The organism is Sphaerisporangium sp. NPDC005289 (assembly GCF_040607455.1).
GTDB classification, from domain to species: Bacteria; Actinomycetota; Actinomycetes; order Streptosporangiales; family Streptosporangiaceae; genus Sphaerisporangium; species Sphaerisporangium rhizosphaerae.
On sequence record NZ_JBEXGS010000007.1, the window covers coordinates 306,811 to 364,481 of the forward strand.

52 protein-coding genes and 1 pseudogene (1 of these 53 running past the window's edge) are annotated in these 57,671 nt (G+C 67.7%); 34 read left to right on the forward strand and 19 right to left on the reverse strand.

The features are described 5' to 3' along the window. From ABZT47_RS15425 to ABZT47_RS15460, 8 genes are all read left to right on the forward strand, one after another. Positions 1-469, forward strand: the 3' portion of a protein-coding gene (locus ABZT47_RS15425) for an NAD(P)-dependent oxidoreductase (protein ID WP_354841311.1). It extends 440 nt beyond the left edge of the window; only the last 469 of its 909 coding nucleotides appear in the window; its start codon lies beyond the left edge, outside the window; its stop codon occupies positions 467-469. Then, positions 466-1,719 (forward strand): enolase C-terminal domain-like protein, encoded by a 1,254-nt coding sequence (locus tag ABZT47_RS15430; RefSeq protein WP_354841314.1) that lies wholly within the window; start codon positions 466-468, stop codon positions 1,717-1,719. Before ABZT47_RS15425 ends, ABZT47_RS15430 begins: the two co-directional genes overlap by 4 nt. Positions 1,720-1,765: 46 nt before the next feature. Next, complete coding sequence (locus ABZT47_RS15435) at positions 1,766-3,133, forward strand: extracellular solute-binding protein (protein WP_354841317.1); 1,368 nt, start codon at positions 1,766-1,768, stop codon at positions 3,131-3,133. A 67-nt stretch (positions 3,134-3,200) separates the two neighbouring features. After that, positions 3,201-4,106, forward strand: a complete 906-nt coding sequence (locus ABZT47_RS15440) for a sugar ABC transporter permease (RefSeq protein ID WP_354841319.1) — start codon at positions 3,201-3,203, stop codon at positions 4,104-4,106. Beyond that, positions 4,103-4,984: a carbohydrate ABC transporter permease gene (locus tag ABZT47_RS15445; RefSeq protein WP_354841322.1), complete on the forward strand. Its 882-nt coding sequence runs from the start codon at positions 4,103-4,105 to the stop codon at positions 4,982-4,984. Before ABZT47_RS15440 ends, ABZT47_RS15445 begins: the two co-directional genes overlap by 4 nt. Positions 4,985-5,015: 31 nt before the next feature. Beyond that, positions 5,016-5,984, forward strand: coding sequence for an acetylxylan esterase (locus tag ABZT47_RS15450; RefSeq protein WP_354841324.1), 969 nt, complete (start codon positions 5,016-5,018; stop codon positions 5,982-5,984). Continuing rightward, positions 5,981-7,078, forward strand: coding sequence for a cellulase family glycosylhydrolase (locus ABZT47_RS15455; RefSeq protein WP_354841327.1), 1,098 nt, complete (start codon positions 5,981-5,983; stop codon positions 7,076-7,078). The genes ABZT47_RS15450 and ABZT47_RS15455 overlap by 4 nt, the downstream gene beginning before the upstream one ends. Then, positions 7,075-8,673: an FAD-dependent oxidoreductase gene (locus ABZT47_RS15460; RefSeq protein WP_354841330.1), complete on the forward strand. Its 1,599-nt coding sequence runs from the start codon at positions 7,075-7,077 to the stop codon at positions 8,671-8,673. Before ABZT47_RS15455 ends, ABZT47_RS15460 begins: the two co-directional genes overlap by 4 nt. Before the next feature lie 187 nt (positions 8,674-8,860). Here the strand turns inward: ABZT47_RS15460 and ABZT47_RS15465 are convergent, their stop codons facing one another. Beyond that, positions 8,861-10,384, reverse strand: coding sequence for an FAD-dependent oxidoreductase (locus ABZT47_RS15465; RefSeq protein WP_354841333.1), 1,524 nt, complete (start codon positions 10,382-10,384; stop codon positions 8,861-8,863). Positions 10,385-10,583: 199 nt separating this feature from the next. Here ABZT47_RS15465 and ABZT47_RS15470 point away from each other — a divergent pair, with 199 nt between their 5' ends. Continuing rightward, positions 10,584-11,243, forward strand: coding sequence for a helix-turn-helix transcriptional regulator (locus tag ABZT47_RS15470; RefSeq protein ID WP_354841336.1), 660 nt, complete (start codon positions 10,584-10,586; stop codon positions 11,241-11,243). A gap of 207 nt (positions 11,244-11,450) precedes the next feature. Here ABZT47_RS15470 and ABZT47_RS15475 read toward each other — a convergent pair whose 3' ends face one another. Next, positions 11,451-11,867 (reverse strand): isoprenylcysteine carboxylmethyltransferase family protein, encoded by a 417-nt coding sequence (locus tag ABZT47_RS15475; RefSeq protein WP_354841339.1) that lies wholly within the window; start codon positions 11,865-11,867, stop codon positions 11,451-11,453. Positions 11,868-12,081: 214 nt separating this feature from the next. Further along, a complete protein-coding gene (locus tag ABZT47_RS15480) occupies positions 12,082-12,279 on the reverse strand; it encodes a hypothetical protein (RefSeq protein WP_354841341.1) in 198 nt (65 codons plus the stop codon). On the opposite strand from ABZT47_RS15480, the gene ABZT47_RS15485 reads away from it, so the two are divergent. Next, complete coding sequence (locus tag ABZT47_RS15485; protein ID WP_354841344.1) at positions 12,274-13,011, forward strand: HNH endonuclease; 738 nt, start codon at positions 12,274-12,276, stop codon at positions 13,009-13,011. The genes ABZT47_RS15480 and ABZT47_RS15485 overlap by 6 nt on opposite strands. A 66-nt stretch (positions 13,012-13,077) precedes the next feature. Here the strand turns inward: ABZT47_RS15485 and ABZT47_RS15490 are convergent, their stop codons facing one another. Further along, positions 13,078-14,424 carry a helix-turn-helix transcriptional regulator gene (locus tag ABZT47_RS15490; protein ID WP_354841347.1) on the reverse strand — a complete coding sequence of 449 codons (1,347 nt, stop codon included), beginning with the start codon at positions 14,422-14,424 and terminating at the stop codon, positions 13,078-13,080. A 225-nt stretch (positions 14,425-14,649) separates the two neighbouring features. Between ABZT47_RS15490 and ABZT47_RS15495 the strand changes: the two genes are divergently transcribed. The 7 genes from ABZT47_RS15495 to ABZT47_RS15525 all read left to right on the forward strand — a co-directional run bounded on the left by ABZT47_RS15495 (position 14,650) and on the right by ABZT47_RS15525 (position 19,257). Then, positions 14,650-15,126 (forward strand): ATP-binding protein, encoded by a 477-nt coding sequence (locus ABZT47_RS15495; protein ID WP_354841350.1) that lies wholly within the window; start codon positions 14,650-14,652, stop codon positions 15,124-15,126. A 64-nt stretch (positions 15,127-15,190) separates the two neighbouring features. After that, positions 15,191-15,697, forward strand: coding sequence for a hypothetical protein (locus ABZT47_RS15500; protein WP_354841353.1), 507 nt, complete (start codon positions 15,191-15,193; stop codon positions 15,695-15,697). Beyond that, a complete protein-coding gene (locus ABZT47_RS15505; RefSeq protein WP_354841356.1) occupies positions 15,697-16,599 on the forward strand; it encodes a DUF4097 family beta strand repeat-containing protein in 903 nt (300 codons plus the stop codon). Before ABZT47_RS15500 ends, ABZT47_RS15505 begins: the two co-directional genes overlap by 1 nt. An 11-nt stretch (positions 16,600-16,610) precedes the next feature. After that, entirely contained in the window at positions 16,611-17,576 is a 966-nt protein-coding gene (locus ABZT47_RS15510) for an ATP-binding cassette domain-containing protein (protein WP_354841359.1), read from the forward strand. 5 nt (positions 17,577-17,581) lie between these two features. Further along, entirely contained in the window at positions 17,582-18,376 is a 795-nt protein-coding gene (locus tag ABZT47_RS15515; RefSeq protein WP_354841499.1) for an ABC transporter permease, read from the forward strand. Beyond that, positions 18,373-18,870, forward strand: a complete 498-nt coding sequence (locus ABZT47_RS15520; protein ID WP_354841362.1) for a DUF1707 domain-containing protein — start codon at positions 18,373-18,375, stop codon at positions 18,868-18,870. The genes ABZT47_RS15515 and ABZT47_RS15520 overlap by 4 nt, the downstream gene beginning before the upstream one ends. A gap of 249 nt (positions 18,871-19,119) precedes the next feature. After that, a complete protein-coding gene (locus tag ABZT47_RS15525; protein WP_354841364.1) occupies positions 19,120-19,257 on the forward strand; it encodes a hypothetical protein in 138 nt (45 codons plus the stop codon). Positions 19,258-19,511: 254 nt separating this feature from the next. Here ABZT47_RS15525 and ABZT47_RS15530 read toward each other — a convergent pair whose 3' ends face one another. Beyond that, the gene (locus ABZT47_RS15530; RefSeq protein ID WP_354841366.1) at positions 19,512-22,307 is read right to left on the reverse strand and encodes a LuxR C-terminal-related transcriptional regulator; all 2,796 of its coding nucleotides are present in this window, start codon (positions 22,305-22,307) and stop codon (positions 19,512-19,514) included. A 334-nt stretch (positions 22,308-22,641) separates the two neighbouring features. On the opposite strand from ABZT47_RS15530, the gene ABZT47_RS15535 reads away from it, so the two are divergent. Beyond that, positions 22,642-22,998: a VOC family protein gene (locus tag ABZT47_RS15535; RefSeq protein ID WP_354841368.1), complete on the forward strand. Its 357-nt coding sequence runs from the start codon at positions 22,642-22,644 to the stop codon at positions 22,996-22,998. A 106-nt stretch (positions 22,999-23,104) separates the two neighbouring features. Then, positions 23,105-23,737 carry a glyoxalase gene (locus ABZT47_RS15540; protein WP_354841371.1) on the forward strand — a complete coding sequence of 211 codons (633 nt, stop codon included), beginning with the start codon at positions 23,105-23,107 and terminating at the stop codon, positions 23,735-23,737. Between the two features lie 60 nt (positions 23,738-23,797). Here the strand turns inward: ABZT47_RS15540 and ABZT47_RS15545 are convergent, their stop codons facing one another. Further along, the gene (locus ABZT47_RS15545; protein WP_354841374.1) at positions 23,798-24,499 is read right to left on the reverse strand and encodes a 2-phosphosulfolactate phosphatase; all 702 of its coding nucleotides are present in this window, start codon (positions 24,497-24,499) and stop codon (positions 23,798-23,800) included. A gap of 242 nt (positions 24,500-24,741) precedes the next feature. Between ABZT47_RS15545 and ABZT47_RS15550 the strand changes: the two genes are divergently transcribed. Further along, entirely contained in the window at positions 24,742-24,984 is a 243-nt protein-coding gene (locus ABZT47_RS15550; protein WP_354841376.1) for a hypothetical protein, read from the forward strand. A 55-nt stretch (positions 24,985-25,039) separates the two neighbouring features. On the opposite strand, the gene ABZT47_RS15555 is transcribed toward ABZT47_RS15550, so the two are convergent. Further along, positions 25,040-25,699: a dihydrofolate reductase family protein gene (locus ABZT47_RS15555; RefSeq protein ID WP_354841379.1), complete on the reverse strand. Its 660-nt coding sequence runs from the start codon at positions 25,697-25,699 to the stop codon at positions 25,040-25,042. Between the two features lie 58 nt (positions 25,700-25,757). Then, the gene (locus ABZT47_RS15560) at positions 25,758-26,486 is read right to left on the reverse strand and encodes an AraC family transcriptional regulator (protein WP_354841382.1); all 729 of its coding nucleotides are present in this window, start codon (positions 26,484-26,486) and stop codon (positions 25,758-25,760) included. Positions 26,487-26,805: 319 nt separating this feature from the next. Between ABZT47_RS15560 and ABZT47_RS15565 the strand changes: the two genes are divergently transcribed. Further along, positions 26,806-26,976: a zinc-binding dehydrogenase gene (locus ABZT47_RS15565; RefSeq protein WP_354841384.1), complete on the forward strand. Its 171-nt coding sequence runs from the start codon at positions 26,806-26,808 to the stop codon at positions 26,974-26,976. 431 nt (positions 26,977-27,407) lie between these two features. Here ABZT47_RS15565 and ABZT47_RS15570 read toward each other — a convergent pair whose 3' ends face one another. Beyond that, a complete protein-coding gene (locus ABZT47_RS15570; protein WP_354841387.1) occupies positions 27,408-28,040 on the reverse strand; it encodes an MFS transporter in 633 nt (210 codons plus the stop codon). Between ABZT47_RS15570 and ABZT47_RS15575 the strand changes: the two genes are divergently transcribed. The 5 genes from ABZT47_RS15575 to ABZT47_RS15595 all read left to right on the forward strand — a co-directional run bounded on the left by ABZT47_RS15575 (position 27,976) and on the right by ABZT47_RS15595 (position 31,745). Next, on the forward strand, positions 27,976-28,248 hold the full coding sequence (locus ABZT47_RS15575; RefSeq protein ID WP_354841390.1) for an RtcB family protein: 273 nt from the start codon (positions 27,976-27,978) through the stop codon (positions 28,246-28,248). The genes ABZT47_RS15570 and ABZT47_RS15575 overlap by 65 nt on opposite strands. Then, positions 28,245-28,430, forward strand: coding sequence for a hypothetical protein (locus tag ABZT47_RS15580; protein ID WP_354841392.1), 186 nt, complete (start codon positions 28,245-28,247; stop codon positions 28,428-28,430). Before ABZT47_RS15575 ends, ABZT47_RS15580 begins: the two co-directional genes overlap by 4 nt. A 124-nt stretch (positions 28,431-28,554) precedes the next feature. After that, positions 28,555-29,778 carry a CHAT domain-containing protein gene (locus tag ABZT47_RS15585; RefSeq protein WP_354841395.1) on the forward strand — a complete coding sequence of 408 codons (1,224 nt, stop codon included), beginning with the start codon at positions 28,555-28,557 and terminating at the stop codon, positions 29,776-29,778. Positions 29,779-29,789: 11 nt separating this feature from the next. Further along, the gene (locus tag ABZT47_RS15590) at positions 29,790-30,293 is read left to right on the forward strand and encodes a hypothetical protein (protein WP_354841397.1); all 504 of its coding nucleotides are present in this window, start codon (positions 29,790-29,792) and stop codon (positions 30,291-30,293) included. A 3-nt stretch (positions 30,294-30,296) separates the two neighbouring features. Beyond that, the gene (locus tag ABZT47_RS15595) at positions 30,297-31,745 is read left to right on the forward strand and encodes a hypothetical protein (RefSeq protein WP_354841400.1); all 1,449 of its coding nucleotides are present in this window, start codon (positions 30,297-30,299) and stop codon (positions 31,743-31,745) included. Here the strand turns inward: ABZT47_RS15595 and ABZT47_RS15600 are convergent. Continuing rightward, a complete protein-coding gene (locus ABZT47_RS15600; RefSeq protein WP_354841403.1) occupies positions 31,695-33,317 on the reverse strand; it encodes a hypothetical protein in 1,623 nt (540 codons plus the stop codon). The genes ABZT47_RS15595 and ABZT47_RS15600 overlap by 51 nt on opposite strands. An 82-nt stretch (positions 33,318-33,399) precedes the next feature. Here ABZT47_RS15600 and ABZT47_RS15605 point away from each other — a divergent pair, with 82 nt between their 5' ends. Beyond that, entirely contained in the window at positions 33,400-35,280 is a 1,881-nt protein-coding gene (locus ABZT47_RS15605; RefSeq protein ID WP_354841405.1) for a hypothetical protein, read from the forward strand. 74 nt (positions 35,281-35,354) lie between these two features. On the opposite strand, the gene ABZT47_RS15610 is transcribed toward ABZT47_RS15605, so the two are convergent. Together ABZT47_RS15610 and ABZT47_RS15615 are read right to left on the reverse strand one after the other, a co-directional pair. Beyond that, a complete protein-coding gene (locus tag ABZT47_RS15610; RefSeq protein WP_354841502.1) occupies positions 35,355-35,609 on the reverse strand; it encodes an SMP-30/gluconolactonase/LRE family protein in 255 nt (84 codons plus the stop codon). Further along, a complete protein-coding gene (locus ABZT47_RS15615; RefSeq protein ID WP_354841505.1) occupies positions 35,492-35,773 on the reverse strand; it encodes an SMP-30/gluconolactonase/LRE family protein in 282 nt (93 codons plus the stop codon). Before ABZT47_RS15615 ends, ABZT47_RS15610 begins: the two co-directional genes overlap by 118 nt. A 230-nt stretch (positions 35,774-36,003) precedes the next feature. On the opposite strand from ABZT47_RS15615, the gene ABZT47_RS15620 reads away from it, so the two are divergent. From ABZT47_RS15620 to ABZT47_RS15645, 6 genes and pseudogenes are all read left to right on the forward strand, one after another. After that, positions 36,004-36,225 (forward strand): hypothetical protein, encoded by a 222-nt coding sequence (locus ABZT47_RS15620; protein WP_354841408.1) that lies wholly within the window; start codon positions 36,004-36,006, stop codon positions 36,223-36,225. Between the two features lie 51 nt (positions 36,226-36,276). Continuing rightward, positions 36,277-36,438 carry a hypothetical protein gene (locus tag ABZT47_RS15625; RefSeq protein WP_354841411.1) on the forward strand — a complete coding sequence of 54 codons (162 nt, stop codon included), beginning with the start codon at positions 36,277-36,279 and terminating at the stop codon, positions 36,436-36,438. A 232-nt stretch (positions 36,439-36,670) separates the two neighbouring features. Next, positions 36,671-37,419, forward strand: a pseudogene (locus tag ABZT47_RS15630) (IS5 family transposase). A 358-nt stretch (positions 37,420-37,777) separates the two neighbouring features. After that, a complete protein-coding gene (locus ABZT47_RS15635; protein ID WP_354841414.1) occupies positions 37,778-38,815 on the forward strand; it encodes a DUF4062 domain-containing protein in 1,038 nt (345 codons plus the stop codon). 735 nt (positions 38,816-39,550) lie between these two features. Further along, positions 39,551-39,883 carry a DUF3883 domain-containing protein gene (locus ABZT47_RS15640; RefSeq protein ID WP_354841417.1) on the forward strand — a complete coding sequence of 111 codons (333 nt, stop codon included), beginning with the start codon at positions 39,551-39,553 and terminating at the stop codon, positions 39,881-39,883. 203 nt (positions 39,884-40,086) lie between these two features. Continuing rightward, positions 40,087-41,856: a DEAD/DEAH box helicase gene (locus ABZT47_RS15645; RefSeq protein WP_354841420.1), complete on the forward strand. Its 1,770-nt coding sequence runs from the start codon at positions 40,087-40,089 to the stop codon at positions 41,854-41,856. A gap of 43 nt (positions 41,857-41,899) precedes the next feature. Here ABZT47_RS15645 and ABZT47_RS15650 read toward each other — a convergent pair whose 3' ends face one another. Further along, complete coding sequence (locus tag ABZT47_RS15650; RefSeq protein ID WP_354841423.1) at positions 41,900-43,642, reverse strand: DUF1998 domain-containing protein; 1,743 nt, start codon at positions 43,640-43,642, stop codon at positions 41,900-41,902. Positions 43,643-43,644: 2 nt separating this feature from the next. Continuing rightward, complete coding sequence (gene drmA, locus ABZT47_RS15655) at positions 43,645-47,541, reverse strand: DISARM system helicase DrmA (RefSeq protein ID WP_354841426.1); 3,897 nt, start codon at positions 47,539-47,541, stop codon at positions 43,645-43,647. A gap of 171 nt (positions 47,542-47,712) precedes the next feature. On the opposite strand from drmA, the gene ABZT47_RS15660 reads away from it, so the two are divergent. Further along, positions 47,713-48,168, forward strand: a complete 456-nt coding sequence (locus tag ABZT47_RS15660) for a very short patch repair endonuclease (protein WP_354841429.1) — start codon at positions 47,713-47,715, stop codon at positions 48,166-48,168. A gap of 5 nt (positions 48,169-48,173) precedes the next feature. On the opposite strand, the gene ABZT47_RS15665 is transcribed toward ABZT47_RS15660, so the two are convergent. The 5 genes from ABZT47_RS15665 to ABZT47_RS15685 form a co-directional block, all read right to left on the reverse strand. After that, on the reverse strand, positions 48,174-50,063 hold the full coding sequence (locus ABZT47_RS15665; protein WP_354841432.1) for a DNA cytosine methyltransferase: 1,890 nt from the start codon (positions 50,061-50,063) through the stop codon (positions 48,174-48,176). Between the two features lie 232 nt (positions 50,064-50,295). Beyond that, positions 50,296-52,026, reverse strand: a complete 1,731-nt coding sequence (locus tag ABZT47_RS15670) for an AIPR family protein (RefSeq protein WP_354841435.1) — start codon at positions 52,024-52,026, stop codon at positions 50,296-50,298. A 2-nt stretch (positions 52,027-52,028) separates the two neighbouring features. After that, entirely contained in the window at positions 52,029-53,015 is a 987-nt protein-coding gene (locus ABZT47_RS15675) for a PD-(D/E)XK motif protein (protein ID WP_354841438.1), read from the reverse strand. Continuing rightward, entirely contained in the window at positions 53,012-55,828 is a 2,817-nt protein-coding gene (locus ABZT47_RS15680; protein ID WP_354841441.1) for a Z1 domain-containing protein, read from the reverse strand. Before ABZT47_RS15680 ends, ABZT47_RS15675 begins: the two co-directional genes overlap by 4 nt. 2 nt (positions 55,829-55,830) lie before the next feature. Continuing rightward, positions 55,831-57,309, reverse strand: coding sequence for an ATP-binding protein (locus ABZT47_RS15685; RefSeq protein ID WP_354841444.1), 1,479 nt, complete (start codon positions 57,307-57,309; stop codon positions 55,831-55,833). Positions 57,310-57,671: the final 362 nt, after the last annotated feature.

Here is a 57,671-nt window from a genome sequence, read left to right on the forward strand (position 1 = left end):
CGACGACGCCTACTCCCTGTCCAAGTGGGTCGACGAGCAGATCGGCGCCTGGGCGCACAGCCGCCACGGCATCACGGTGATCGCCCTGCGCTTCCCCCTCGTACGCGACCTCCCCGCGCTGCGGACCATCGCCGCGCGCCTCGGCCAGGACTCCGGCGAGCAGGCCCGGCTCGCCAGGGAAGGCTGGGCGTACCTGGCGATGGCGGACGCGGTGGACGCCGTGCTGCGCGGCCTGACGCGGCCGGTCACCGGAATGCACACGCTGCTGCTGGCCGCCGAGGACACCATCATCGAGGAGCCCACCGACCTCCTGCTCGACCGTTATGCCCCGGCGAGCGAACGCCGCCGGGCCTTCCCCGGCCGCACCGCGCCCATCGACACCTCCGCCGCCCGCCGCGCCCTCGGCTGGGCGCCCCGGCACCGGCTCGGCGACCCGATCGGCACGACCTACCTGGAGACACTCGCATGACCGCATTCGAACAGCCGTGGGAGGCGCCCGACGACGTGCGCATCACGGGCGTCCGAGCCGTCGCCACCGCCCCCGAAGGCATCCCGCTGCTGGTCGTGAAGGTGACCACCAGCGACGATGGGCTCTACGGGCTCGGCTGCGCCACCTACACGCAGCGGTGGCGGGCCGTCGCCGCGTACGTCGAGCACCATCTCGCCCGGCTCGTCGTCGGGCGCTACCCCGGCGACATCGAGGACCTGGTGCGGCTGGCCCGCTTCTCCGGCTACTGGCGTGAGGGGCCGGTGGGCAACAACGCGATCTCCGGGCTCGACCAGGCCCTGTGGGACATCGCCGGCAAGCGTGCCGGCAGGCCCGTGCACGAGCTGCTGGGCGGCAAGGTGCGCGCCGCCGCCGACACCTACCTGCACGCGGGCGGAGCCTCGATCGAGGAGACCCTCGACCAGGCCGAACGCCTGCGCGAGGCCGGGCTGCGGCACATCAGGCTCCAGGTCGGCCAGTCGGGCCCCGGCACCTACGGCGCGCCGCCGACGGCCGACATCTCCGACAGGTCCGCGCCGTACCCGGGCGGCTGGCGGGTACCGGAGTACCTGCGGTCGACGCCGGAGCTGTTCGCCGCCGCCCGTGAGCGGCTCGGCTGGGACATCGAGCTGCTGCACGACGTCCACTCCCGCCTGACCCCGAAGCAGGCGGTCGTCCTCGCCCGCGCTTTGGAGCCCTACCGGCTCTTCTTCCTGGAAGACGTCGTCGCGCCCGAGCACTGGGACCGGCTGCCCGAGGTGCGTGCCGCCTCGCCTGTGCCCATCGCGGTCGGCGAGCTGACGACGTCGGTGACGGACGCCGCGCGCCTGGTCCTGGGCGGCGGCGTGGACTTCATCCGCTCCCATGTGTCCGACCTAGGCGGGCTGACGGCCGCCCGCAAGATCGCCGCGGCGGCCGAGCTCGTCGGCGTGCGCACGGCCTGGCACGGCCCCGGCGACACCTCGCCGATCGGCGCCGCCGCCAACGTCGCCCTGGACGTGACCAGCCCGGCCTTCGGCATCCAGGAAGGCCACGTGTACGGCGAGGCCGTGCACGAGGTGTTCCCCGGAACCTTGCGCGTCGAGAACGGCTGGCTGCGCCCGAACGAGAGCCCCGGGTGGGGCATCGACCTCGACGAATCCGCCGCCGCCCGCCACCCCGCGGGGCTGTCGGGACACGACGCCTGGGCCGCCCGCGTCCGGGGACTCGACGGAGGACTCATCGCCCCCTGACGGCGGGCGCCGAAGAAACACCAGCACCGAAGTACTGAGGAGACCCATGCCCCCCACAATCGCCCGGAAGCTCGCTGCCGCCCTCGGTGCCGGTGCCGCGGCGCTCGCCCTGACGGCGGGCTGCGCCGGCGAGAGCAGCTCGTCGCAGCCCGGCCCGGTGTCCATCACCGTCGGCAACCAGCCCCCCCAGGAGAACCCCGACCAGCTCAAGGCGTTCAACCGCAAGATCGCCGACTTCACCAAGGCCAACCCCGGCATCAAGGTCACCGGCGACGAGTCCGCATTCGACGTGAACACCTTCCAGGCGCTGGTCGCCGGCGGGAAGATGCCCACGGTGTACTACGTGCCGTTCACCGAGATTCAGGGCGTCATCGCCCGGCAGCAGGCCGCCGACCTCACCGGTTACCTCGGCGCCGGCTCCTCCGTCAAGAAGATCAACCCGTCGATCGTGAAGGTCGCCACCGGCCCGCAGAGCCATGTGTTCGGCGTCCCCACCGTGGCCTACAGCATGGGGCTACTGTACAACCGTGCCCTGTTCACCAAGGCCGGGCTCGACCCTGACGCGCCCCCGAAGACCTGGGAGGAGGTACGCGCCGCCGCGAAGACCATCCACGCCAAGACCGGCGCGCAGGGCTTCGGCGCCATGACCAAGGACAACACCGGCGGCTGGGCGCTCACCACCATGAGCTACGCCTACGGCGGTAAGATCCAGTCGGACGACGGCAGGCAGGCCACCGTCGACAACCCCGCCACCCGCGGCGCGCTGGAGCTCTACCGCGCGATGCGCTGGGACGACGACACCTTCGGCTCCGACTTCCTCGTCGGGTACGACGACATCAAGAGCGCGCTGGCCGGCGGCAAGGTCGGCATGATCGTGCAGGGTGCCGACACCTACACCCAGGTCGTGCAGTCCCTCGGCATGAAGCCGGACGACTTCGGCCTCGCCCCGCTGCCCCAGGCGCCCGGCGGGCTCGGCACCCTTGGCGGCGGATCCGTGGCCATCGTCAACCCGCGGGCCACGCCCGAGGAGATCAAGGCCGCGCTCAAGTGGATCGACTTCGCCGAGTTCCGCAAGTACAACGACCAGCAGGCCGCCGTCGCCGGCGCCAAGGCGTCCGCCGCCGACAAACTGCCGGTGGGCGCGCCGGTGCTGCCGCTGTTCGACCAGGCCACCACCGACCGGTACCTGACCTGGATCAAGGACGACATCAACGTGCCGCGCGAGCACTTCACGGCCTACTTCGACTCGGCCAGGACTCTGCCGCTCGTGCCGGAACCGGCGGCGAAGGCGCAGGAGACGTACGGGATCCTCGACAGCGTCGTGCAGGCGGTGCTGACGCGGAAGGACGCCGACATCACCGCCCTGCTCGACGACGCTCAGAAGAAGGTCCAGGCCGCCATTGACGCGGGCTGACCGGTCGCCCCCCGTCGCGCTCGCCGGCGCGACGGGGCCGACAGTGCAGAAAGGTGCTTCCGTAACGATGACGGACGCAACCGGCCCCAAGCGAGGGCTTTCGCGCTGGGTCCGCGGTGGCGGGCTCTCCACGCTGGTCTTCTTCATTCCGCTTCTGTTGTCGTTCGGGCTGTTCTCGTGGTGGCCGATCCTCCGCTCCTTGCTGCTCAGCCTGCAGCGCACGAACTTCCTCACCTCGGAGTGGGTCGGGTTCGGCAACTTCGCCCGCGTCCTGCGTGACCCGCTCCTGTTGACCGCGGCCGGGAACACGTTGTGGTTCACGCTGCTGGCCTTCGTGATCGGGTTCCCGGTGCCGGTGCTGCTGGCGGTGTTCATCAGCGAATTGCGGCGCGCGCGCAGGATGGCGTCCATCCTCGTCTACCTGCCGGTGATCTTCCCTCCGGTCGTCGCCGTGCTGCTGTGGAAGGCGTTCTTCGATCCCAGCCCGCAGGGGGTGTTCAACTCCGTCCTCGGCTGGTTCGGCCTTGGACCCGTCGCCTGGCTGAACGACGGAGACCTGGCCATGCCGTCGATCGTGCTGCAGGCGACGTGGGCCTCGTTCGGCACCGCCACGATCATCTACCTGGCGACGCTGATGAGCATCAGGACCGAGTTGTACGACGCGGCCGAGACCGACGGGGCGGGCGTGTTCCGCCGCCTGTGGCACATCACCCTGCCCCAGATGCGGACGATCCTGCTCGTGATGCTCCTGCTCCAGGTCATCGGCACCTTCCAGGTCTTCACCGAGCCGTACATCATGACGAACGGCGGCCCGGAGAACCGGACCGTCACGATCCTGATGCTCGTCTACCGGTACGCCTTCATCTCGGGCGACTACGGCCGGGCCACCGCGCTGAGCATCCTGCTCGCGCTCATCCTGTCGGCCCTGTCCGCCGTCTACCTCTGGGCGACCAGACGCTGGAGCACCTCATGACCGACGAGCGCGGCATCCTCTCCTTCATCGACCGCCGCAGGCCCGGGGTCCGCGCCGCGTCCGGAGTGGTCGGCGCGGTCGTCCTCGCCGGTCTGGTGATCTGCTGCGCCGGCCCGCTGTTCTGGCTGTTCAAGGCCGCCACCTCGACCACCACCGAGTCGCTGTCGGCGCCGTTCTCCCTGTGGCCCACCGGCCTCCACTGGGACTCCTTCGCCCAGGTGTGGACGCGGGTCGACTTCGGCCGGTACTTCTGGAACACCCTCGTCCTCATGGCCGGGTCGCTGTGCCTGGGGCTGCTGGTCGCCACCACCGGCGGCTACGGACTGGCCGTCCTCAAGCCCAGGTACGCCAAGCCCGTGTCCGCGGCGATCCTCGCCACCCTGTTCATCCCCGGCGTGATCTCCCTCGTGGCGCTCTACCTGACCGTCATCGACGTCCCGCTCGTGCACGTCAGCCTGCTGGGCTCGATGTGGGCGGTGTGGTTGCCGTCCTCGGCCAACGCCGTGAACGTGCTGCTCATGCAGCGCTTCTTCGCCGGCATCCCCGGCGAGTTGTTCAACGCGGCGCGCGTCGACGGGGCGGGGCCGTTCAGGATGTTCTTCTCCATCGTGCTGCCGATGTCGCGCCCGATACTCGGCGTCGTCAGCCTCCTGACGCTCGTCTCCTCCTACAAGGAGTTCCTCTGGCCGCTGCTGGTCCTGCCGAACCCCAAGGACCAGCCCATGTCGGTCGCGTTGCCACGGCTGCAGAGCACCATCGACTTCTCGCAGTTCATGGCCGCGCTCTTCATCTCGGTCATCATCCCCGTGATCCTCTTCCTCGTTCTTCAGCGCCAGTTCCTGCAGGCGGCGGGCAACGCCGGCGCGCTCAAGGGCTGACCCCCCACCCGCCTTGGTACAAAGGACGCCAATGCCTTTTTTCGACCTGCCCATCGACCAACTCCGTACGTACCGGCCGGAGGTCCGGGTGCCCGCCGACCTCGACGCCTTCTGGCGGGAGACGCTCGCCGAAGCCAGGAAGGCGGGCGGGACCGTCCGCTTCACCCCGGTCACGACGCCGCTCGCCGGGTGCCAGGTCCTCGACGTGCGATTCCCGGGATTCGCCGGCGACCCGATCGCCGGCTGGCTGCTGCTGCCGCCCGGAGACGGCCCCCACCCCGCCGTCGTGCAGTTCCTGGGGTACGGGGCGGGCCGCGGGCTGCCGCACGAGTACCTGCCGTGGGTCGTCGCCGGATACGCCTGCTTCGTCATGGACACGCGCGGACAGGGCTCCGCGTGGGGCGCCGGCGGGCACACGCACGATCCGCACGGGTCGGGGCCGGCGGCGGACGGCGTCATGACCCGCGGCATCGAGGACCCCGGCACGTACTACTACCGGCGGCTGTTCACCGACGCCGTCCGGGCGGTCGACGCGGTGCGCGAACACCCCTCCGTCGACGCCGCCCGGGTGGCGGTGGCCGGCGGCAGCCAGGGAGGCGGCCTCGCGCTCGCCGCCGCCGGCCTGTCGGAGCACCTCCTGGCCGTCCTCGTCGACGTGCCGTTCTTGTGCCAGTTCGAGCGCGCCGTCGGCCTGACGGGCCGGGAGCCGTACGCGGAGATCACCCGCTACCTGTCCGTGCACCGCGAGAGCACCGATCAGGTGTTCGACACGCTCTCCTACTTCGACGGCGTGAACCTGGCGGCCCGGGCCACGGCCTCCGCCCTGTTCTCCGTCGCGCTCATGGACCCGATCTGCCCGCCGTCCACGGTGTTCGCGGCGTTCAACGCCTACGGAGGTCCCAAGGACATCACCGTGTACCCCTACAACGAGCACGAAGGCGGCGCCGCAGGCCAGTGGCCGCGGCAGGCCGCCTTCCTGGCGGGAACGGTGCCGGCATGAGCGCGCGTTTCGGGGTCAACTACCTGCCGCGCGAGAACTGGTGGTACGCCTGGGCGGAGGACGACGACACCTTCGCCGAGGATTTCCAGCAGATCGCCGCGCTCGGGTTCGACCATGTGCGCGTGCAGTGCCTGTGGCCGCTCTTCCAGCCCAGCCCGTCGTGGGTGTCACCGCGAGCGCTCCGCCGTCTCGAGGGCCTGCTCGACCGTGCCGCGGAGAACGGGCTGGACGTCTGCGTGACCGTGCTGGACGGCTGGCTGAGCGGCTTCGACTTCCGGCCGTGCTGGTTGAAGGACGCCGACCCCTTCACCGGCGCCGTCGACGCCGCCGAACTCCTCGTCAGGGCGGTCGCGGACGCGGTCGCGGGACACCAGGCGCTGTGGTGCATCGACGTCGCCAACGAGCCCAACGTCCTGATGAAGCACCTCAAAGCGGGCGAGGGCGAGCCGTGGGCCGCCCGGATGCTGAACGCCGCACGCACGGCCGGGGTGCCGGTCACCGTAGGCGTCGACCACGTGCCGTGGATGAGTGACGACGCCCCGATCAGCCGCGCCTTCCTGGCCGAGGCGTGCGACCTCGTACCGGTGCACGCGTGGCCGTACTTCACCGGCGCCCTCGCCAGGGTGGGGGAGGAGCGTGCCTGGGCCATCCCCGACTACCTCGCGCAGGTCGCCCGCGCGACTCCCGGCGCCGCCGGCAAGCCGGTGTGGATCCAGGAGGTCGGCGTCTCCGAGCTCTGGCTCAAGGATGTCGCCGTCGCGGACTTCGCCGAGCGCATGCTGCGCCGGGCCGCCGCGATCCCCGAGGTCGGCGCGGTGACCTGGTGGGCGTCCCACGACATCAGCCGCCGCTTCACGGGCTTCGACGAACTCGAGTACGGCCTGGGCCTCATCGACGCCGAGGGGCGGACCAAACCGATCGGGGCGCGGGTGGCGGAGGTCGTCGCGGAACTGCGTGACCGGCCGTGCGAACAGGCCCCGGCGGAGCCCGCGATGGTCCTGCCGGCCGGACGGGCGCCGGACCTCGACTTCGCCGAAGAGTGGTTCGCGCGGCTGGGAGCGACCACCGGGCCCGCGATAAGGAGCGCGTCATGATCGATCTGCTGGTGGTCGGAGGAGGGCTCGGGGGAGTCGCCGCGGCCTTGACCGCGGCGCGCCTCGGCCTGCGGGTCGTGCTCGCCGAGCGGTCGGACTGGCTCGGCGGCCAGCTGACCACCCAGGCGGTCCCCCCGGACGAGCACCGGTGGATCGAAAGCGACCTCGGGTCCGCCTCGTACCGGGAACTGCGCGAGGCCATCCGCGCCCACTACCGCCGCCACTACCCGCTCACGCCGGACGCGGCCGCCGACCCGCGGCTGAACCCGGGCCGGGGCAACGTCTCGGCGCTGTGCCACGAACCGAGGGTGGCCGCCCTGGCGATCGAGGAGCTGCTGTCCCCGCACCTCGCCTCGGGCGCGATCACCGTGCTGCGCGAACACGAACCCGTCCACGTGGAACGCCGCGGCCGGCAGATCACCCGTGTACGCCTGCGCGGCAGGGACGGCGGCACCGTGGAGGTGGCCGCCCGCCTCGTCGCCGACGCGACCGAGGAAGGCGACCTGCTGGAGCAGGCCGGCCTGCCCCACACGATCGGGGCGGAGTCCCGCGGCGAGACCGGCGAACTGCACGCGCCTCAACGGCCGGATCCGCGCGACCAGCAGGCGATCACCTGGTGCGTGGCGCTCGAATACCGTCCGGGCGAGGACCACACCATCGACCGGCCCGCCGGTTACGAGCACTGGCGCGACACCGCCGACCCCCGCTGGCCCGGCCCGCGACTGTCCTGGGAGGACATCGTGCCCGACACGGGGGAGGTGCGGTGGCGGCCGCTGTTCGCCCACTCCCCGTCGCAGGCGGTCCACGCGGGCGCCGACGACCTGTGGCACTACCGCCGGATCCTGTCACGGCAGAATCTCGACCCGGCCTTTCCCGGCGGCGAGATCACCCTGGTGAACTGGCCGCAGATCGACTACTGGGACCGTCCCCTGCTCGGGGTGAGCCCGGCGGAGCGCTCGGAGGCGCTGGCGGAGGCGCGCTCCCTCACCAGTGGCTTCGTCCACTGGATGCAGACCGAGGCCCCCCGCCACGACGGGGGCGCCGGCTACCCCGAACTGCGACCCCGGGGCGACGTCACCGGCACCTCGGACGGCCTGGCCAAGGAAGCCTACATTCGCGAATCACGCCGGATCCGCCCCCTGTTCCAGGTGACCGAGGCGCACATCGGCGTCGAGATGCGCGGGCCAGGCGCGGGGAGCGCCCTGTTCGACGACACCGTCGGCATCGGCCACTACCGCATCGACCTGCACCCCAGCACGGCCGGCAGAGGCTACGTCGACATCGACTGCTTCCCCTTCCAGATCCCCCTCGGCGCCCTCATCCCGGCCGACGCCGACAACCTCGTCGCCGCGAACAAGAACATCGGCACCACGCACATCGCCAACGGCGCGTACCGGTTGCATCCGGTCGAATGGTCCATCGGTGAGGCGGTCGGCGCGCTGGCCGCCCAGGTCGCCGAGACGGCGCGGACACCGGCGCAACTCCGGGCCGACCCGGCGAGCCTGCGCCGCCTGCAGGCGCGGCTCCGCGACGACCTCGGCGTCACGCTCGAATGGCCCGACGACATCCGCCGCGCGAGGAGGAGCCATTCCTGACCACCGCGTGGTGCCGAGCGGTTCGCGGCCCCGCGCGGCGGCCGGCGCCGCCACGACGTCCGTCCCCGCCCCGCCCCGCGACCGGGTCGGGGCGGTCCCGCCTCGCGAGGGCACGAACTCCCTCACGACGCGCTGGGAGACCTCCTGGCCGAGGCGGGCGGCTCGATCCGGTCCGGCAGTGGTGTCGTCAGCCGATGACCTGGCCTCTCTCGGCCAGGCGTCCGCGCAGGTGCTCGACGTCGATGTCCTGGACGGCGACGTGATCCCGCACCGCCATCGCCGCCGCGACGGCCGCCGACTCCGCGAGCACGCAGAAGACCGGTTCCATGCGGGTGGCCGCGTAGGCGATATGCGTGGCCGACAGGCACACGGGCACGAGCAGGTTCCCGCAGTCGCCCCGTTCGGGCGTGATGGCACGGTAGGGCACGGGGTACGGCCGCCCCGTTCCCATGTGCCCGCCGATGAACATGTCGCCCTCGGTCGCCACTCCCGGACGCCCCGTCTCGGGGTCGCGGCAGGCGATGCGCCGCACCGGGTACACGTCCACGCCGAAGAGGGCGAGCCCGATGACGTCGCCGGGACGGGTCCGGTTCAGCACGTCCGCGTGCGTGAGGGTGTACCGGCCCCGCAGCCGCCGGGCCGCCCGTACGTAGAGCTGGTGCGGCCACCCGCCGGTATCCGGGAAGACGCGGCCGTCCAGCCCGTACGCGGCCGTCTCCCGCCGGAACTCCCCGGGCACCTCCGGATGCGTCGACAGGAAGTGGTGCAGGCCGCGAAGGTAGTCGATGTGCCCGCGCCAGATCCGCGACCGCGCCTCCCAGTCGCCGTCCTGGTAGGTGCGGCTCACGCCGACGGGCGCGTTCGTGACCAGGGAGGCCCGCTGGTAGTTGTACTCGCCCGAGTTGAGCCAGCCGGGGAAGACGTCCCCGAGGTTCTCGCTGTGCGGCAGGTAGCGGCGCACCAGCTCGAACGCGTCGGGCGAGTAGTCCTCCGGCGGGGTGATCTCGACCCTGTGCCGCGGGTCGGTCGTCAGGTAGAAGCGGAAGTTGTACGCCTGCGTGTAGTCGTCCGCCGAGCCGGCCGGCAGGCCGTGGTCCTCGTCAACGAGGGGGATGAGCCCGCTGGTGTCATCGCCCGGTACGACATGAGGGTCGATCGGCGTCCAGTTAGTGATCTGCCCGACACCGGCCAGCGCCTCGCCGAATTCCCGGCGCGATTCACGTCCGATCCGATAAGGAACCCCCGCGAGCGCCATCAGATCACCCTCATAAGAGGCATCGACGAAAACCGACGCCGACACGGCGCGGGACTTCTCTGAATCCGAAACCGGCGAGGGAACTCCCCACTCGTCCGGCGGCGCAGACTCTAGATGGATGGTGTCGATATTTTCGCCTCTCCGCGTCACCTCGGCGACGCGGTGCTCGAAGAGCACGGTGACCCCGTTGGCGGTCACCCAGCGGTGGAACGCGCGCACGATGTCCGGGGGATGGTCCCCGAAGCCGAAGACCACGTCGCTCGTCAGGCCGCCCACCGCGTCAGGAACGGGACAGTCCTGCAGCGGTTTGATGCCCGCACCCAGCATCCCGCCCAGCCGGCGACCCGGCTCGACGAGTATCACGGAGGCGCCCTCCTGGCGTGCCGTGACGGCGGCGACGCACCCCGCGGCCGTTCCCCCGTACACACAGATATCGGCGCTCAGCGTCTTTTCCATTCATCCATCATCTTCGGGCGGCGGAAGCCCGCGGAATGGCTTCTCCGATCGAGGCCATGCACATTCTTTCGGAGGCGACCACAGGATGTCCGTGCATTTTCCGGCTCTTGACGGCTACGTTCTGGCGCCCCGGCGCACCGCGTTCGGCCTCGACCGCGACGTGTCCGACGACTGGTGCATGCTGCTCCCGAGGAACGGGATGTTCTCCTACGAGGTCGAGAACACCGGACGCAGACCCGTGGCAGAGGCGGGGCTTCGTGGCGAGGCGCGTTTCGGCGACGTGGTCATCAGCCCGCCCGGCAGCACACTGCGGCGGCGGATGCGGGTGCCGACGTCGTTCTTCTTCGCGCGCTTCCGGACCGCCCTGGAGCCGCCGGTCGGCTGCAGCCGACTGCGGGACGTCGACCGGCTGCGCGCCACCCTCTCCCTTCTCGAAGAAGGCCCTCAAAACCTGGACGCGGACATGGTCACGGCCCATGTGGTCAACGACGTGCTCATCGCCGTCCACCGGGAACGGCCGCGTGACGGCACGCGTGAGGATGCCTTGGTGCGTGCGGCGATCGCCTTCATCCTCGACGATTTCGCCTCGCCGGAGCTCTCCCTCGGCGCCCTCGCGAAAACGCTGGGCGTCAGCCCTTCGCGGCTCTCACGACGCTTCCGTGACGCACAGGGCGTCACCCCGATCCAGTACCTGCGCGGCGTCCGGCTGCGAAAGGCGCGGGAACTGCTGACCGGGACGGACCACACGCTGGAGCACATCGCCGAACAGTGCGGGTACCGCAGCGCCTTCTATCTCAGCCGGGTCTTCAAAGCCACGACCGGCCAGCCGCCTTCCGCATACCGCGCGGCTTCAGGCTGACGTGCCACCACCCCGCGAGCCCTTCGTGCCCTCGAACGCCTTCCGGCGAACCAGGGAGAACAGCGAGATCATCGCTTATATCCCGTAGCGGACCTTGCGCGTACTCTTCTGCTTCGTGATCAAACGATCCCGAGATCGGGCAAAGCGGCGTCCGTTGGCCGGCCTTCCCGGCCGGCCCTGACGATTACACCGAACGCGCTCCCGGCTTCATGTCCTGGCCCATGGGCGTAGCCTGGGCCACCAGCCCGGTACGGCCGCGCGGTACTCCTCGTACTCGGCGCCGAAGCTCCTGCGCAGGGTCGGCTCCTCGTACAGCCGCACGAAGCAGAAGACCGCGACGAACGCGATGGCGGCGTACCAGAGCAGCCCGGACCGCGCGAGCAAGAGCGCTTGGCCGACGATGGCCGCGAGCACTCCCACGTACATCGGGTTGCGGACATACCGGTACAGACCGCCGACCACCAGGTGCTCGGGAGGCGCGACGGGCGCGGGCGTCCCGAACCCTTCGGTCACGAAGCGGACGAAGGCGTCGACCAGCACGGCGCCCCCAGCCAGGATGAGCACCACCCCGGCCACTCGAAGCGGGACGGCGGCCCACGAGAGCCAGTCGGGTAGATCCGCCATCCGCCAGCGAGTGACCCACCACGGCCCGAACACAGCCACACCGCCGGGCGCCACGGCGAAGAACACCGCACTTCCGACGGCCGCAGGCGTCCTACGCATGTCTCACCATGCCCCTTCCCAGGTAAATCATCGGGTGATGAAATAATCATCCCGAGCTTACCCCGCGGACGATCACCGGGCGAGGGGTGTTCAGATGGACGGCGATGGCGAGGGATCACCCAGTTGATGTCACCTTGTCGAGCCACAGCCGCCGGCTGAAGCCGCCGCGTTCGGCTCGCTTGCGACTTGCCGCCTCCTGAATCTGCCTCTCGGAGAACCCCAGGGTTTCGAGAGCGGCCACCACTTCGTAGATGTATGCCTGGACCGCTGCCGCGCGTTCAACGCCGGCGAACTCGACCGTGACGAGTTGCACCGGCGAACCGTCCAGCTCGGCTTCAGCAACGTCATCGACGCGTTCCCCAAGCTCGGCCGCGACCAGGCGCCGGTGAGCTTCTACGAGGACCAGCGCAGGAGCTCCGCCGCCCCAGGGCTCGTGCTCCGAAACGAACTCCTGGAACTCGCCCGATCAGTACACGCTCGAGACCTCGACGCCGAAACCGCTGCCCGATGGCGGCTGGTGGAGACGGCGTGGGCGACCGGCATCTCCGAAGCCGTACTGGGCCCTCCGCTGCGCTACGACCCCGACACCCAGCACCTGGTGCTCCAGACCAGGAAACGTCGCCGGAGCGTCACCGGGGTGGCCGCGGCCCTCAGCGGATACCAGGACGGCCGCTGCGCCTACTGCGACCAGGTCATGGCGCAGGACACCAGCACCGCGTCCGTCGTCGAGCATGTCCTGCCGTGGAAACTGCGGACCCGCCCTTGGCGCGGCCCCGACGTCGACGCCGTCTGGAACCTTGTCCTGTCGTGCAGGCCCTGCAATCAGGCGAAACAAGACCGGGCGCCGCACGAATCGTGGATGCCGTGGCTCGAACAACGCAACAACGACCTCATCGAATCCCATCACCCGTTACGCGAAGTACTCATGGCCCAGACCGGCAAAACCGAGGCTGCCCGCCGCCACACCCTCAAGCGCACCTACCAATGGGCGACAGAACTACTGCCGATCGTCTGGACGCCACCCCGGGGAGCCCACATCTCATGAAGCCGCAGCCGGTGCCTCGAGCCTGATCGCGATGATGGTCAGCCGTCCTCCGTGTGGACCGTACGGTCACGCGGCGAGCTTGTGGTCGTACAGTTCGGCGAACTCCGAGGAATCGCCGGCCGCGTCGCGGAGCGGAGCCAGCTCCTCCAGCGTCCTGCGCGAGCCGCTCACCCTTGCCAGCAGGTCCATTCCCTCCGCCAGAGCGTCGGCTGTCTCTCCCGAGGCGAGCAGCGCGTTCGTCAGGCATGACCGGTAGTAGAGACGGTTCCGTTCCCCGAGCGCCGGATCGGCGAGCAGACGTTGGAAACGGTCGACGGCGACCAGCGGCCTGCCGAGGACCATCGTGGTCAACCCCTCGAAGTAGGTGAGCATGGTGGGCGTCAGGAACCCGGTCCACTCCGGGTCGTCGTCGTGGCCGCCGCGTTCGATCTCTCGCCAGGCCGTCGCGATCGCCCGTCGGTACGGCAGCCGCTCGCCCAGCGCCGCCTGAGCGGTGGCCTCCCGTATCGCCAGCAGCGCGTACACCCGAGGTGTCGCCCAGCCGCACGCCGCGTCCCTGCCCACCGTGACCATCCGCAACGCCTCACGTGCCCGGCCGGGATTGCGCCGCGCGTCCCGCACGGCCTGCATGGCCAGATAGGACGCGACGTTCACCCGAAGCTGCTCATCCCCGGCCTGGCCCGAATACAGGTAAGCCTCGGCGTACAACTGGCGAGCGGCGTCCTGATGCCCGGAGTCGTAGGCGAGCCATCCCGCGCAGAGGCACAGCTCCCCGGCCATGGACAACAGCCGGTGCCCGACCGCTTCGGTGTAGTCGGCCTCGTCGAGCATGCGCCGTACGGCCGCGAGCCGGCGGAGCGCGGGGCCGAGCAGAACGCCACCGCCGACCTGCTGGTCCTGGGTCCAGAGACGCCGAATCGTCGCCTCCAGGAATCTGAGATGCGCCACGTCGACCCTGGCTGGAATCTCTGCCGAGCCCAAGCCCATCCCCACGACGAGACCGCCGGCCACCACACCGGCGAAATGCCGCCGATCCATCTCCATATCAGGATTAGTGCCCGCGAATTCATCGATCGCCACGGGCTTGCCCGTGATCAACGGCAGCAGGGCGTGGCGGGGCATATCGATGGCGTCGGCGAACCGGACCAGTTCCCGGACGTCGTACAGGGTGCCGCGTTCGCCGTGTTCGATGCGGTTGACGGTGCTCTGCGACCAGCCGACCAGGCTCGCCAGCTCCAGCTGGCTGAGCCCCATGGTCGCGCGGACCAGCGCGACGAACGCCGCCAGGTCGCTGCGGGCCAGCACCTCCCGCATCGGGACCGAGTCCCACAGCCACGCCGGGTTGGCCGGACGGACGCCTCGGCCGGCCCGCAGGCAGGGTGCGCACACCGGGTCGCGGCTGTACCGACTCAACCTGGCCTCTCGGCACCCCGGACACAGCCGCACACTCATCGGCCACCCCTCCACCGCCGTCCCAGGCAGGCCACCGTACGGCGCACCCGCCGCTACCGCCATGCCAACCTGTCATAACCCTGTGTGTTGTGTCGATGACTTTCCGACGTTGGGCCTCGGCTCCTGCTCCCCGACGCTGGCAGCCGCCCACGACAGCGGCTCCACAGCCCGGCAGAGGGGATCGACATGCAGCAACGCGTCACCCACGTCTTCACGGTGATGTCGACCGTGGACCAGGTACCGGTGGCCAGGCACGAGACGGTCAAAACGCTCGCCAGCTGGGGGATCGACGAGGAGAACGCGTACACCGCGAGCCTGATCGTCACCGAGCTGGTCGCCAACGTCGTCGAGCACGCCGCGGCGCACTCGCCCACGGCGACCGTACTGCTCGCCGCCGACGCTTACTGGCTCACCGTCGCCGTACACGACACCCACCCGCGACTTCCCCGCATACCAGCGGCCCCGCACGATGAGGGCGGCCGCGGCCTGCTCATGGTCATGCTCCTAACCGAGGAGGCCGGCGGCCGACACACCATCGAACCGACCCCCGAGGGCGGCAAACACATCGTCGTCCACCTACCGCGCCCTGCCGTTCGAGCAGCTCCGCGCGAATCTGGTGGCGCGGCGGCAGATGGGCGGGTCGAAACAGTCCTTGACGCCTAAGTGGCGTCAATCAGATGACCTGTGTCCGCTTGAAGTGACGCCATGATGGTGTCATAGTGGCGTCATGGACCTTGCGCCGTATGTCGATCACCTTCGCCGGGAGCTCGCGGTCGCCGCGGGCGCGGGTGGCGAGGAAGCGCGCGCGCTGGCGGAGCGGCTCGCCGCGGCGCTGGAGTCGGCCGCCCGGCTCGCGCTGCTGGAAGCTCTGTCGGCCGCCGCAGACGAGATCACCCAGGACCTCGCGCCGGGCTCGGTCGAGGTGCGCCTGCGTGGCCGCGACCCCGCGTTCGTCGTGACGTCACCGCCCACCACCCCCGCGTACGAGGACGAACGGCCGTCCGCGCCGCCGCCCCCAGAGGTCGATGACGGCGGTACGTCCCGCATCTCCCTGCGCGTCCCCGAGCATCTCAAGCCGCGCATCGACGAGGCGGCCGCCCGCGACGGGCTGTCGGTCAACGCCTGGCTGGTGCGCGCGATCTCCACCGCGCTCGACCCCGGCGACGCCCGCCGGAGCGGAGCCCGGCGTCCATCTCAACAGTCCGGCAACCGTTACAGCGGATGGGTGCGCTGATGTCCACGCCGACCCACGACCAGGGAAGCGGAATGCCGACCTTCGACACCCCCGAACCGATCTCCGCCATCTTCGAGATGCCGCACGCCACCATCCGGGTCGAGGCGGGCGCCCGAGCCGACACCGTCGTCGAGATCCGCCCGACCGACGAGCACAACGACGCCGACGTGAGGACCGCCGAGCACACCGAGGTCGAGTTCGCCGACGGCAGGCTCGTGGTGCGCGGCGAGAGCGAGCAGCGCCCCGGCTCGGGGCTCGCGTCCTGGGCGCGTTCGCTGCTGGTGGGCCCTGGCTCGGTGGACGTGACGGTCAGCCTGCCGGCGGGTTCCAGCGTCGACGCCACCGCGGTGGGGAGCCTGCGCTGCCGGGGTCCGCTCGGCGAAGTGGCGTGCACCACATCCTACGGCGCCATCCGGGTCGAGCAGGCTCGCGCGCTGCGGGTGAAGAGCACCTACGGCGACATCTCGGTCACCGCCGCGTCTGGCCACGCCGAGGTGATCACGACGCATGGCGACATCATCATCGGCCGCATCGACGGCACCGCCGCCGTCAGGACCGCCCACGGCAGCGTCCGCATCCGTGAGGTGACCGGCGAGCTGCGGCTGAACAGCGGGCACGGCGACCTCGCCGTGGACCGCGCCCTGGCCGGAGTAACCGCCAAGACCGCGTACGCCGGCCTGCAGATCGGCGAGGTGACCCGCGGTTCGGTCGTCCTGGAGACCAACGGCGGCGGGCTGGACCTCGGCGTCGCCGAAGGCACCGCCGCCTGGCTGGACGTGAGCTCCAAGTACGGCACCGTGGACGTCTCCCTCGACCCCAGCGATGCCCCCAGTGGAACAGACCGGACCGTCGAGGTGCGGGCCCACACCACCTACGGCGACATTCTCGTCCACCGTTCCTGAGGAGATCTCCGATGACAGACGCGATCGTGGCCGAGGGCCTGGTCAAGAAGTACGGCGCCGTCACCGCCCTCGACGGCATGGAGCTGCGCGTCCCCGAGGGGACGGTGCTGGGGCTGCTCGGCCCGAACGGCGCCGGCAAGACCACCACCGTGCGCATCCTCACCACGCTGCTCGTCCCGGACGCCGGACACGCCAGCGTCGCCGGGTTCGACGTCGTCCGCGACGCCGGCCGGCTGCGCGCCCGCATCGGCGCCTCCGGCCAGTACGCCGCCGTGGACGACCACCTCACCGGCGCCGAGAACCTGGAGATGGTCGGCCGCCTCTACCACCTCGGCGCCAAGCGCAGCCGGGAGCGCGCCCGCGAGCTGCTGGAGCGCTTCGACCTCACCGACGCGGCCGACCGTCCCGTGCAGGGCTACTCGGGCGGCATGCGGCGCCGGCTCGACCTGGCCGGCGCGCTGGTCGCCGACCCGCCCGTGCTGTTCCTGGACGAGCCCACCACCGGCCTGGACCCGCGGGCCCGCATCGGCCTGTGGGAGGTCATCGGCGAGCTCGTCGCGGCGGGTACGACCGTGCTACTGACCACCCAGTACCTGGAGGAGGCCGACCGGCTCGCCGACCGCATCGCCGTGGTCGACGGCGGGCGGGTGATCGCGCTCGGCACCGCCGACGAACTGAAGAGCCAGGTCGGCGGCGACCGCATCGAGCTGTCGGTCGCCACGGCGGCGGGCCTTGCCACCGCCGCGCGGACGCTGGCGCCGCTGGCCGCCGGTGACCTGACTGTGGACGACGCCGCGCTGCGGGTGACCATCCCGGTGGACGACGGCCCCGCCACGCTGACCAGCGCCCTCGGCCGGCTGGCCACCGAACGGGTCACCGTGCGCGACGTTGGCCTGCGCCGGCCGACCCTGGACGACGTGTTCCTCACCCTCACCGGACACCAGGCCGGCCACAAGACCAAGGAGTCCAGCCGTTGAACGCCATGCAGCTGGCCGTCGCCGACGGCCTGACGATCGCCAAGCGCAATGCCCTGAAGATCCGCAGAGCGCCCGACCTGCTGGGCGGCGTGGTCATGCTCCCGATCGTGTTCGTGCTGCTGTTCACCTATGTCTTCGGCAGCATGATCAGCTTGCCTGGCATGTCGTACGGCGAATACATGCTGCCGGGCATCTTCGTGCTGACCATCGTCAGCAGCGCGCAGATCACCGGCTACACGCTCACCCAGGACCTGCGGAAGGGCATCTTCGACCGGTTCCGCACGCTGCCGATGTCGCCCTCGGCGGTGCTGACCGGCCAGACCATCAGCGACATCATCATGAACCTGACCAGCATCGTCACCATGTCGCTCGTCGGCCTGCTCGTCGGCTGGCGCATCCGCACCTCGCCGCTGGAGGCGCTGCTCGGGTTCGTGATGCTGCTGCTGTTCGCCTACGCGTTCTCCTGGGTGACGGCGACCGTGGCGCTGGCGCTGCGCACGCCCGAGGTGTTCAACAACATCGTGACCATCGTGTCGTTCCCACTGGTCTTCCTGTCCAACGCGTTCGCCGACAGCAGCCGCCTGCCCGGCCCGCTCGGGGCGATCGCCGAATGGAACCCGGTGTCCACGCTGGTCCAGGCCGCGCGCGAGCTGTTCGGCAACATCAGCCCGGCCATGCCCGCGCCGAGCGCCTGGCCGCTGCGGCACGCGGTGCCGGTCTCGCTGCTGTGGTCGGTCGTGCTCCTGGTCGTGTTCGTGCCGCTGGCCACCCGGCTGTACAAGAAGGCCGTGAGCCGGTGAACGAGGCCGATCGGGACAGGGCGGTGGAGCTGGTCCAGCAGGCCTACGCGGAGGGCCGGCTCGGCTCGACCGAGCTGGAGTCGCGGCTCGAACGGGCGCTCACCGCCACCTGCGCGGACGAACTGCGGCCGGTCGTCGCCGACCTGCCGGACGAGACGGTCCGGCTGTGGTCCGTCGGCGGGCACCTCACCCGGACGGGTGACTGGCCGGTCCCGCGCCGGCTACGGGTCGACTCCCAGTACGGCAGGGTGCGCCTCGACCTGTCCCGCGCCCACATCCCGCACCGGCGTGTCGACATCGAACTCCGGCTGACCTACGGCCACGCCACGATCATCCTGCCTCCGGGCGCCGGCGCGGACATCGACGGAGTCCACGCCGCCTGGGCCCGCGTGACCTGCAAGACCCCGGCCCGCCCACGCCTGGGCGGCCTCGACGTCCACGTCACCGGCAATCTCCCCTATGGCCGCCTGACCATCCGCACCTCAGGTAAGTGACAGGGCGGATCTCGCTGGGACTGCGATGTCGCTCAGGGACGCACGTTCGCAGGGCGCCGGCCGAAGAGGCCGTGATTCAGGTGGCGGTGCTGCAGTACGGTCTCGAGTGGAGCGCTGAGCTCGATTCATGCCACCGCAGGCCGCATACTGGCACAAATGAGACGCAACCTAGCCGCGGTCCGGCGAGTCCTGCCTGGAAGTCCCTTCAACGTTCCTGTGCCCCCTACGCCTCCTCTTGAGTGTTTCGTCGTGCAGGACCTCGTGAGCCACGACAGACACGGCCTCGGCCGGGTCGTCGGCGTCGATGACGATGTCGCCGTTATCGTCAACTTCGGGGCGAAGACGTATCGCATCAACGCTCCCTACGCCAAGCTCGTCAAGCTCTGAACCCTTCCATCGGTTCCTGGGGGCTGTGCCGTGTTCCGCTCGGTCACACCACGACAGGGACGCGGTCGTCCCTGAAGGTCTTGACTCGGATATAGGTCTTGACCGAGATGGCCGCCGTGATCGCGCGTCCGGAGACCGCCGGCCATCGCCCCCGCACAGAAGGTCTTCGCCACCGCCTCCCTCTCAGCCGGCTTGGCGCCCGGCCCCATGCGGCCGCCTGGTCGGGGACCTGAGGTCAGGTAGCGGCCGAGGCGTCACAGGACCAGGGGGAGAGGCCGAGGGCGGACAGGGGCGGTGGCGCCGCGGGGGGCGCCGGCGAGGAGGAGGGTTCGGGCGGACTGGTAGCGGCAGCCGGCGGTGTCGAAGGCGTCCACGGTGGCGAGCAACCGTTCCTGGTCATGGTCGAGCAGCGCCTGGGCCCGTTCCACCAGGGCTTCGGCGACCGGGTTGCCGGCCACGACGGTCCGGGCCTCGGCTACGCGGTCGCGGGCGTCGGGGCTGCCGGCGAGTACGGCGGCCTCGGTGCGCAGGGCGACGTACCAGTGGTGCCAGATCCAGGTGACCCACTTCCACACCTGTCTGGGCTCGGGGGCCGTCCGCTCCAGCGCCTCCGCCGCCTGCCCGCGGTGCAGCAGGAGTATCGCGTCGAAGACCGCCCCGTATCCGTAGGTGTGCTCGGGCGGGGTGTCGAGTGCGTCCAGGACGTCCAGCCATTCGCGCTGCGCGTCCCCGTCGTCGCGCAGGCCGTGGATCATCGCGACGGCGGCCACCGCCGGACGGAGGAGCGTCCGCGAGGGGCTGCCGGCCCGCCGCCACGCGTCGAGGAACCGGACGCTCCCGGTGAGCACCTCGTCGACGTCGCCCGCGAGCGCGTCGACCATCAGCAGCCGGCACGTGGCGCGGTGACCGACCTCCGCCAGCGACGAATGGTCGGCGAGTTGGCGTGCCCAGCGGCGGGCGGCCGGCACGTCGCCCGCGCCGAGGGCGGCCTCGGTGGCGATCGCCAGCGCGTCGATCAGCTCGTGGGTGCCGGCCGGAGAGATCGGCAGGGATGACAGGAGCGTGATGCGGCGCCGGGCCGTGGCCGCGGTGGCGAAGGTGTCGCCGGCCCAGCTCTGCGCGCCGGTGAGCGCGTCGAGTGCGGCCGACTCGGCGAGCGGGTCGCCGGTCCGGCGAGCGAGCTCGACCGCGTGCTCGGCGCGCGCGATCGTCTCGGGTACGGCGTTGCCGGGCGGGCCCTGGGCGGCGCCGAACGCGTCGGTGAGCACCGCGGCCTCGGCCAGCGCCACCGCGGCGCGCGCGGCCGGATCGTCGCCGGCCGACTCCCGCGCCTCGGTGAGCAGCGCGAGCGCCTCCGCGTGCGACGGAAGCCGGACGAACATGGTCGAGAACCGGAACGCGATGGTGGCGGCGCTCGCCAGGTCGGCGGCGGCGCCGGCGGTGTCGCCTGCCGCGCGGGCGGCGTCGGCGGCTGCGCGGCGCAATCGGTACATGTCATCGCCGATCGTCCGGCAGCCGGCCACCGCCGCAGCCTGCCGGAGCATCGAGGCGGCGGGGTCGGTCGCGAGCGCGGCCGCCTGCTCGTAGCGCCGCTGGGACTCGCCGGTCAGGTTACGGGTGAAGGTCAGCTCCGCCAGGTGCCGGGCGAGCTCATAGGCGTCCGCGCGTTGCTCCGGCCGGTCGGCCGCCCATGCCAGGGCCGCGCGGAGGTCGTCGGCCACCAGGTCGAACCGGGCCCGCCAGTCCTGCCCGGTCACCGCGAGGTCGGCGGCCCTGGCCAGGCACCAGCGAAGGTGCCGGGACCGGGCGTCGGCCAGTTCGCCGGCCTCGTCGAGCCGCTCGGTGCCGTACTGGCGGATGGTCTCCAGAGCTCGGTACTCGGTCCCGCCCGGAGACGCGGTCACCGCCAGCAGGCTCTGCTCGGCGAGCCGGGCCAGTCCGTCGGCGACGATGCCTTCCTGCCCGTCCGCCACCTCCGCGGCCGCGGCGGCGGTGAACGGCGCCACGAACACCGACACCCGGCGCAGCAGCGCTCGGTCGTCTGGCTCCAGCAGGGCGTGGCTCCAGTCCAGCGCCGCTCGTACCGATCGGTGCCGCTCGTCGGCGCGGGAGCCGCCGGTGAGCATCCGAAGCGGATGGGACAGGGCGGCGGTGATGCCGTCCAGTCCGAGGGTGGGACAGCGGGCGGCGGCCAGCTCGATCGCCAGCGCCATCCCGTCCAGCCGCTCGCAGATCGCGGCGATCTGGTCGCGCGGGGAGGGACCCAGCGGGCGGCCGGCCGCCGCCGCCCGCTCCATGAACAACGCGACCGCGTCCGACTCGCCGTCAAGCGAGAGCGGCGGGACCGGATACACCCGTTCGAACGGCACCATCAGCCGGGTCCGGCTGGTCGCCAGCACCGTCACGCGGGGGCACGCCGCCAGCAGCCCCTCGAGGAACAGCGCGACGCCGTCCACGACCTGCTCGCAGTTGTCCAGGAGCAGCAGCGCGTGCCGGTCGGCCAGCGCGGCGACCACGGACGCGGTCATGTCGCGGCCGGGTTGCTCGCCGAGGCCGAGCGCCCCGGCGACCGCGGTCGCGATCATGCCCGCGTCGGTGACCGGGACCAGGTCGACGAACCACACCCCGTCGGAGTACGCGCCGGCCGCCTCGGCGGCCACCGCCGACGCGAGCCTTGTCTTGCCCACTCCGCCGGGACCGACGGCGGTCACCTGGCGGCACGCCGTGACCAGCTCGATGAGCTCGGCGCGCTCGTGCACGCGTCCGATGAACGAGGTCAGCGGGGCGGGCAGCACCGACGCCGGACGCGACGGTCCAGTGCCTTCCAGCCCGGTGTCTTCCAGCCCGGCGCTCACCAGCCTGGCGCCCACCGGCTCGGGCGCGCGCCGGGCCAGCGCCCGCCGATCGGGCGCCTCCAGCTTGCGCAGCAGCGAGGAGACGTGACTCTCCACGGTACGCACCGAGATGCAGAGCCGGGCCGCGATCTCGGCGTTGGTCAGATGGGCCCCGACGAGCTCCAGCACCTCGGACTCCCGAGGCGAGATCTCCACTTCCGCCACCACTGTCCCAGTCTGCCGCATTCCCTCCGTGTCATATCCGTGGTGCCGATCCGTGTGCGGATCCGTGGTCACCACGGATGTGGGCCGGCGGGGCCGCGAGAGAGGCTGTGACCACACAACAACGCGACCTACACGAACAAACGGGACCCACCGGAACGGGGGATCCACCGGAACAAGGGGATCCATAGGAACCCGGGGACCTACCGGAACAACGGGGCCCAGAGGAACAACGGGACACCGGAACAACGGGACCAACCGAACAAGCGGCCCACACGAACAACGCCACCCACACAAACAACCTGACCCACGACCACAGGAGTTGACCATGACCGGCTCTCCCATCCCGGTGATCAAGACCGTGCTGCACCCCGTGTCCGACCTGGCCAGGGCCAAGGCGGTGTACGCCGCGCTGCTCGGCATCCCGCCGCAGGCCGACTCGCCCTACTACGTCGGCTTCGAGGCCGGGGGCCAGCACATCGGACTGGTGCCGGGCGGCGGCCCTCAGGGCATGACCTCGCCGGTGGCCTACTGGCACGTGCCGGACATCGAGGCGAAGCTGGCCGAGCTGACCGCCGCCGGGGCCACCGTGAAGGAGGCCGCGCACGACGTCGGCGGTGGCCGCCTGGTGGCCACCGTGACCGACCTCGACGGCAACGTCCTGGGGCTTCTTCAGGACCAGTGAGCACGCCCTTCCGCTTTTCCGTGGCCGGCCGCCCGCAGGACCGACTTTCCCGATTTCCTGTGGCCGCCGGCCGCACGACCGACCCATCTCGCGCAAAGGACCTGTCATGACCTCCTTCGAATCCGTCACCCTGGAAGTCTCCGACCCCACGGCCGCGGACGCCTTCTACCAGGCCGTCGGCCTGGGCCCCCACGTGGATGTACGCGCCTCCGATGCGCCGACGACGGGGTTCCGCGGGTTCGCGCTGTCCCTCGTGACCTCCCAGCCGGGTAACGTCGACGCCCTCATCGCCGCCGCCCTCGACGCCGGCGCCACGACGCTGAAGCCGGCCACGAAGAGCTTCTGGGGCTACGGCGGCGTCGTGTGCGCCCCGGACGGGACCATCTGCAAGATCGCGTCCTCGGCCAAGAAGGACACCGGCCCCGCCGCCCGGCAGATCGACCAGGTCGCGCTCCTGCTCGGCGTGGAGGACGTCAAGGCGAGCAAGCGGTTCTACGTCGAGCGCGGCCTGGCGGTGGCCAAGAGCTTCGGCGGCAAATACGTGGAGTTCGACACCCCGTCGTCGGCCGTCACACTGGCGCTCTACCCACTCCGTGCCCTCGCCAAGGACACCGGCGTCCCCCAGGAAGGCACAGGATCCCACGGCATCGTGCTCGCCGGCGCCGCCGACCCCTTCACCGACCCCGACGGGTATGCCTGGGAGACACGATCGAACGGCAGGTCCCAGATGGGTCGGTAGCTGCGCTGCTGCGTCGCCGGAGGGAGCGGAGGCGGCTTCACTGAAAGCAGACCTCAGCGATCAGACCAGCTCCTCGTCAGCCGGGGAAGGCGCCGCTCGTGGGCGAAGGACCATGAGCGAGCCTTCTACAGTCGCCACCATGGCGAAGGAGAACCGGTCGACCTCAAGGCAGAGCGCGACGTCGTCAGGATGAACTCCTTGACGCACCCCCTCCGCCAGTTCGGCGGCGGCGCGCGACTCGGCAGCGCGGCGGAGGAACTCGGCAGCATCCGTCGCAGCCTCCGTGGCCCTCCGCGCGATGTATTGAGCACACGCGAGATCTTCGTCGGCCTGCCCCTCCTCGCCGGTGACCACGAAGGTGACACTGTCACTCTTGTACGTCCGCAAGAGCCGAGCCGTCGCCTCCGCTACCACGAAGCCGGCGCACAGCACCAGCGACGCATCCTTGACCGCAAGGGCGCCGACCGTCCCCGCCGTGGTCTTGTGCACAACAGTCCGCCCGCCAAGGTCGATGGATCGCATCAGTCCCGGCGAGTTGACGGCTTCGAACCCGGGCGCGGGCGGACCGTCTTTGAGCGCCACCCAATCCGGGTGGCGTCCCTTGAGCGCCAGGGCCTCGTCCAGCGACTCAGCGAGAACGATCTTTTCCGCTCCCTGGGCGAAGGCCCAGGCGGCCACGGTGAAAGCGCGCATGACGTCGACGACGACCGCCACGGACGGGGCTTCGTCCAACTCGGCGATCCCCAGGAAACGAGTGTCCATCCCAGTCATGATCGCGCAGCTCCGACCCGAGGCGCCCGGAAAAGATACGCATCACATCGATGGTCTCAGAATGCATACCAGCGGTTGCTTGCATCGCGACAGGGCGCCCCAGACACCCGCTCGCTCAACCGCCACACGGTCGACTGGCACGCGATCCCTGCGAGCACAGGACACAGCGTCCGCCTCTATCCGCGGAAGATCAGTTGAGTGGCTCCTCCAGAGATCGTTGATTGATATCTCCTGTGACGTCATCCGTGGCTCACCCCGGCATCGGCTGCCGAAACGCCGAGTGTGCAGGTCACGCAGCGTCGAAGACGCCCCTGCGCATCTACGCCAAGAGCCTCGTGGGCCAGGATGAAGCAGCCGAACGCCCGATCTCGAAGCGCTCGACGCCTGAGGACCCCACTCCAGAAATGGCCGTCGGCGTCATCTCGCGCATATCAACTCTTCACGGAGCGAAGGAACTGGCGGTGGCGATGAGCTGAGGGCCCCTTCGTCCTGGCCCGCGATCCGCCTCCCGAATCCGCTCGGGCACGTATGTCAGTCGAGGACCATCGCCGAGCGCCCCTCGTCCACGGTGTACGTGCCCGCGGAGATCGCGCCGAGGTTCGCGGGGGTAAGGGTCAGCGAGACGATGCCGCCGGGCAGCACGCGCGAGCTCTCTTCGGCGGTTGTGAACGTCGCGGGCATTGATCCGTCCGGGAACAGGCGCTTTCCCGTCCCGACGACGACCGGGTACTGGAGCAGCCGGTAGACGTCGACGAGTCCTGCCTGGTGCAGCGTCTGCACGAGCTTCCAGCTTCCGTGAACCTGAAGCTCCTTGCCGGGAAGGTCCTTGAGGCGGCGTACCCTGTCGACCAGGTCACCGCGGAGCACCGTCGTCGGGCTCCAGTCGGCTTCCTCATCGGTCAGCGTCGAGCTCACGACATACTTGGGCAGCGTGTGCAATTTCGTGGCGATCAGGTCATCAGGATCGGTGACCCTCGACCAGTACCCGCCGATCAGTGTGAAGCTCGTGCGGCCGAAGAGGAACGCGTCGGCCTCACCGAACCAGCTGTTGACGACCTCGTTGGTGTGCGCGGAGGCGCGCGGGACGAGCCACCCGCCGCGGTCGAAGCCGTCCGAGCGGTCCTCGTCGGGGGCTCCGGGGCCTTGCATGACGCCGTCGAGACTGACGAATATGTTGACGCTGAGCAGCACGGTTCTCCTCCAGAGTTCGCATCGCGGACAGCCTGTGAGGCCGGCCGGCAGGCGAACGCTAGCTGCCCGGCGCAGGGTGGGTCTTGTACAGAAACGACATCGCGGCATGGCCGCCCGCCCGCAACTCCCGCGCGGTGCACCCGACGTAGCGGCGTAGCGCATGCGCGAGGTGGGCCTGGTCGAAGTATCCGAGCGTCTGGACGACCGTGTGCCAGTCTTGGCCGTCGCGCAGCATCGTGGCTCCGGCGTTCGCGCGGTCGATCTGCGCCACGGCGGTTCGCGACAGTCCAGTGATCGCGCGGTAGCGACGTTCGAGGGTGCGCCTGGTCGGGCCGGCCTCGGGGGGCTCGGCGACGTGTTCCTCGTCCCCGAGGCGCGATCGCAGCAGCAGGCCCGCGTCCTGCAGTCGCCGGACGAAGTGCTCGACGTTCTCGTACGTCGGCGCCTCCCAGTCCTCGCCGCCGATGACGATCCGGCCCGAGTCCGTCACCGGGACGGGCACGTACCCGTCGGTGATCGAGGCGGCAGGATGCGGCCGAAGGACCGTACCGAGCGCGAACCGGACCCCGAGAAACTTGGTGTCCGGCGGAACCGGTGCGGTCGTCGCCCTCGTCTCCGGCCCGCGCAGGCCGGCGAGCAGGCGTCCCTGCGTCCGCGAGAGGATCAGATGCCAGCAGGTGCGCGCCGCGGATGTCATCGTGTCCTCGGCGTCGCTGCGGGTACGCCACACGCGGTCGACGATGCTCGCGTCGATCTCGGTGTCGCGATGCTCGAAGCGCAAGGCCATGACCTCCTCCGTCTTCCCTGCTGAGGTTCCCCGATCGTGGAAACATTGACGATGAGGTCGAGATGCCCGAGAAGCGCAAGGAGTACGGCCGGACATTCCGTGGGGGAGCGGTACGAATCGTCGCGGAGAAGCCGGTCGCGCAGGTCGCCAGGAATCTGGACAAGGATACGCTGGAAATCGGATCGACCGGGGTCCGGGCCGCGCGCGGCCGTACTCGCGGGCAACTCCCGCACCGACCCGCCCTTCAGGTCCCCGTCTCCTCGACAAGGCACGATGTGCTGATCCCGCGCGCGACCAGTGCCGGTGAAGACTCCCAACTTTGGAGCGTTCGCGTGGCCCCAAAAAGAACCTGCAGACGCTGAGCACATACCTGAACGACAAACAGGTAATCCTGGTGATCGACCGCCACTACCCCTTCGAGGAAATCCCCAAGGCCATCACGTACCTGCAAAAGGGCCACGTCCCCGGAAAAGTCGTGATCACCTTCTAGCCCGGATCAGCTCGGGTGGTAGTCCTGCGGGGCTCCGGCCACCCGTCCGCCCGGACATGGTCCCACGCTGGCACGGCGGGGGACCGGACCAAGATCTTACGGAAGTCCTGGAGGGTCCCGGGCGGTGGGCGACAATTCGTCCAGAGCCGCCTGATGGCTGACGACCTTCAGCCGCACCCCGCCGCCCCCGGGCATCCCGGGTCATCTCCAGACGAGTGCTGGCCGCGGAGAAGTCTCAGGCCGGGAAGCCGAGTCGCCGGCCCGGGAGTCAGACCGTTCCCGCCAGGGTGACGACGACCTTGCTCGGGGGTGCCCTCCGGCGAGGTGGCGGATCGCGTCGGGTGCGCCGGCGAGGGGATAGGCGCGGTCGATGACCGGGATCACGGCGCCGGACTCGATGAGCCCCTCGCGCCGGGGGCAGCCTCAGGCGGTCATGCGCTCGACACCGGTCGTTCTACCTCTGCCCGAGATGCCGGCGCCGGCCGCGCTGACCACGGCGCCGTGCCCATTTCGCCGCCGCCCGACCGCATGATCCAGAGCTGCAGGGTCACCCCCGCGCCGCCGTAGCCCAGGCCCCACACCATGAGGACGATCAGGGGCAGGCCTATCAGGGGTAGCGCCGCAGTGGAGAGTGCCATGAGCAGGGCCAGCGTGAGCAGGACCGGCTTGGGATTCCTGGCCGCCCATGCGCCTGCCGCGAAGTTGCCGGCCACGCCCGCGGCACCGTACAGGAGGAGGGCGGTGCTGACGAGGGCGGGACTGGCGTGCGAGACCTGCTCCAGGAACGGCCGGACGTAGGTGTAGGCCGCGAAGTGGCCGGACACGATCAGGACGGTCAGGACTAGGACGAGCTTGAGCGGGCCGGAGAGCCACGCGAGTCGCCCTCCCGACGCACGGGGCCGGAACCCCGTGCGGCAACGGCTTGGACGCGCGTGGCCACGCACGCCGGGCCGCAGGCCGACCACTCCGTGGCGCACGGCGCACGGCGCGGGCCGCAAGATGTCGCGCGCGGACGCCCTGCGCCGGGGCCGGGCCAAGCACACGGTCGAGGAGCTGCGCCGCACCCCGATGGGATCGCTGGTGGTGTGCGGCGACCGCCAACTCCTCTTCGAGGAGGCGCCGACGGCCTACAAGCGCATCGAGCAGGTCATCGCCGACCTCGTCGAGCATGACCTGGCCACCCCCGTGGCCACCACCATCCCGTTGGTCACCTACAAGACGCCCGAACAGCGCGACCAGCGGGACCACCGCCGCAAGCGAGGCCGGGCGTGAGCGTCCACCTGCTCCTGTCGGCCGGGCGCGGCCCGCAGGAGTGTTCCTGGGCGCTGGCCCAGCTGCTGCACCGCCTGGAAGCCGACGCCACCCGGCAGCACGTGGAAACCCAGCGGATTCACCACGTTCCGGTGACCCGCCCGGCACCTACCGATCGGTCCTCGGTGGAACAGCGCTACTGACGCGGTTTCCGGCACCTGGGCGTCACCGGAGTTAGGGAAATGCCTTCATCGCGGGGCGGCAGCCGGAATGATGGGAACGCTCCGCAGATGAGGGGGTACGTTCCGTCAAGCCGGGAGAGCGCGCGTGACCGAGGGCCGGATGTTTCTGGCGGAGTACTTCCTGACCGAGACCCAGGCGGTCATCATGATCGCTAATCCGGAGGATCCGGAGCCCGAGCTGGTGGCGGTGCCGCACCCGCTGCGTGAGGTACAGGCGCACGTGGCCGAGTTGACCAGGACGCTGGAGTCGGCGCCCCGGCGGCCGGAGGCGCTGGGTCGGGTGACCGAGCTGCTGTCGGATCCGCTCCTCACCGATCTGGTCGAACCGGTCGCCAATCGGCTCGGGCGGGGGGACCGGGTGTGGCTGGTTCCGCATGACGCGCTGCACCGGGTTCCGCTGCACGCCGTCGGCTCCGGGCTGGCGGGACATTCCGTCGCCTACGCGCCGAGCGCCTCCGTTCTGCGGTACTGCCGGGACAACCGGGGTGGCCGCCGGCAGCGCGCCCTCGTCGTCGCCGACCCGCCGGGCGGGCCCGAGCTGATGTTGGGGCCCGCGAAGGCCGACCTGGTCTCCGGCTTGTTCAAGACCGAGACCCTTACCGGCGAGGGCGCGGTCAGCGGCGAATTGGTGCGTAGGGTCGGCTCGGCCGACATTCTGCATGTGTCCGCGCACGGGGTGTTCGATGCGGCGGCTCCGATGCGCTCGGGCGTCATGCTCGCCGATGGCCTGTTCACCGCCGAGCGGTTTCTCAAGCTCAAACTGTCCGGGACCCTGGTCGTGCTGGCCGCGTGCCGGACCGGTGTCGCCGCGGCCCGGCCTGGCGACGAACTGCTCGGCCTGGTCCGCTCGGTGCTGCACGCGGGCGCGCCCGCTGTGCTGGTCAGCCTGTGGACCGTTGACGAGCTGGCGACCACGATGCTTTTCCGGCATTTCTACGAGCGGCTGGTCGCAGGGGAGCACGCCATCGACGCGCTTCGTGCCGCGCAGGAACGGCTGCGCGTGACCACCGCGGGTGACGTGCTGGCCTATCTGGAATCGGTCGCGCCGCTGCTGCCGGCCCGGGCCGCGGCCCGGCTCCGGATCGCCGAGGCCCGGATTCGGCTGATGGCCGCCGACTTCTCCAGGGCGGTCGCGGCCTGCGACGCGGCTCTCGAAACGGTCAGTGAGCCCGCCGCACGGAAAAGCGCTCAGACGATCAGGCAGCGGGCGTTGCTGGACAGGGACGCGGAAGCACCGAATCTGGGCCGCGCCGTTTACGCGCATCCGTACTTTTGGGCGGCTTTCGTGCTCATCGGTGACTGGTACTAGGAAGGAGCGCCATGCGGACGGCGGCTGAGCTCATGGCCACTGACTATCCGACCACGGTGCGGGAGGCGCCCGATCGCGTCGACGGCACGCTCGTCGTGCTCGATGACAGAGGACGGCCCCGGTGGGTGGTGGGCCCCGCCGGACGTGGGCTCGCGGTGGAGATCAGCCCGGACGCGCCGGTCAGCGGGCTCGCAGCGCTGCCCGGCGTGCTCGGCCTGATCAACAACGGTCTGCCGGCGGTGCTCGTCGTCGAGGACGACCGCCTGATCGGGCTGCTGGACGCCGCGCTGATCAGGACGGAACTTCGCCGGGCCCTGGAGGAGGACGGGGATGCGATCGGCACCGTCCTGGACGGCGACTGGGAGCTGTACGGCGCGTCCGAGGCGCGGATCGGGCTGGTCAGGGTCAGGTGCCAGGTCTGTGGAACCGTGGCGGAAGTGGACGAGTACCCGATAGCCGACATCGCGTGCCCCGGCGGCCAGGGTCATCGGCTCGTTGACTTCGGGACGGAATGACGGGTGGGCGGGCTGTTCGACGGCGCCGTCGCCTTTCTCGACCGGCGGCAACTCACCTCGGTCTGGCTGCCGCTGACGGCGTTCCTCGCGGCACTGATCACGGTGGCCGCCTCCGGGATGGGCTGGGGGAGGACGCTGACCTGGTGGAACGGCCTCGCCGGGGAGACCCGGATTCTCCTCGTGCTCGGATCGGTGCTGGTCACCGTGCTCGCCGGGCAACTGCTCGCGGTCGCCCGCCCGGCCCTGATCCGCTGGTATGAGGGCTACTGGCCGAATCTGCGCCCGCTCCGTCCGCTGCGCATGGCGCTGCTGGCCCGGCATCTCGCCGCGCAGAGCGTGCGGCGCGCGGCCGACACCGACCTTTTCCTCGGATATCCGCGTACGGCGCAGCGAACCCTGCCGACCCGGCTCGGCAATGTGCTGCGCGCCGCCGAGGAACACGGCGACCGGTACGGGATGGACGCGATGACCGTCTGGCCTCGGCTCTACACCGTCCTGCCGGACCCGTTCCTCGCCTCGTTCGCGCAGGCCGCCACGGCCATGGAGACGGCGGTGATGATCAGCTTCCTGGGCGGGGCGTTCGCCGTCGTGGGCGGAACACTCGCCGTGCTGATCCTGCCGGGCACCGGGGCCGGATGCTGCGTCTGGGGCGGGGCTCTCGTCGCGGCCCTCGGCTACCGCGAGGCCGTCCGGGCCGCCCGGCCGTACGCGCAGCTGATCCGCTCGGCCTTCGACGTGCACCGGTTTCTGCTGCTTGAGGCGATGCGGCTGCGCCTGCCGGAAAGCCCCGCCCAGGAACGCGCCCAATGGGAACAACTCGGCAAGCTCTGGTATCGAGGCACCCCCGACTACGACCGGATCCCGGCGCTCCGCTACCCGGCGTCCCGTGAGACTTCTCCCGAACCGAGCCGGCTGGTGACCTCGGGTGCCCTGGTACCCGTCAAGGCCGTTCCCGTTGCACCTGCCCCGGTGCGTACGGGGCGGGGGTTTCCGGTCCGGTCGTTGCTGGCGGGCGCGGTCGTGCTCGCGGGAGCGGGCGCGGCCGTCACGGCGCCGGCGCTGGGACCAGATGGGGAGGTCCGCGCGACGCGTGACCTTCCAGCCTTCCACGTTCTGGTGCCGTCCGACCTGACAGGCGAGGGGACGGACCGGCTCAGCGGCCACTACACGGTGAAACCGGTGGCGAAGGGCACGTCGCCGTCCGACCTCGGCCCGCCGCTCGGTTCGGCACTGACCGGCAGGGTCGCGTTGAGCGTGCCGGTCAATGCCGCAAGAGTACAGCGCGGCCAGGTGGTGAGTCTCCGTACGGCGCAGGGGACGTTCGGCGGCCTGCTCGCGCTGGACGTCCTGGACAAGGGTGCGCTCGTCGTCGCCGTGCCCGCCGCCGATCTCGACGCGTTGTCACGCGGCCTGGACGCGGGTCCGGTTCGCCTGGTCCTGCCGGTCGGCTGACAGCGCGCGCAGGCCGTCGCGGACCCTTTCGTCCAGCAGATCCCAGCCGGGCTCCGGTGCGTCGGACGGGATGCGGGCCCGCTCCCGCCGGGCGTCCTCGGCACGTCCCAGCCGGTCCAGCACGTCGGCCGTGCCGGCCCGGCAGGCCGCCGCCTCGGCGGGCAGTCCGAGCGACCGGTACCGGACGGCGGCCGCGCGCCACTCGCGCAGCGCGTCGTTCCATTCCAGATCGAAGGTCAGCACCAGGGCCTTCGTGAGCACCAGTTCGGCCTCGATCATCGACCGGGCCTGGGTCAGCGGTTCCCGCAGGTCCTCCGGTACGCGCGGGGTGACCTCCTCGTCCACCAGCCAGAGCGCCTGCGTGGCCAGCGTGACCCAGCGCAGGCCGTCCAACGGCTTCTTGAGCTCGGGATCCCTGTTCACCATCGTGCTCTGACCCGCGACGAACCCACCGCGCGAGGCGTGTACGGCCATGCCGAAGTACCGCCGGACCAGCCCGAAGTCCGCGGTGCCCGGCTCGCGCAGGAACCCGTCGTACAGCCACGGACCCAGCACGTTCATCCGGTGCTCCGGCTTCTGCTGGATCATGAAAGCCGCGAAACGGTCGGTCAGCCGTCCGGCCACCGGGCGGTCGCAGAGGGCCGCCACACACGTCTCGGCCACCAGCAGCGGCGCCAGCGCGGCCACCGCGCCGGGCGTGGGGTGGAACACCGCGACCGCCCAGAACGGGAACAGCCAGTACGCGGTCATCACCCGCAGCCGTCCCGGCCAGACGAACCTGATCGCGAACACGACCGCGCAGATCAGCGCGCCGCCGAGCCAGCCGGTGAGCACCCCGGCTTCGGACCAACGCGCCGCGAACCAGCCGCCCACCGGTCCTGCCGCCACCAGCATCGCCACCGCGTTGCCGGCCGCCATGCCGAACCGGTGGACACGGATGCTCACCCGGTGCTCATGCTGTACCGCCCGGTCGAGCAGGTTCAGCTGAACGGAGCACGCCACCGCGCACGCCGACACCGCCCAGTCCACCCGGGTTTGCGCGGCCGACGCCGCCATCGGCGCCACGGTCGTGACCATCATGGCGCCGGACCAGAACCGGTCGATCGGCAGTGGTGGCCGGATGAACGGGCCGAACCGGGAAATCTGGGCGAGCCTCTTCTCCGGGGACCGCCACCGCTCCGGCAGGAAATGCGCGAGGCGTATCGCGTACCCTGCCAGGATGGGCAGGGCGGCCCAGGCCAGCGGCTCGTACCCCGGCTTGAGGAGCACAGCCGCGACGGCCGCGCCGCACGCCGCCTCCGGCCAGCCGGCCAGTCCCAGGGCCAGCCCGAACGCGGCCCGGGCGGGGCCGGGCAGGTCGGGTACCACGAGCACGGCCCCGGCGAAGGCGTGCAGCAAGGACAGAAGGGCCAGCCGGCCGTCAAAGCTGCCGGGGACCTCGGCGATCTCCTCGAACATCGCCCGCCAGTCACCGTGTCTACGCAGGCGGATGCGCCGCTCCACGCGGTAGCAGGCGAATCCGAGCGCGGCGATTCCGAGGCCAAACTGGCCCGGCGATAACAGCACCCTCATAGTGTGGCTGCGTAGGCGCATGGCCACAGTCCGTTGACGAAATTTCTCCCATCTCGCCCGGCATTCCTCAATGATGTCCCGCATGGGTCTGTTACGCCTGCCGCTCGTGCTCTACCCGTGGTTCGCCTGGCTTGTCGTACTGCTGGCGTTCCGGGCGGTCGACGGCGGCTCGCCCGTCCCCACCGTGCTCCTGATCGGCCCGGCGTTGCTGATCGGATTGATGATCCGGCTCGACATCTGGTCGGCGCGCGTGCTCAGTCCGCGGGAACGGGCCCGCAAGCTGCTGAGCGACGGCACGGGCATCGTCTACGGCCTGGTCTTCGTGGGCTACGCCTACGCGGCCGGTCTCCTGCCGTTCATCGTCGACTTCTGGCACCGGCATTCGATGCTCGGCAGGTACGAGATCGTCCTGGCGCTGTTCCTGTCCGGGCACGGTTACCTGCCCGCCGTCGCCGCCGTCACCCGAATCCTGGGGCCCATCTATGTCGTCTTCGAATGGTTCGTCGTGCGCAAAGGGTGGACGGCGTTTCTCGTAGGGGTCTTCTCAGGGGACCGCGGGATCGCGGAGTTCGCCGCTTGGCTGGTGCTCTTCGAATCCCTTGCCCAGCTCCACCATCTGTTCCTCAGCAAGCACCAGCCACTCTGGCGCTACCGCAGGATCGAGGCGCACCACTATCTCGGCGGCACGCCCGCCTACCGGCGCAAGGTGGCCGAGCTGTGGATCGAGCAGGACGTGCGCGGGCAGACGTATCCCAGCCTCGGCCTCGTGCACACGCTCTGCGACGAGGCCATGGTCGCGGCCCAGGACCGGGATCCGCACCCCGAGATGGCACGATTCCTGAGAGCCGAGAAACGGCCGGGACAGGCGGCCAACGCCTGGTTGACCGCGGCGTCGGAACTGCTGGCGCAGGCAAGGCGCGCACTACCAGCCCCCGAACCCACCCAGCGGCGTGAGCTGGACCTCGCCGAGGCCCACCTCATCAGGTACCGCGCCCACCTCGAAGCGAGCCTCGGCAAACGGGAACGGGCGCTGGCGAGCCAGCGCAAGGTCCGCGAGCTGTGGACCAAGCACGAACTGCACAACATCAGCGCCAACAACCTGTGCGTGGAGCTCATCGGCGCTCGCGCCGAGGAAACCCAGCCGGTGGTGCCGGAACACGCCCTGGCCGAACTGCACCGGCATCTCGACCAGCCCGGGCTGGTGCCGTACGTGCGCTTCTCACTGCTCCTGCTGGCCGCCGAGTACGCCACCCTGACCGGTGACCTCGAAGGCGCCGCGTCGATGCGGACCCGCCGACACCAGTACGTCATCGGCCGGACGGACTTTCGCGTCCTCAACCGTGAGCAGCGCGCCGCCGGAATGCCCACCTTTCCCGCCCGCCAGTACCGGTTGACCCTCGCCGGCCTGGAGGCGCTGGACGCCCGTACCCGAGGGCACATCCTTTCGGTGGACGAGAGCACCCGCCCGCCGAGGATCATCCTGGCCAACCTGCCCGGCGGCCGGGCCGGCACCCAGGCTGAGGCAGGGATGCGGCTGTGGCTGCTCGGCCGGACCGCCGAGGGCGCCGCCATGTTGAGCGAGGCCGCCGACCTGCTGGAACGTGGCGGCTTCAAGGCGCAGGCGTTCACCGTGCTCTTCGAACTCGGCACCGCCCAGCGCGTCACCGACCCCGCCGCCGCCTACGCGACCCTCACCCGGGCCCTGCACCTCCAGCAGCGCCTGCGCGCGGGCCTCGCCGACGCCGACCTCCGCCTCGCCACCGGCAGGGCCGCCGAACATCTCGCCCGCACGCTGGCCGACCTGCTGCTCCGCACCCTTCCCGCCCCAGCCCCACCGGCCCTCACCATGTTCGACCTGGCCGAACTCTCCCGCTCCCGGGTCCTCCTCGACCAACTCGGCACTCGCCCGACCCGGCCCATCACCTACCCGGCGCTCCGGGCCCTCCTGGCCGAGTCCGGCTAGCAGGGTTTGCCAGTCAGCGGGGGGTTCCGGTCTTTTGCGCCGCTCGCAGGGCCCGCCCTGCGAGCGGCGCAAGATCAGTACGGCCAGCCGGGGACGTTCAGCCGGACGCGGTACAGGCCGAAGTTGCCGCTGTTCCCGCCTCGGGAGGGCGTGCCCGAGGTGATGTACAGCGTCCGGCCGTCGGGGCCGCCGAAGGCGACGTTGGTGGTGTTCAGCCCGGCGGAGATGGTGCCGAGCTGGGCGCCGGACGGTGCGTACACGTGCACCTTGCCGTCGTTGAAGGACGCTTGGTAGAGGTTGCCGGCACAGTCGAGAGGTTGCCGGCACAGTCGATGGTCGCGCCGCCCGAACCGTTCAGGGACGCGAAGTCGGCGCGGGCGCCGACGCTGCCGTCCGGGTTGACGGGCCACTTGTAGATCCGGCCCGTGCCGTTGCCGCCGACGTAGAGCGTCTCGCCGTCGGGGGAGAGCACGATGCCGTTCGGCTCCCGGATGGGTCGTCGATCAGCGAGACGACGCCGTTCTTGACCCGGAACGCGCCGGTGCGGCCGGACATCTGGTCGGCCCGGTTGGCGCGCTGGAAGTCGGGGCCGGTGAAGTAGACGGTGCCGTCGGCTCCGACGGTGAGGTCATTCGGTGAGTAGCAGGCGCGGCCTTGGTAGGACGAGGCGACCACGCCGCGGGTCCGGTCGGACAGGCGGAAGAAGGAGACGCTGCGCTGGTCGTGCGTCGCGGCCAGCAGGGTGCCGCCGTCCCGGCTGAGGGCCAGGCCGTTGCTGCCCGCGTCGGGATGAACGTCTGGAAGGTGTCCGGCTCGGTGTACCGCAGGACGTCCGCGGGCCGGACGCCTTCCGGCCCGGTGCCGCCGCGCATGAGCGGCGGCACCCGGACCATGCTCGAAGTCGGCTGGACCGACGCCCCGCCGGCCGTACCTGTCCTGCCGTAGCGGCGCAGGCCGGTTTCAAGAAGCGGGCGCACGATCTATCCTCGAAGGGTCGTGATCATCCCGTGGCTCTTCATTTTTGTGTGCCTGAGCTGGGCAAACGCCGCACTTTTCGTCCCGCATCTATCCTGGGCGCACCCGCCCGGGGCTGCATTCGGTGGCATCTGGCTGCAGGTGGCGATGTCGATCAAGCAAAAAGACCAGGTCAGCGGGTAGATGACCTGGTTTGGAGGGCGCCCTGCAGGCTTCGAACCTGCGACCGTCGGATTAGAAGTGGAACGCCGACCATCAGGCCCATTGTCCTTCCAACCTGCACTGGAACCTTTCGGCAACCGCTCGGCCAGCGGCTTCATCCCGTGCATATCCCGCAACGGCGCTCAGCTAGGAACGGCCACGGAGAGCTCTCCTAAGACCATGACTCACTTGGAGATCGGTCGTTAGATCGATCGTGGATGCGTTCCCTCGACGGCTTGTACCTGATGAGTTGTGGGAGTTGTTCCAGCTGGTGGTTCCGCCGGCGCCGAGGTGGCCGCAGGGTGGTGGACGGCGGCGGGTTGACGAACGGGTGATTCTGGCGGCGATTGTGTACGTGGCTACCACCGGGTGTGCCTGGCGGCAGTTGCCGCCGGGTGTTCAGCGCCTCCTGGGTGTGGGCCAAGCTGTACCGGGTCCTGCTGGACGAGCTCGGCGCGCGGGGTGAACTGGACTGGTCGCGGTGCGCGAGACTCGGTGAGCATGCGGGCTGCCACGGGGGAGCTGACGGGCCCGAATCCTGTCGACCACGGCAAGAAGGGTCGAAAATCCACCTCATCACCGAACGGACCGGTCTGCCCATCTCTGTTGTGATCAGCGCCGCGAACGTTCGCGACAGCAAGGTCTTGGAGCCGCTGGTGCGCGGCATTCCGCCGATTCGTTCCCGCCGCGGGCCGCGACGCCGCCGGCTGGGCAAGCTCCACGGCGACAAGGGCTACAACTACTCGCACCTGCGCTCCTTCCTGCGCGGCTGAGGCATCGTCCCGCGCATCGCCTGCCGCGGGATCGAGTCCAGTCAGCGGCTGGGACGTCATCGGTGGGTCGTCCAGCGCACGGTATCGTGGCTGGCAGGTTGCCGTCGCCGCCACCGGTGCTACGAGCGCCGGGCCGACCACTTCGCATCCTTTGTGGCCATCGCAGCAGCCTTTGATTTGCAACCGCTGACTTTCCAAATGAGTCACCGTCTAAGCCTCATCAGCAGCGTGGACGCCCTCGTCGCCACTGGGGTGGTCGGGGGTAAGCGCTAAAGACCCAAGTTCGTCTCCGACCAAGGGTTCGCGCCATCCATGCTGGTTGTCGCGTAAGTTCGTCACCCAGACGGCATGCAGGTGGTAGAAACTTCAGAACACAGCTCCGTAGCGAGGCCAGGGCCTCATATGAGATCTTAAAGCCTTGGGAAGTTGTGACAACCCTGATACTCAACGAGGCTCGAGTTGCACAGCTAATGCCTCCGAGACGGTGGCCAGAAGTGCCACATGCGGCGATGCGAAGAAAGTCAACACAAATATAGATGGAGTGCTACATGGAACGTCGCCCCCAGGTTTTCATCAGCTCAACCTATCGTGATCTCGTAGAGGAAAGACGGGAAATTATGCAAGCTCTCTTGGAGTTGGACTGTATGCCAGCAGGAATGGAGCTATTTCCCGCCACAAACGTCGACGCATGGACGCTGATTAAGCGAGTGATCGATGACTGTGATTACTACTTACTGGTACTGGGCAATCGCTACGGATCATTGTCGGATGAGGGTATTAGTTACACCGAAAAGGAATATGACTATGCTCTCGCGACTGGCAAGCCTATCGTATCTTTCTTGCATGAAAACCCGACCTCTTTGCCAGTGTCGCGGTCAGAGGTCGATATGGCCCTGGCCGATAAGCTTGAACATCTCAAAGCCAAGGTTCAGAAAAAACTTGTGAAGTTCTGGCGCACCCCAGAGCAACTGGGATCCGTCGTCTCTCGGAGCCTGGTCCGCCTAATGAAGGACTATCCCGCCGAGGGGTGGGTCCGAGGAAGACATGCTGCTACACAGGCCATGCTGCAGGAACTCAGCAATCTTCGCGTGCAGGTCGCTGAGATGGAGCTCGAAAAGGCCAAAATACTCTCATCGATCAAGACGTCAACATATCGATTCGCAAGCGGGAGTGAGAGGGCCAATATATCTTGCTCGGCGGTATTTAGCGATGACATTTTTGGGGCGGCTACGTACGGCGCTACATGGGAACCTACTTGGGATCAGTTGTTCGGTATTCTGTCGAATGCTATCTACGAGGAAAGTTCCAGCCAAGATTTCCTCCAGGAGCTACTTGAGGAAGTTATCCCCGATGGCGAGCTGAAGCCTATTGACACAGCGTTTCCGCGCCCTATTCCCGACAGGCTCTCCGTGTCTTCCGAGTCTATGCGCCTTATTTTGATTCAATTCAGTGCACTTGAATACATGAAGAGATTCACGCACCCTGAAACTGGTAACTGGTGCTGGAAATTGACACCCGAAGGCGAGAGGCGCTATCTGGCGACGCATGCTGTAGCTAGCGATAAAGACGCTTCGGTTGAGGACTGATCACGCTGATGTGCTGTGAAGTCGACGAACGACCGCGACCTTGCCTAACCTGCTGGGCTTGATCAGGGCAGAATGGATGGCAGGGCAGTATGGCTTCCTTTCGGCCACCCAGGCCCCTCCAGGCTGGAACCACGATGATCTCCCGGTCGGACCGGTCCCACCGAGGCGTATAGAACTGATGCGCAGCGAGTTGGGGTGATTGGTGACGGCGCGGCCTACGGCAGTGAGTGACCCTCTCATGCGGCGAGCGCGGTGTACGGCGGGCGGCCCGCGTTCCCGCCGCCGGCCAAGACCGGCGCCCACGCCGCACGCCCGGTTGGGCGGAGCGGGTGGCGGCGCGGAGCGCCGTCATCTTGATAACCCATAAGCACACAACTCGGCAACATAACCAGTAACACGCGCATTAGGAGAGCGGAAGCTGTCTTGCCCGCTCAGGCAGCGTAAGCTGGGGAAATAGCCTGCGTGGTGTACGGGTGCGCAAGATCATCCCGTGTATTTCCCAGTTCCGATCGCGAGAGCAATCACACTATCCATTGCCGGCCTCAGGGTGCGGGACGGGCATAGCCATGCGGAATGAGGCACACCACGGCGCGATCACCCAGCCATCGCCTGTGCACCGAAGTGAAGTTCCGCATAGGGGCGACTCGGACCCCCAAGACACCCTCAGTACATTCAGGACGCCCGGCTTCGCCGGGCGATTGAGAGACATGCGGTCAAGCAGGCTATCGCGCCTACGTGAGCCTGGGGTACTACGTCGATGACGTGGGTGCCCGGAGGTCTTACGACCTTCATGCCGTTCGGGAGGCCACAGTGCTTCACATCGAAGTCAAGGGATCAACGGGCGTCGCCAACTTTGTGGAGCTGACCGCCAATGAGATTGACCACGCTCGCGCGTATCCGACCAACCTGGTCGTAGTGGATCAGATCACGCGCATCGACGATGGCGGTGAAGTGCCCGATCCGGAAGGGGGACGGCTCCGCATCTGGGAGGGATGGCAGCCTGCGAGCGATGATCTCCATCCTACTCGATTCAACTATCGAATCGCGGGGGATGGATCGACTGGCTGATGAGAAGACTTGTAAATGATCGTCACCATTCGCTCTCTGCTGCCGAATTGTTATGATCTATTTGGGGGTCGGTGTCACGCTTTGAACCGTTCATTGCAGACAAATGGCTTTCAACCTGCTATAACAAGTTCCCAACCTCTGTTGGGGGTTAGTTGAGGGCGTCCTCGACGGTAGAGACGTGGAACGTTGCAGAAGGGGTGGCAGTGGAGGTCTTCGGACAGCTGGGCGACGGGGACAGGGGTCGAATGGTGGAGATCCTCAGTCAGCGTCTGAGTACTTCCGATCTCCGTAATGTGGTCGAGTCGCTCGACCGGAACGGCAAGGGCAGGAGTCGGAAAACGGTCGAAACGCTGGTTGTCGCCGCGGAGCGGGTGACGACCGCAGGTCGACCGCGGACCAAGCTTGCCGATGGAGAGCTGGCGGAGTTCATCGTTGACCGTCGTGGACTGTCCCTCCTGGAGTCACAGGAGGTCAGGAAAGTCCTGTACCTGAGGGCGACGCCTGATCAGCGTGACCGTCTGGCAGATTACGAGGGAAGCGCTCCTGTGCGGGGGAGCGTGACGAAGCAGGCCGATACGGTGGCCAAACGGAAGTGGCATTCGGGCAAGAGTTGGCCCCGGCACTTCGTCCGGGAACTGGACATTCCAGCAGTGTTCGCCGGTCTTTCGGGCACCCCCAAGGAACCCGAAACCCTACAGGTGCAGCCTTTTGTTCCGCTGGCGGACCTTACTGACTTCCAATCCGAGTTGAAGGACCAGGCCGTAGAGGTCCTCGGTGGGCAGGCCGGGAACAACCGCGGTGTTCTCACGATGCCCACGGGCGCAGGCAAGACGCGTACGGCAGTGGAGAGCCTGGTCGCCTGGCGTATCGCACGGGCGGACCGACCGGTTCTGCTGTGGATCGCACAGAGTGAGGAGCTCTGTGAGCAGGCAGTACAGGCGTTCAGAGAGGTTTGGATCGACCTTGGTCACCGTTCCGACCCGGTGCGGGAGAATCTGGAGATTGCCAGATTCTGGGGGAGTTCTGCTCCCGTTCCGGACAAGTCTGATGTTGTCGTAGCGAGTATCCAGAAACTTCAGGCTGCTGTTCGCGAAGCGGACTCGGAGAAGCGCGCTGCTCTCAAAGTGCTCGGCGAGCAGCTCGGCGCGGTCGTTGTGGACGAGGCACACAGGATCGATGCACCGAGCTACAGGGACGTTCTGCGTTTTCTCGGAATCGACCTGTCCGCATCGGCTCAATCGAACACCCCTCTGCTGGGTCTGACCGCGACCCCCTTCAGGAGCGACGACGGGGAGACGCGGCGTATGGCAGGGATGTTCCATGAGCGACTCCTCAGGGCGGAGTCGCTGGGAGCCAACCCGATCAAAGAACTACGGGCACGTGGAGTGCTTTCCATGGTGGAGCACGAGGTACTGGAGCATGCGGCGCCTCGCTTCGACATGGGACATGATCGGCGCTTTCTTGAGCACTTCGAGCAGTTTCATGACTTCCACTCAGGTTTCCTCCAGGAGATTGGAGAGTCGGAGGCGCGTAACAGAGCGCTGTTCGCCAGATTGATGCAGATTCCGGATGAATGCCCAACATTATTTTTCGGGTGCACCGTCGAGCACGCCGAAGCGATGTCGATCCTCCTGCGCCGGAAGGGACGTTCGGCCGAAGTGGTCACCGGTGAAACCAGGGCCACCACCCGGCGTGCCATGATCGAGGATTTCCGTGCGGGCAGGATTTCCGTGCTCTGCAACTTCGGTGTGCTCACCACGGGCTTCGATGCCCCCAAGGTCGGTGCTCTCGTGATCGGCCGACCCACCACGAGTCGGGTGTTGTACGCCCAGATGATCGGTCGCGGTATGCGGGGTCCTCGATTCAAGGGAACCGAGAGGTGCCTCGTGATTGACGTCCGGGACAACATTCGCCACCATGGCGACGAACTCGCCTACAACAAGTACGTGGACTTTTACAAGTCGGACAACTGAGGTCGGTGTGGCCGGCGGCCACACCGACCTCCTTCCGGTACCGCTACGGCAGGTTTTCCACTAGGAGAAGTCGGTCGAGTCCGTGGTTACGGTGCTCGCACGAAGTCTCCGAAGCGAAGAGGCAGGAGTAGCAGGCGGCACCGTCCGCCCCGGACAGGGGAGCCTCTTCGCAGAGGGGATCGTTGGAACAGGTGTCTACGTCCTGGAGCGCCCGCTCCAAGACGCGCTCGAAGCGGTTAACAAGAGAGATCAGGCCGCCCATCGTTCCGTCCCCGCCGGGTTGGACGGTGTAGAGCAGAAGCCCGCTGCCGACGACGATGTTGTTCTCCGTTTGTACGTAGACGCGTTCGCGTATCGCAGCTGAGGAGTAGCCGGAGTCGACGGAGAGAGCCCAGAGCAGGCGGTGGGAAAGGCTGTGCCACCACACGTGTACCGGGTGCTGGACGAGGTCGTCGGGTTCTCCTCGCATGTGGCGGTCCTGCCAGGGGGAGGCTCTGTGGCCGGTGAGGGTGAGAGGTGTGTCAGCCAGATCGATGAAGATCCCCTCGCCGAACTGCTCAACTCCTGGGTACCAGGTGATCCCGCGATCCTTGAAGGCGGTGGAGATGATCTGCCCGGTCTCGGGGGCCAGTCTCCGGTAGCCGGTTTGGACCATCACCATGCGGAGTCTGCTGACTGGAGCGACACGGAAAGTCAGTCGACCTTGGGGTCCTGTCACCGACCGCACGTCGGCGCGCCTAATTTCGAAGAGTGGGGGGGATCCGGCCCTCTGGGATTCGGTCCCGAGTGGCGCCCCGCTGGTGACACCTTCGCGAAGCCGTCCCAGTTCGGCATCTCGTACGGCGTTGGGTCCGGTGGGCTGAGCGCCGAGAAGCTGGTCCAGAGCCAGTTTGGTCTCCGACCAGGGGGTTCGGGCGAGGTAGTCCACGTCGTCCGGGGCAACTCCCGCCTTCTTCGCCTGTGCGAGAAGGCTGGAGTGGTTGAGGAGATCTGCATCGACGAGGACGTCGACACGTGACAGGAGACCTCTGTTTCCGAGCAGGTCATGGAGCCGGGCAGGCATGTCAAGGATGGTCAGCGCAGTGACGATCTCTGAGATCCGAAGGTTGGCGGCGCCACGCTGCACGATCGTTGCAGGCTGGCTGCAGGCACTCTGCTCAGGGCGGTTACCGAGTTCCGCCTGTCGTTCGCTGCACTTCCACTGACGTCCGTAGGCAGTCCCGAAGCTGACCGGGATCCTGCATGTCGGGCACTCGATTCGCACGAGCCGGAGCGCTCGGCCACCCCCGTACCAGCGGTAGTGGCGGGTTCCACAGGGCTTTGTGTTCGGGTGGGCGAGATTGCGCCACGGAACCTCGTCGAGGTGGCCGGCCTCGCAGGCCGTCACGAAACGAATTGCCTCTCGACCACCCTTCTGGCGAAGCTGCCAGTCCTGCGCCCGAGGGCATTCGGGGCAACCGCTGCTGACTTCGTACAAAACCTGGTATGCCGGGTGCTGGCCGCAGAGTGCCCAGTAGGGAAACTGGAACGTGGGATAGATCGGGTTGTCGGTGGGTTCGCCGATCTCCGCGTTCGTGGGGATTCTCGATATCCGATGGCCGTCGAGACTGCCCTTGGAGAGCCGGTCGTCAATGATCTCGAAGTCGTGAGGCTGCCGTTGTATCGAGGTGAAGAGCGCGTCCATGGACTTGAGTACGACCGGTCCCGACGGCGTCTCGACGATACTGCCGGGGCCGAAGGTAGTGATGAACTGGGACGGGCGGATCACCTGGTAGGACTTGGACATCCTCAGCTCCTTCCTCTGATCGTGGTGGTGGCCTCCACCTCGCGAAGGGAGCTGGGGGCGTTCTCGTACGCCTCACCGAGACCCGCCACCTGGTGGGCGAGGTCGCCCAAGACCACCGGGTGGGACGGTGTCCGGGTGGTCGTGCTCTCGTGGAACAGCAGGTTTGCGCCGCTCTGGGCGGCGAGGTGTTGCCAGCGGTCCAGTTCGGAGGCGGCGTGCTCCGCCGTGTCTCCCGAAGGGGGACGACGAAGCACGGGTTGCTGGGCGGCGCGCTCCTCCAGAAGTTGAGGAAGGAGTTCCACGTCGGCGTCGTTTCGCGCGGTCCTCATCTCCTCGGCCCCGCAGTGCCAGCCCTTCTGCAACCGTTGCTGGAGTCGCCAGCGCTGGTTCACCGTGACCGGTCCAGTTCGGTCGGAAAGCAACGCAGCCTGCCGCAGGATACTCACGGCCACGGGGCCGAGAGCTCGGTCCCGTGCGCGGGGGGCGAACGGGTTGACCGTTACGGGTTCGACGTGACGGTACAGGGTGCTGTGATAGCTGGCGAAGTACTCGTAGTGACTGAGGTCCCGAGGGCGTGAGGACCGGTAGAACGTCACCACGAGTCCACCCGTGGACCGGCCGACGCGGCCGGTCGCCTGTATGTACGACGACGTGGTCTTGGGCTGCCCGTTCACGAACATCAGGCCGAGTCGGTCGACGTCGACACCGGTGCCGAACATGGAGGTGGCCACCACTGCGTTCACCGGGTCCCGATTGCCATGGAGCGACACGGCGAGGTCCTCCAGCATGGCGGGCAGGTTCAGCGAGTCCGCCCGGCTGGACAGCTCCATGGGGTCGTCGGTTTCGACGAGTTTGCGTGGGTTCGCGGCGATGCTCGCTAGGCGCTGGATGATGTCCTGACGAACGAGGGCCACGGCTCCCGCGAGCTCGCGGATGGCGTTGAAGTAGCCGACGAGTGTCCAGAATGGATCCAGGTCCTTCGCCGGTGCTCCTGCCGCGCGCCGGTCCGCGGGTTCCTGTAACAGACGGGACCATGTTCGTACAAGGGGCGTCTGTGCGCCACGGCCCGGAGCCGCGAGTCCCACGTAGAGCCGTCCTGGCTGTTGGTGGCTCAGTGGATGGGACGACTCCGCCCAGGAGAAGAACGACTCCTCGGCTCTGATGCCTGGTGGGGGAAAGACCTCCAAATTCCTGGCGAACAGGGACCGCACCTGCTCCTCCGCCTGACGGACCGTTGCGGTGGAGGCGATGTACTTGGGTTTCACCGGCACGTCGAGTCTGTGGTCGCTCGAGAGGAGATCGATGCCGGTCTCGTAGAGCCCGACCATGCTTCCCAGGGGGCCCTCGATCAGGTGAAGCTCGTCCTGGAGGATCAGGGCCGGTGGCCGGAAGCCGGATACCGCCACGTTCCTTCCCTGCGGGGGCAGTTGTCGAGGGCGCTCAGGTCGGGAGGCTGGGCCGGTAGGAGGGGCTCCTGCGCGGAAGTAGCCGAGATGCTCGTTGACCTGGTTCACGTTGCCGAAGAGAGAACTGGCCCGTGGCTCGTAGGCAAGACGCGCGAACTTGTCCACCGTAGCGACGATGACAGACGGGCAGCGGGCGTAGACCTGCTCGTCCACCGTCAAGGCAGGGATGGGGCAGTGGGTGGACCGACGGTTTCCGTCATCGAAGGCCTCTGGCACGGGCCAGTCGCCGAACTCGGTGGTTTCACTCCAGCTGATGTCGGTGTTGAGATGGCAGGCAGGATTCGCGCAGAAGATATCGAAGTCGATGTCCTTGTCACCCCTGCCCCAAAGGGCCTGCCTGATGAAGTAACCGGACCTGGAAGCACGGGCGTAGAGGCTGTGGCAGTCGTCACCGAACTGTCTACGGACGTGATCCTTGACCCAATTGTCGATCAGGTTGCTGGGAACGTCCGCGGCAACGTCGAAGGTGATCGAAACCGTTGTGAACGAGGCGTTCTGGTGTGGGGTGTACGAGACGGAGGTCACCTCGATCTCCCCCTGTGAGAGCTGTTGGGGATCGGGTCTCCGGAGGGGATCCATGTCGCCCATCACCAGGTGCAGCGTCGTGGAGTCTCCGCCCCGGATGCCGTCGGCCGGGAGCGCGAGTGTGGATCGGCATGCAGGGCAGTTCAGGATCTGGGCCGGTTCGCCCTCGCCCTTCTTTCCGTCGAGGATTGAGATCGCCCCGTAGTTGTTGACGAGCTTGTTGTTGCTGTCCCTGTACTGAAAGTCGCCGAGTCCGTTAGGTGTGACGCCGCCACCGACCCAGAGGCCAATCGAGAACCGGTGTGTGCCCCAGGGAAGGTCGCCCAGGCTCGAGAGACCCTTCGGGCGCCAGCCTCTGTTGCCGGCCGGTCCCGACGTACGGAGGTACTCGCAGGCGGTCACGAGAGCCAGTGCTCGGCGGTACTGCTGGATTGTGAGAAGTCGAAGGGTGTACCGGGACAGGACCGTGACTCCGGCTCCGCCGCACGGGCTGTTGTGACGCCGGGCCTGGAGTCGCCGGTGGGCGAGGGTGAAGGCTGCAAGCCCGAGGTACGCTTCGGTCTTCCCGCCTCCGGTCGGGAACCAGAGCAGGTCGCAGGTCTCCCGGTCCGGGTGTGTCTCCTCCACCATCGCACGCAGGTTGATCAGCAGGAAGGCGAGCTGGAACGGCCACCAAGGGTTGGTCTTCCCCTTCGTCCACTTCGACTGGAGGGAGATCGCCCGATTCGCGAAGCAGAAGGCGAGGCGTGCGTCCTCGTCGTCGTGGAGAAGATCGATGCCGTCTCGGATTCGGCTGAGAGCCCGCTGGCAACCTGCAATGTGTTCGTGGGCCGGTGTTCCCTGAAGGGGGTGCCCAGCCTGCTTCTCCAGGAGATTGATCCACCGTTCGTATCCATCGGTGAGGGGTACGAGCGCCTGGCGGAGGGACACGGCGTCGACCAGCTCGCACAGCCTGTCCGGGTTCAACTCCGGTGTGACGCCCACGTGTTGTGGCCATGCCTTGTTCGGTGCGTTCACCGGTACGACGGGGACGAACTCCGAGCGGACGTCCGCGGGCGAAAACTCGGCGACGGTCCCGGCGTCGAAGAGGTGCTCTCCGTCCGACCAGACGAAGGGGGCACGTGTGCCGCGCAGACCGGTGGGGTGGGGTCGCTCAGGATCCACGGACCTCCAGAGCGCCGAACACAAGTGGCCCCGGGCCAGGGCGGGACGGTCCTGGTAGAGGAGGGTCAGTCCTTCCTCTTCGGGGTCGTGTGACGCTCGCTGGCGTTCAACCGACACGATTCGGCCGTTTCCGCACCGGATCCGGATCTGCGGCTGGTAGACGTGATGCTCGCCATGGGGGGACGCAGTGTCGACCTGTGTGTCGTTGACGATGAAGCACGACACCTGCCACGTTCCGGTCTGGTTGTCCCTCCGGCTTCGGATCCGCACGGAGAGCCCGGGGTCCCGCGGGTCGCTGAGAGCCGGCTCCTCGGAGCAGTCGACGTTGCGCCAGATCTGTCCGTACGGCCTGCGCTGCCAGGCGGTGTCGTCGCCTCTCGCGTACCGTGCCCACGTGACACAGACGTCCAGGACCGGCGATGCCGAGGTCTCGACCGACAGTGAGATCCCCATGGATGCAGGACGTGACATCGGATCCAGCTTCAGGGAAGGGGACCCGACGGAAGTGGAGCGGCTCGGAACACCGGGATCGGACTCCTCGTCGTCGTCCGCTCCGAACCCGTCCTCACCTGCGAGTTCCTCGTATGCGTCAAGTTCCGCAGGGGACAAGGAGGCCGGAGCAAGGACGCCGACGATGTATTCGTCCAGAGGGTCCTCGTCGGAGGATAGCGTTTCCGTGGGTCCCCCCCGAGGCCCGAGTGCCTCTGCCACGAGAGCTTCAACAAGACTGTCCCGCTCACTCACCAGAGAACCCTCGCCGTGTTGGTGGACCATCAAAAGTTGGGACGTCACATGGTAAAAACCTGTCCGTCGGAGAGTGATGGTACGGACCTGGGCCGACAGTTTTCCACTCATCGCGGATTCTGCCGGGGTCCGGAATGTGCCTTGCACATTCGTATTTGAGAGGAAACCTACATGAACGGTGCTGTTGCGCCTGATAGTCGTAAATGGGAGGCGACGGACAAAGGTGTCCACCTTCGGGGAAGACGCACTCGAAACACCTGGCCGGAGATCGCGCTACGCCGTGCCGTTTATGGACTTGGGCTCAGGTTCCGTCTGCATCCGCAGATCGTTCCCCGCTGCACCCCCGATTTCGTGCTCCCACGTTGGAGGCTGGCGGTGTTTGTGGACGGTTGTCTCTGGCATGGCTGTCCCGACCATTCCCCCGCCGAGTTCAGGGGGCCGAACGCCGGTCGGTGGCGTCAGAAGATCGAAACGAATCAGGCCAGGGACCGGCGTAACGACTCCCTTCTGGAGGAGGCCGGATGGCGTGTGCTTCGTGTCTGGGAGTGCGAGATCAAGCGTGACGTGCAGGTCGCGGCCGAGCGTGTGGCCCGCGAAGCCAGAGGGGCTGAGAACTTCTCCGGTTGAGGCTTCTACCAGAGAGTTGCGGTGCCCGGGCGTTCCTGGAGGGCGAACGCGCACGTTCTTGACAACGGACAGGTACCGCAGAGTGGCTCGTTCGGAAGGCACGTTGTCAGACCGAGCACGCGGAGCGCGGCCATGCGAAGTGGCGCGGCCTTTCCTCCACCGATCAGTCGTGCGATGTCCACGCGGCCGTCGGTGAGTCGGTTGGTCTTGTCGGAGTCGCTGCCCGAGACTCTGGCCGCCACGCGGAGGGACAGCTGTGACGTAAGCATGAGGTCGTGGTCACTGAGCAGCGTGAGCAGGGCCTCCTCTGCCGGATGTAGTGCGAGTGTCTCCGCCAGAACGGCGGGATCTCTCCACACGTTCTGCTTCGCGGTCAGAGCCGACAGGCGCCCCAAGCGTTGCGCGACCTTGGGGTCGTCGATCGCCTCGACGAGCGCGCGGTACTCCTTCTGGGTGAGTTTTCCCAGTCCCCTGAGAGGGTGCAGGGCGGGAGCCATGTGCCGGATGTCGGTTCGGCCACCGCGGCTGAGCAGGGTCACGACGGCGGCCACGGTCGCTGTCGTGTCCGGTCCGGGGAAGTAGAACCAGTTCGCTCCTTCCCTCTGCCCGGTGGCCCACTCCGACAGCTGCCTGTGGATGAGTGCCCAACGGTTCGGGGAGGAGAACAGCTCTTCCTGGTGGGTGTTGTCCGGGGCGATGGCTTGGGCTGCAAACCTGCCCAGTTCTGGTGGCACGGCGTTGCCTATCTGGCGGAACGCGTCGCTTCGGGTGCCGGCGAAGCGGAAGTGGTCGGGAAAGGTCTGGATCCGGGCAGCCTCACGGACGGTGATCGTTCGGTGCTGCTCGGGGTGGATGTACCAGTAGCCGTCCTTGGCGATGTGAGCGGTGATGGAGCGGCTGAGGTCATTCCAGTCGAGTCGCTTGTACTTGTCGTCGAAGGTCTCCGCGCTGTAGCGGCGCAGTTCCGCGGGGATGGCCGAGTACAGGGTCCTGTGGTCCATCAGCTTGAAAACTTCTAGGTCATCGGGCCGGACCGGTCTGGTCATGTGGTCCCAGATGTAACCGCTGTCTTCCTTTGCGCGCATCCGTTGGGCGAATTCGGAGGTAGGGGTCCCTCCACGATACGGCAGGCGCCGGTCACCGACGGGATCATCCTCGGGCAGGACCGGAAGGTCTCCTATCGCGTCACGAACGGTGACCTTCTTCTGGGGAGCAGGCCAGGGAAACTCGTGGTGGTCGTTCCGGGCAAGGACGATGAGACGCTTCCGGTGTTGGGGAACTCCGTACTTCCACGCGTCGACCAGGCGGACGTCCGTGTGGTAACCCACGTTCTCCAGGTTCTCGACGATCTCGCGCACGACACGGAAATCGTCGCCCAACGCCATGTCTGGCACGTTCTCCATCAGTACGGCACGTGGCTTGACCGCCAAGACGACATCGAGGAAGGCGCGCCAGAGCTCTTTGCGTGCATCGTGCGGGTCGCGTCCGGAGTGCTCGACGAGACTGTGGATCTTGCTGCGTCCGGCTCGGCTGAACGGTTGACACGGAGGGCCGCCTGCCACAAGATCGACCTTCGTCTGCTTGAGCAGCTGGATGAGCTTCGTCCGCGCCTCGATGTCGGAAAGGTCGACATCGAGGGATAGGCCTGGGAAGTTCGCCCTGTGGGTTTCGACGGCACGCCTGTCGTGGTCGACTGCGGTGACCACGGTCCAACCGGCCTGCTCCAGTCCCAGGCTCAGACCACCTGCGCCGGAGAAAAGATCAACAGCCAGTCGACCTCCGTCGGCCAGTTTCTCCTCGCACCATTCGGTGAATTTGTCCTCGGTGCACGCGTCGGACGGAACGGGGAGACTGAGGATCTCGCTGCGATGCAGCTTCACCCTGTAGAACGACACCCGACCTCCTTGTACTGTGCTCCCCGAAGACCACCAGGAGAACACAGACCCTCCGGTCGCGGCAAGCATTCTTGCGTACCAGACGGCTCTTTCGTCTCCCGAAACGTCATGAAGTTCAGAACGTACCGGACGTGTTACGAAGATCCAAACTGTCTCTCCGGGCGGACATCTTAGTGGCCGCTTCGCATCCGAACCCGACCGTTTTCGCGAACTGTTGTCGGGTTGGTAAGTTTCAGACTCCGACCCAGTTGATGTCCTGAACCGCCTTCCAGCAGTCAACCTTCTTGCACCATTCCGTGACGTTTCCGGACCCTGGGGCGTCGAGCAGTACGTCACGAACGAGCCTGCTAAGGCTTCCGACCGCGCGCAGGGTCTCCGGCGCCAGCCGCTGTGCCCGCCAGACCGAGTTCAGGGTGGCTTCCATGTCCATCTCCTGGACCAGCCGGGAGACCGTGTAGGTCGTGACGTTGGCGAGGTAGCCTGCTCCGGGATTGAGACGCATGATCTCCTTGCGTGCCTGCGAGAAGAAGATGGATTTCGCTACCAGGTCGCGGAAGTACTGGTCGTCAGGCAAGCCGTCCCGCCTGGCGACGATGTTGATCGTCCACTCGTGGAAGCACTTCTGGGCACCCAGGCTTACGGTGTGCGGCTCCTGCTGGAAGGTCATGTCGAATTTCGCGGCGTCGGTCTTGGTGAACTTCTGGATCCGGGGGTTCTCCCTGTCGAAGGCCCTCTGCTGCGGCTTCGAAACCAGCCGGGCACGTTCCACCTGGTACTGTCCGCGCACCCGCTCGTAGAACCAGTGACTCTCGTGCTGGGCTCCGTCGACCGCCGGCGCCCAGAGTCTGCGGGAAAGACGCTCCAGCTCCACGTGGAAGGGACTGTTGGACTGAAAGTCCGCCTCGTTGATGGTGTTCTGCGAGTTGGCGTAAAGAGAGATCCTCGGAACCAGCTCGTCGAGCAGCTCGGGCTCCACCACCGTGATTTTGGCGGGGACCTGGATCATGCTGAGATCTGCGTTGTCACGCCTGGCCGCGTGGTGGAGCGAGGCCGTCGTCTGTCCACCGTTGACGATCTGGACGTCGTGGAGCTGGGCGAGGGCGTCACCTGTCCCGGTGAGGGCGACGCCGGTAGCGGTCACCGAGATGCCGTTGTTGTAGGCAAGAAACCGCCCGGGGGTCGCCCGGATGGTGTCGTTGAGTCCTTTGTTGACCTTGCCGCGTGCCTGGAGGAAGGCGCGGATGTTCCGCTGCAGGAGTTTGGCGCCGTGCTGTTCGTACATGTCGGCAAGAAGTTGGCCGGGAATGACCGTCAGAAAGCAGCGGTGATCATCGTCGGACCCGACGACGGCGAGGTACGGAAGGGGGCCGCCCAGGGACTCGAAGTCGATGGTGATCGGTTCTTCGTGCCGACCGGAGGTGGCGAGTCTGCGGAGCCTCTCGATGTCCCAGAGATGCTGGACCACCGGGATGTCGCCGAGGCTCTCCTCCGGGAGGCCGTCCAGCGTCGTACGCCCGTCCGTGAAGAGAAAGATTCTGATCTTGCCGAATTCCGACCAGTTCGTGCAGATGGTCTGGGCCATGTCGAACTCGGGTGTCGACTCCTCCATGTGCAGGTGGTAGCCGTCCCTGCAGCTCGTCGCGAAGTTCAGCGCCCACTTCAGTCGCTTGAGCACCTGGTCTCGAGGTAGGGTCTGTCCGGAGTTGCCGTAGCTCGCGACAACGAGGTCGAGGACGCGCCCGTCGTCGCTGATGTGGTAGCCAGCGACCTCCATGCGGCTCCGGCCCGAGGGGGCGACGAAGTAGCAGATACGGAGGTCCTCCAGAGTCCCGTCCTCAACGAGGTACTCCTGGACTACCTGGACGAAGACATCTCGTCTGAGCCAGCCGGAGTCGTTTCCCAACCGTTCTTCGACTGCCTGCTCAAGGTGAATCGCGAACTCCTCGGCGGTCTCCCCTTCCACGGTTACTCCTCTGCCTTACCGCCGGATTTCGCCGACTCCCGTACGGTCTCTTCGTCCACAGCGTGGGATCCGCATGTGGACAGGTCGACAAGATATGACACACCGGACACTCCCGCTGGCAGGTCGGCTGGAACCATTCGCGGAAACCTCGCATTCACCGCAAATGACTGCCTTCGAACGAGGACGTAACGGTCATTTACGTACTGGTTCCGATGGGCGTCCAACCAACCCGCCTCCAGGAGACAGTTCTCGAAGCAGGTGAGTTCGGGGCCGACCTGCGGGTTCTCCCGGAGGTCGTCAACGAGTTCTCCAAGCGAAGTGCCGTCCGGGGAGGTGTCGACGACCTGGTGGACAAGGAACAGCCGGTCCAGCTCCGTCGAGTCGAGCTGGTGTTCGTTGTTGATGCGGCAGCGCTGAGGGTCCCGCCGGGAGACCGTTTTGACCTCAGCGGCTGTGGACTGGTGCAGAAAGTCCTGAGGCCCTCCGGACGGCCCCAACCAGGAGCGCACCGCGGCCGGTCCAAGCGAGGGCAACATCACCTCTCGAAGCACCAGCAGCTCGCCGTACAGACCCATCCGGGCCTCGGGCGCCAGCCCGGTGAGAAGGCCTCGGCCGAGCATGCGACGCCAGGCGTGAAGACGTCGGACCAAGGCGGTGGTTGGTGCGCTCGCAGGAAGGTTCAGCTGTCGTAGAAGATCTGCGAGAAGCGTGCAGAACAGCAGTCGGTCGGTCTCCGGACTGGCAACGATCTCAACCGTTCCGTCTCTGGTCCGACAGGTGAGGCCGGCGGCGAGAAGGAGGTCCCGGTCCTCGATCTGTTCGTCGCTGTGAACAAGAAGCGCCCAGTCACGGTCGGGAAATCTCACTTCCGTGAAGACGTCCAGGTCGGATCCCGGGAGAAGCCGCCTTCGGACGGCCCCGTGACCGGGGCCGCCGCCCTCTTCGGCAGCACGGAACGACTCTTCGAGTTGCTCGGGTGAACTCGTCACTGATCCTCGTCCTCCTCGACGGCCTTCAACAGGCCTTCGAGGAAGATCTCGTTGACGCGGTAGCGGACTTTCTCGGCATGTACCGACTGTGGAAAGGCGACCGCGTAGCCGACAACGGGGATGTCCTCCTTCGGTACCTCGATCTCCGAGAGGACAGGATCGATCGGATAGATCAGGAGCAGCCCTTCGGCGGGATCTCTCAACATGCGGAGGAACTCTCCGCTCGCTCGGGCAGGTGTCTTCCCCTTTCCTCCTTTCCGGAATTTCTCAACGGTCAGGTCGAAGGCTCGCTTCATTATGGCCGGGGACAGGCCCAGCGCCTCGTGAGCGGGGCTGACGAGGACGCCGACCTCGAACTCTCCGTCCCGCATGCGGGGGTGCGCGCCGATCGGGGTGCGCTTGACCAGCGGAATGTCGGCACCGTGTGTGGCGAGACGGGCGGTCGAACTGCCGCCCGTGACCGCCACCGTCCAACGGGTCAGTTCGTCCCTGTCCATCTGGGCACGGATGTAGCTGACGAGGTTTTCGGGGTTCGCCGTGAGGACTCTCGGCGACACATCGAATCCTTCGAGGAAGTCCAGCACGACCTGCGCTGGAACGTCCTGGCGGAAGAGACCGCGTCCTGCGCCGTTGAGCTGCTGCTCAGGAACCGCCGGCATGGGGACGATTTTCTCCAGGAGTTCTTCCAGACGCGCGTTGTTTCTGGTCAGAGCGTGTTCGTCGGTCCGAATGACCAGGCTCTCGGCCCTTTCGGCCGAGAAACTCACGGACATGCTGGCCGTGGATCGCATCTTGGCGGCCGCGGTTACGCGTAGGTTCCCAACGCCGTCGAGAACCCGCATGCCCACGTGTTTAGGTGTCTGGCCCGCCTGGGCGACAGCACTCGTCAGGTCCATCAGCTCGCGATTAGCGCGGGTGATGTGAACGTAGTAGCTGACGAGTTCCTGCGTCGTGTAGAGCCGCGTGACATCCAGATAGTCCGGTCTGTAGCCGAACCAGCGCCCCATCTGCAGGAGAGTGTCGTACATCCTTGACGCCCGCAGGTAGTACGAGACCGACAACCCCTCCAGGGTCAGCCCTCGCGAGAGCTTGTCACCGCCCACTGCGACCACCGTGATGGGAGTGGTCGACTGGTAGTCGAGTACGTCCGTCGCACTGCCGTTGATGCGGCGCACGCCGGAGGCAGTATCCCCGAGAACCTGGGGGATGACCTGCTGGAGGCTGCTCCACGAGATGGGCGGTCCCACCATCGCGCTCACGTCGTCACGGCTGGCCAGTGCGGTGTAGGTGGGGGTGAAGTCCGCTTCCCAGAGGTTCTTCAGGCGTTCCCGTACCACGACGCCGGACTGTCCGAAGTCGCCCCACGAGTCGGCCATCGCCTGGAGATGCTGTTCGATCTGCCGGGCGACCGCGGCCTGAACCTCGGTGTACCGGGTGACGTGGACCAGCATGGTGCTGTGCCCGCCCGCGGTGTCGTGGTCGCGGGTTCGGACACGCCGTACGGCAGTCGACAGTACGAACGCGTCCAGTGCCTCCACGAGGGACGGGGGCAGTGGGCCATGAGGTCTGAAACTCTTGTGGTGCGTGTCCGGCAGCCAGCCGCTGTAGTCGTCGAGCTCCCTGATGATCGGTAGAGGTTCCCGGATTTCCGCCGCGGTGGGGTCCTCCAGTCCGAACACGACCTCGGGGCCGCAGTAGTTCGAGGGAGGTTCCAGCGCGACCATGAAGCTGCGCGGGAACAGGTCCTCTCTGAGTTCCGGATGGTCGGTGGTGTCCGAAATGAAGATGTTGGCGAACGGCGTCGCGGTGTAGGCGAGGTAGGTGCGCTTTTCGAACAGCTCCAGCAGGCCACGGATCGCCTTGTTGATGGCCGTGGGGTCGTGGTCCGGATCGCTCTGGGTTCGCCCATTGGTCGGCCGCTTGGTGTCCACCGAGGCGTAGTCGGCCTCGTCGTCGATCAGCAACAGGGGGGTGTTGGTGATCAGGCGGGAGCCGTCCGGTTGAAGCTCCGCAAAGTTTCCCAGCCAGGCCTTCAGGTTGTTCAGGATGCGGGCGTTCTTCTTGGCGACCACGAGGATGCGTGTTTCGGGCACGTTCACGGCCGATCCCTGGAACTGGGCGGCGGTGAAGTCGCTGTCGCGGGTGGTCACTGCCTGACACGTCGCGGCGGGAGACTTCAGCCCGAGGGCACCCACCCCGATTTTTTTTGAGCTTTCGGCGTCGGGGTCCCGCGTGAACTTGGTGTTGAAGCCCAGGAACTCCTTGTCGAGACGTGCCTGGGTTTGGTGGCGCAGGCTCTCGTGCTGGCTGGTGAGGACCACGACGACTCGGTATCCACTGTCCACGGCCTTGCAGATCACACCCGTGTAGTTCGCGGTCTTACCGGACTGGACCTGGCCGTAGACCATGCCGTAGGTCTTCCAGGAGCCTGACCGGCCGGGGTTCTCCATCAGGCCGAGAATCTGGTCGGTTGTCTCGTCCAGTGCCTCGACGGCACTGGACTTCCACCCCTTGCGCAGCAGGGTGACGTAGCGGTTCCAGTAGGCGAAGTCGATCTTGCCTCGGCGGTCCTCCAGCCACGGTTCGTGCTCTCCTGGGTCGCTGACCACGATCGCCTGTGGCACCCAGACGTCGAACTCGAACTCGAGCTGTAGCGCTACCTTGTCGACCGAAACGGAGCCAACCGAAGTGTTCAACATCTCGCTCGCCTGTTTGGCGATCTCCCGGAGTCGTGCAGGTGTCCGCTCGTGCTTGTCCAGGCCGAGCACTATCTGCTTGGCCATGGTCAGCGCCATATCCGTGGGGTCGAACACGGTCAGTTCTCCTTGGACGTCTCTGACTCGACGATCTCCTGAACGAGACCGGGATACTTGCTGAAGGGCTCTGCCTTCGCGAGCGCCTTCATCAGAACAAGTCGTGTTTCGGGATCGGCGGGCAGCCCGGTCAGCATCGAGCGGAACAGGGCCAGGAGCTCTTCGATGTCCGGCACCTGCTCGGTCACGGTCTCCTCTGCTTCGGCAGAGGTGGCGATTTCCTGAGCGACGAGACTCACAGGAAACGTGGTTTCGATCATTCGGAGTACGCCTTCGATGGCGTTCCCGCCGGGGCCGGAGATCACGGCGGCCACCAGTGGGTGACTGCGGTTCACGGTGTACTCCGAGGTCCCGAGCCGACGCACCCGCTGCCAGACCACCTGAAGATCTCTCTGCTCGCGAGAGCCCGGGGTCGGTGTCCCGCGGTGGGTGAAGACCCGTTCGGAGCGTGCACGGAGATCCTTCGCGATCTCCACGATGCGCGCCTCTAGAACGGACGGCGGACGAACGGTGGACTTTCTGACGTCCACCTCCCACGAGAGGTCGGCACCCGGGGAGATCTCGACTGACAGCCTGGCCAGCCTGGTGGGCTGGGAGTTGTGCATACCTGACAGTCCGAGCCAGCCTCCGGCCACCACTAGGCGGTCTCCTCGGTACACGTAGAACCCCTGGCGGGCCAACATCCCACCGGGGCCGGAAGCCAGGGCGGCGTCCTGCCTGGTCAGACGGGAGGGGTGAGGGAGGACCACGGGATTCAGTCGAACCCTGTGGCCGTGGTGGTCAAGGTCTTCTACCCCCCGGTCCTGGGTGGCCGGATGCCTTCGAAGGTACGGATCCATGGCGGTCAACTGGCGACCGCCGACGTGAAGCTCCAGCCGGCCACGTTCGATGAACCGGTGGAACAGCAGCGACAGTTCCCTGCCTGCCTCGTTGATGCGACGGGAGAGCGAGGGACCCTCCCCGAGCTTGTCGGTGTTCCTCCACAAGACCAACGTCCCCTGGCTGGTGAACTCAAGTCGGTCGGCGATCCTCCGCGCCTCGTCGTCGAGTTCGGTGATGACTCGCCACTGACGGTGAAGGGTCACGTGGTCGATGTCCCAGGTACGCGTCGACAGGATGCCGCTGGCATCTCTGGTGAGGACTGTCAGTTTCCTGGCCTGGGAGAGAGATGCTGTCTTCAGTCCGAGACCGAACCGGCCCAGATCTCCGGCTGCCCGCTCGGCATTGGGATTCCGGGCGAAGCGCATGGCCGTACGGAGTTCTTCCTCGCTCATGCCACGACCGTCGTCCATTACGGCGACCCAGGCAGAGCCCCGGTCCGAGGAGTATGTCGTCCGAACGGTTCGCGCTCCTGCGGCGATGCTGTTGTCGACCAGGTCTGCGAGCGCTGTCGGCAGGTCGTAGCCGAAGGCACGCAGCGACTCGATGAGATCTTCGGCGCACGGGTCGAGGAGTTCCCCGTCTGGCTCAGATGATGTCATCCTTCGCTCTGGTCCTCCTCGCACGCTCACCACTAACAAGAGGCTAGGCGAGAGTACTGGCATTTAACGGCCTGTCGCCTTTGGTGATCAGACCGTTACTTTTCGGGTAGGCCTTCTGGGCGCAGCCAAAGGTCACAGGAACACGATCCGGGAGGCGGCATGTGGTGCATGCATGTGATGACGACGTTCCCCTGACCAGGCGGTTCTCGCCCTTGCGCGCTCCTACGCCCACGGATGAAAAATTGCGAGAAGGAAGCTGACAATCTGTACCTTTTGTTCTATTTGTGGAGCTCTGTGCGTTACGACTGGCCTCGGGGCCAAGTGTTGGGTGCGAACATCCGGTTCGTGCAGTTCGGAGCTCG

What these genes read in the sequence shown, in the direction of transcription:
- ABZT47_RS15515 (WP_354841499.1), top strand. Translation starts at nt 17,582, where the DNA reads ATGCAGCTGGCCGTCGCCGACGGCCTGACGATCGCCAAGCGCAATGCC.
- ABZT47_RS15455 (WP_354841327.1), top strand. Translation starts at nt 5,981, where the DNA reads ATGAGCGCGCGTTTCGGGGTCAACTACCTGCCGCGCGAGAACTGGTGG.
- ABZT47_RS15440 (WP_354841319.1), top strand. Translation starts at nt 3,201, where the DNA reads ATGACGGACGCAACCGGCCCCAAGCGAGGGCTTTCGCGCTGGGTCCGC.
- ABZT47_RS15470 (WP_354841336.1), top strand. Translation starts at nt 10,584, where the DNA reads ATGTTCTCCTACGAGGTCGAGAACACCGGACGCAGACCCGTGGCAGAG.
- ABZT47_RS15605 (WP_354841405.1), top strand. Translation starts at nt 33,400, where the DNA reads ATGGGTCTGTTACGCCTGCCGCTCGTGCTCTACCCGTGGTTCGCCTGG.
- ABZT47_RS15495 (WP_354841350.1), top strand. Translation starts at nt 14,650, where the DNA reads ATGCAGCAACGCGTCACCCACGTCTTCACGGTGATGTCGACCGTGGAC.
- ABZT47_RS15545 (WP_354841374.1), bottom strand. Translation starts at nt 24,499, where the DNA reads ATGGACACTCGTTTCCTGGGGATCGCCGAGTTGGACGAAGCCCCGTCC.
- ABZT47_RS15500 (WP_354841353.1), top strand. Translation starts at nt 15,191, where the DNA reads ATGGACCTTGCGCCGTATGTCGATCACCTTCGCCGGGAGCTCGCGGTC.
- ABZT47_RS15435 (WP_354841317.1), top strand. Translation starts at nt 1,766, where the DNA reads ATGCCCCCCACAATCGCCCGGAAGCTCGCTGCCGCCCTCGGTGCCGGT.
- ABZT47_RS15660 (WP_354841429.1), top strand. Translation starts at nt 47,713, where the DNA reads ATGAACGGTGCTGTTGCGCCTGATAGTCGTAAATGGGAGGCGACGGAC.
- ABZT47_RS15505 (WP_354841356.1), top strand. Translation starts at nt 15,697, where the DNA reads ATGTCCACGCCGACCCACGACCAGGGAAGCGGAATGCCGACCTTCGAC.
- ABZT47_RS15510 (WP_354841359.1), top strand. Translation starts at nt 16,611, where the DNA reads ATGACAGACGCGATCGTGGCCGAGGGCCTGGTCAAGAAGTACGGCGCC.
- ABZT47_RS15430 (WP_354841314.1), top strand. Translation starts at nt 466, where the DNA reads ATGACCGCATTCGAACAGCCGTGGGAGGCGCCCGACGACGTGCGCATC.
- ABZT47_RS15460 (WP_354841330.1), top strand. Translation starts at nt 7,075, where the DNA reads ATGATCGATCTGCTGGTGGTCGGAGGAGGGCTCGGGGGAGTCGCCGCG.
- ABZT47_RS15465 (WP_354841333.1), bottom strand. Translation starts at nt 10,384, where the DNA reads ATGGAAAAGACGCTGAGCGCCGATATCTGTGTGTACGGGGGAACGGCC.
- ABZT47_RS15650 (WP_354841423.1), bottom strand. Translation starts at nt 43,642, where the DNA reads ATGTCCAAGTCCTACCAGGTGATCCGCCCGTCCCAGTTCATCACTACC.
- ABZT47_RS15635 (WP_354841414.1), top strand. Translation starts at nt 37,778, where the DNA reads ATGGAACGTCGCCCCCAGGTTTTCATCAGCTCAACCTATCGTGATCTC.
- ABZT47_RS15560 (WP_354841382.1), bottom strand. Translation starts at nt 26,486, where the DNA reads ATGGCCTTGCGCTTCGAGCATCGCGACACCGAGATCGACGCGAGCATC.
- ABZT47_RS15475 (WP_354841339.1), bottom strand. Translation starts at nt 11,867, where the DNA reads ATGGCGGATCTACCCGACTGGCTCTCGTGGGCCGCCGTCCCGCTTCGA.
- ABZT47_RS15535 (WP_354841368.1), top strand. Translation starts at nt 22,642, where the DNA reads ATGACCGGCTCTCCCATCCCGGTGATCAAGACCGTGCTGCACCCCGTG.
- ABZT47_RS15685 (WP_354841444.1), bottom strand. Translation starts at nt 57,309, where the DNA reads ATGACATCATCTGAGCCAGACGGGGAACTCCTCGACCCGTGCGCCGAA.
- ABZT47_RS15575 (WP_354841390.1), top strand. Translation starts at nt 27,976, where the DNA reads ATGTCGCGCGCGGACGCCCTGCGCCGGGGCCGGGCCAAGCACACGGTC.
- ABZT47_RS15450 (WP_354841324.1), top strand. Translation starts at nt 5,016, where the DNA reads ATGCCTTTTTTCGACCTGCCCATCGACCAACTCCGTACGTACCGGCCG.
- ABZT47_RS15590 (WP_354841397.1), top strand. Translation starts at nt 29,790, where the DNA reads ATGCGGACGGCGGCTGAGCTCATGGCCACTGACTATCCGACCACGGTG.
- ABZT47_RS15540 (WP_354841371.1), top strand. Translation starts at nt 23,105, where the DNA reads ATGACCTCCTTCGAATCCGTCACCCTGGAAGTCTCCGACCCCACGGCC.
- ABZT47_RS15600 (WP_354841403.1), bottom strand. Translation starts at nt 33,317, where the DNA reads ATGAGGGTGCTGTTATCGCCGGGCCAGTTTGGCCTCGGAATCGCCGCG.
- ABZT47_RS15445 (WP_354841322.1), top strand. Translation starts at nt 4,103, where the DNA reads ATGACCGACGAGCGCGGCATCCTCTCCTTCATCGACCGCCGCAGGCCC.